This is a genomic window from Clostridioides sp. ZZV14-6150, from assembly GCF_020657875.1.
Lineage (GTDB): Bacteria > Bacillota > Clostridia > Peptostreptococcales > Peptostreptococcaceae > Clostridioides.
The window spans coordinates 173,015-230,685 of sequence record NZ_JAGWDA010000003.1 but is presented as its reverse complement, the minus strand read 5'-3'; the positions used below and the strand labels follow the sequence as shown (position 1 = coordinate 230,685).

Genomic DNA, 57,671 nt, shown 5'->3' with positions numbered 1-57,671 from the left:
ATTATTTTTGACATTAATTTTAGCGAAAGTTTGTCATTACTTGCACTTTTAGGTCGAGCTAATCTAATATCTTTAAGTAAAAACTGCACTTTCCTATTTCCCATATAGTTATTTTCATCTAGTTGGAACAATACATCGACTTTATCTCCTACCTTATACAATGATTTTAAATGACTCATATTGAACCCTATACATTCATAGCACTTTTCATTTTCTACGCTTAATTTCAAATGTTGTTGATTTTTACCTATGATTTTTAAATCTTTTAGAATATAATTTCTAACTATAAATCTAGGATTAGGATTATTTAATCCAAATGGTTCTAATTTATGTAATTCCTCCACAAGATTTAAACTTATTACATTTTCTTGTAGTTCAAATTCAACATTTACATTTTCTATCATATCATCTTCAGTCAAATTATAATCTGCAAACTTATTTATTTCATTAGCCAAAGCTTCCACATTTTCTGAATTTAAAGACAATCCCGCTGCTTGTTCATGCCCACCAAACTTAGTCATTAAGTCTTTGCACTTTACAAGAGCCTCAAATATATTAAATCCTTTTATTGACCTTGCTGAGCCAGTAGCTTCTCCATGTTCTACACCTAAAAGAATCGTTGGTTTGTAGTATTTTTCAGTCAACTTAGATGCTACAATTCCTATTATTCCATGTTGCCAACCTTCTTTAGCTAGAACTAATACTTTATCATCATTATATCTGCTATTAGACTTTAACATTTCCTCAGCTTCATGATACATCTGAGCCTCTATCATCTGTCTTTCGTTATTTTTTTCTTCCAATATATTAGCTATTTCAACAGCTTCATCTTTAGATTGAGTAGTAAATAACTCAACACCCAAATAAGAATATCCTAAACGTCCTGATGCATTTATTCTAGGCCCAATTGCAAAACCTATATGAGAAGAACCTATTTTATCACTTTCTACACCACAAACTTTTATAAGCTCTCTTAATCCAATATTTTTGCCTTCTTTCATTAATTTTAAACCATTTTTTACAATTATTCTATTTTCATCCACAAGTGGAACAATATCACAGATAGTTGCCAATGTTACTATTTCTAAATAATCGTACATGCTAGCCTTAAAATCTTCTTTTGGAGTAAGTGCTTGTATCATTTTAAATGCTACACCACATCCACATAGTGCATCAAATGGATAGTTACAATCTTCTTGCTTTGGATTTATTACTGCAAAAGCTGAGGGAATTTCATTTTGGCATTCATGATGGTCTGTTATTATAACATCTATACCCAAATTATTTGCTAGATTAACCTCAGATACTGATGTAATTCCACAATCAACACTTATAATCAAATCACATCCCCTAGAGCTTATAAGCTTTATAGCATCTTCATTTATACCATAGCCTTCTTCTAGTCTATTTGGAATATAGTAATCCACATGATATCCTATACTATTAAAATATAAGCATAAAATAGAAGTAGAAGATACGCCATCAACATCATAATCCCCATAAATCCAAATTTTTTCTTTTTTATCAATAGCTAACTTTATTCTATCTACAGCCTTTTGCATATCTTTCATTAATAAAGGGTCTCTTAAATAGTCTAAAGATGGATTCATGAATATTTCTGAATCTTTTTCAGTATATATACCTCTATTTTTTAAAATTTGGCAGATTTCCGGGGAAATATTAAGTTTTTTGCTAAATTCACTTTCCTCTATCTTCCCTTTGTATTTCAGTGTCCATTTTTTCAAATTTAATTCCCCCTAATCTTTTTTGTATTTTGACCTAATACTTCTTATAACTAAGCATAGCCCTATTATAAAAGAAATAAAGAACCCTGCTATAGCAGTAAATTTTATCCATATATTATTTTCTATATTTGGTGATGCAATTATAAGTGAAGAACCTACTATAATCGATGCTAACACTAAACTCAGTGATATTTGAGACGTTAACTCTAGTATACAATTTTCTAATCTTATCATTTTAACATCTTCAATTTGCATTTTTATATTATTTCTTTCTACATTTCTTAAGATTGCTTTTAACTGTTTTGGAATAGTTTTTACATCAAGTAATATCTCTTCTACATTTTGTCTTGAGTTTAAAACTACATTCTTTGGATTGAATTTATTTTTATAATGATGCTTCATAAATTCTTTTCCCATAGAGCCAAGAGAAAAATCTGTATTTAAAGTTCTACTTGTACCCTCTAATGTTATAATAGTCTTTGCAAGTGTTACAAACTGTGCAGGCATAATTATCTTATACTGTCTAAAAAATCTAAACAATTCATTTAATATATCTGTCACATTTATCTTTTCTATAGAGATATCATAATAGTAATGTATTAGATACAGTAAATCCTGTCTAAGACCTTTAACATCAGCTTCTCCATTTAATGCATCCATTTCTATTAACAAGTATATTATTTTATCAACATTTTTTTCTACACCAGCTAATGCAATTTCATTTAATTGGTTCAAAGTTTTGTTATCAATAATTCCAATCATTCCAAAGTCTATATATGCTATCTTGTTTTTACCAACTATAAATATATTACCTGGATGTGGGTCTGCATGAAAAAAACCATGTGACAATACCTGTATAAAAAAAGACCTAACACCTATTTCAACAATAGTTTTTGTATTGTAGCCTAATTTTCTTATTTTTTCTACATCACTTAACTTTGTACCTTTAACTTTCTCCATTACTAAGATTCTCTTACTGTTATATTCTGAATATACTTTTGGTATATATACTTCATCACTATTTTTAAATATCCTAGAAAATTTAGTTGCATTTATAGATTCAAAATTGTAGTCAAGTTCTCTCATTAATTGAGTTTGAAATTCTTCTATCATTTGTTCTAAATCTAAATTAAAGTCTTTTTTTAAGTCTTTTAATGTATGCGCAATAGTTCTAAGAATCTCCAAGTCAGATTTTATTATCTTCTCTATATTAGGTCTTTGAATTTTTACAATTACTTCTTCTCCTGTTTTAAGTATTCCTTCATAAACTTGACCAATTGAAGCTGCTGCTATTGGTTCTTCTTTAAATTCTGAGAATACTTCCTCTATGCTTAATCCTACTTCTTCTTTAAATATTTCAATGGCTATATTTGAATCAAACTTCTCTACATCATCTCTAAGCTTTGATATTTCATCAATTATATCTTGGTCTAACAAGTCTTTTCTTGTACTCAATATTTGACCTATTTTTACATATGTAGGTCCTAGTTCTTCTAAGACTCTTTTCATTCTCTCACCAGTTGTCATATTTTTTATTTCTTCTGGTGGGTCAAATAGTGGTATTTTATATGCTATGCCCTCTATATTTAATCTTTCTACAATAAAGCTAAAACCATACTTTATCAAAATATATCCAATTTCTCTATATCTCTTTAAATTCCTATAACTTATTCTCAAATTTTTTCACTCCTAGAATAGGTATACCCAAAAACTTACACCTTAATTTATCTATGCCTACGACATTATTTTACTAATTGATATACTAATATCTTATATCCTCTTTAATATTTAATTTTATCACATATACTAGTAATTTTATTAAATTTCTTTAACTCAGTTAATTTTTATTTTTGACATTTCATACCTATTCTAAACAACTGCTTTCTCAAAATTAAAATAAATTAGTGGTTGCCTCAAAACAAATTTAAGCATGTTTTGAAACAACCACTCTTTAATTATTATTTTTGATTCTGTGCTGCTTCTAAATACCATTGATATGACTCATCAATATATTTTTTATCTTCTTCAGTAAGTTCTCTAACTACTTTTCCAGGAGAACCCATTATTAAAACTCCTGGTGGAAACTTTTTATTAGATGTAATTAATGTACCTGCTCCTATTAAAGTGTATTCTCCTATTTCAGCATTATCTAGTATTATTGAACCCATTCCAATTAAAACATTGTCACTAATCTTGCAACCATGAACTATTGACCTATGTCCTACTGTCACATTATTCCCAATTACAGTATTTTCATCTCCATGTACTATTGAACAATCTTGTATATTAGTATTTTCTCCAATAGTTATTGGCCCTTCATCTCCTCTAACTACTGCATTGTACCATACACTTGAATCTTTACCGATTTTAACATTTCCAATTATATCTGCTGATTTTGCTACAAAGACACTTTCATCAATTAAAGGTTTATCTTCTAAATAATCTCTAATCATATATAAACAACTCCTCTAAGATATAAATTTAATTATTTGCTCCTTCTAACATTAATTTTGCTTGTATCATAATAGAACATTCTGTACGCTTTCTTTGCATTTCACAGCCCAACTCATATGGTTTTGATATATCATTGTTGAAATTTATTGCATTGGCATGACATCCACCTGAACAATAGAACTTATTCCAACATTTTTTACACTCTTCCTTAGTATATACATGAGCTTCTCTAAATGTATTTTTTAACTTTTCTGGAAGTACAATTTCTTTATCCAATATATTTGCCATTTTAAATTCTTCATTTCCAACAAATTGATGACATGGGTATATGTCTCCACTTGGTGTTACAGAAAGATACTCATTTCCAGCACCACATCCAGTTATTCTCTTTATTACACATGGTCCTTGATTTAAATCTATCATAAAATGGAAAAATTTAAATCCATCTCCTTGTAATTGTCTATCTGCATACTCTACAGCAAATTTCTCATATTCATCAAATATCTTTGGTAAATCTTCCTCCCTAAGTGCATATGGATTACTTTCATCTCCAACAACTGGCTCTACAGATGTTAATTTAAATCCTAAATCTGCAAAATGCATAACATCTTTAGAAAAATCTAAGTTATCTCTTGTAAATGTACCTCTTATATAATAATACTTATCTTTTGCTCTTCCTTCTACAAGTTTTTTAAATCTTGGCAATGTAATATCATAACTACCTTTGTCATTTAAAGTTGGTCTCATATTATCATTGACTTCTTTTCTTCCATCTAAACTTAAAACTACATTATGCATATTTTCATTTATATAATCTATAATTTCATCATTTAACAGCACACCATTTGTAGTTATTGTAAATCTTATATTTTTATTATAATCCTTTTCAATACTTTTTCCATACTCAACTAATTGCTTTACAACTTCAAAGTTCATTAGAGGCTCTCCACCAAAGAAATCTATCTCTAAGTTTTTTCTACTTCCTGAATTAGCAATCAAATAATCTATTGCTGCTTTACCAACTTCAAAACTCATAAGTTCTTTTTCTCCACCGAAATCCCCTTGAGCAGCAAAACAATACTTACATTTCAAATTACAATCATGGGCTACATTTAAACATAGTGCTTTTACTACAGGCTCTCTATGTACAAAACTTGGATGATATTGATATGTATCTTCTGTATATAAAAGACCTTCTTTTTCTAAATTTAATATTTCTTCATATGCTTCATTTATTTTTTCTTCTTGATATTTAGATTTTAATATATCTAGCACTTCTTCTTTACTTTTGTCTTTATAAAAATCTAATAAATCGTATGCAACATCATCTAATACATGAACAGCTCCTCCATTCACATCTAAAACGATATTATATCCATTCATAGAAAATTTATGTATTATACTCATAACCTACCTCCTAAACTACTATCTATACTAAAGTTTTTTACTGTTTTAATTAAACTTTACCCTTCATTATATCATACAGTTTGCTTAAAATACATACAATACAAAAATGACTTACTACTAGTAAGTCATTTCAATGGATACACTATATCCCCCTAAATTAGCACACTTATACATTACAAAATAAAGTATATTATGTGCTCATAAAATAAAATATTTGTTCATAATTGCTTGTTTTATATTTATTAAAGTATAACAATTTCTTTTTTATAATAATTATATGTAAGTAATTTACTTGTTTTATATTTATTAAAGCATAATATTTTTTTATAATGATTTCATATGAATAATTGCTTGTTTTTAATTTATCTTTTTTAAATTCTTAATTTCTTTTGGTACCTTAGGTTGATGTATAATCCATGGACAAGTGCTATTTGCTGACAAAATTGCAGTACTCAGTGCTAATGAACTAGCACACTTCATAATTTTCACAATAAACTTTTTCATAATTTAATTCTCCCTCATACACATTTTACTTATACTTTTTTTAGATTTTAATTTACCTAATACTAGCATTATACAAATCCAAAACATTGCAAAAGCACTATATATAAAGTAATCCATAAACACATTTAATGAAAAACTTGAAACTGTCATTAACAAGACTACTGTAGATATAGATATAGCAATTTTTTTATAAGTTAACTTTTCTACCTCACTTATAGGATTACTTTTATGCTCTACTGGACACATAATACAAATTCCAATCCAACTAATACTAGCAATAATCATAATAATATTTTTAAATAAATCTACATTTAGATTTTCTATAATAAATATTGTAGATAAAATTATAAAAACAAAGGTTAATAGACATCTAAAATAGTTATTTGCATGATACCCTCCAGAAAATTGTCTTATTGGACAGTAACATATTAAAAAAAATAATATATATGTAAATTTCCCAAATAAAAAACCTAAGAGTAGTATGGTCGTTATATTAACTATAAAAGCAATTAATATTTCAAATCCATAAGAATACACCCTAGATTCATTGCTATCTATCATATTTTTATAAATTAAAACAGATGTCATTTTATCAGCATATCTCTTAAACATTATTACCTCCAGAAAAAAATTTTACATATATAGAATAGCGTCTTTTTTGAGAAAATTCAATATATTTTTCAAAACTAGTTATTGAAATTGTAAAACTGGTCAAAAAAAGACCTATATAATCATTTTGTTATTTTTTATATAATAAAAAAGTTATAATAAAAGAGTTTTATTAAGCTTTATATGCATAAAAGCACATAACTTATAGCGTATAAGTTGTGTGCTTTTATTTTTATTATAAATCTTTAATTTTATATTTATTTTTATGATATATCTTAGCTTTGCTTTTACTTTCATAATATATATGTTTAACTTTGTTTTTGCTTTACATATTGGAGTGCTTTTCTATTCTGTTTTACTGCCTCTAAACAAACTTTTTCTGTTTGATTTTCTACATATTCCAAAGCTCTGTAATTCTGTTTTACTGCTTCTAAGCATAGCTTTTCTGTTTGATTTTTAACATATTTCAGCATTCTATAGTCTTGTCTTACTGCTCTTAAACAAACATCCTCTGTTTGTTCTTTTACATATTTAAGTGCCTCAAAACTTTGATTTACTGCTTCCAAGCAAACTTTTTCTGTTTGCTCTTTTACATATTGTATAGCACTGTAATTTTCTTTTACTGCCTCTATACACATTAATTCTGTTTGCTCTTCTATATATTTAAGAATATTTCCATTTTGCTTTACTGCCTCTACACATATTTTTTCTGTTAGTACCTTTATATAGCTCAATATCTCTTTTATTTCAAAGTCTTTAAATGAGCCCCTTATAGCTTCTATACATATTTCTTCGGTCTGTTTCTTTACATATTGTAATACTTTTCCATTCTGTCTTACTGCCTCTAAGCAAATGTCCTCTGTCTGCTCTTTTACATATTGTAGTGATCTTCCATCATTTCTTACTGCCTCTAAACAGATTTCTTCTGTCTGCTTATTTACATATTGAAGAGCCATATAACTTCGTCTTACTGCTTCTATACATATTTTTTCTGTCTGTTCATTTACATAATACAAGGCAAAATCATTTTGCTTTACTGCTTCTATACATATTTCTTCTGTCTGTTCTTCTACACAAGGCAATGCACTATAGTTTTCCTTTACTGCTTCTAAACATATACTATCATTTTGTTCCTTAACATAAGCTAAAGACTTTCCATCTTTTTTTACTGCTTCTAAGCATATTGTTGGAGTTTGCTCTTTTATATCCTTTAATATTTCTGCCACATCATTTTTTGATGCCCTTTCTATTAATTCTAAGCATACTTCTTCTGTCTGCTCTTCTACAAATCTAAAAACTTCCATAACATCATGAGTTGATGCACTTCTTATAGCCTCAATTAATATATTTTCTGTCTTGTCATTTATGTAATATAAGGCTCTGTAATTCTGTTTTACTGCTTCTATACATATAGCTTCGGTTTGATTTGTTATGTATTTGAGAGCTTTATAAGTCTGTTTTACTGCCTCCATACATACCCTATCAGTCTTATCTTTTACAAATTCTATTATTGTACCATCTTGCCTTACTGCTAGTAAACACATTTCTTCAGTTTGATTTTCTATGTCTTTTAATTCTCTATAGTCATATTTCACTCTGCTTAAGTCATTTAAATGCACATTATTATCTTCTTCTGAATTATCCTCATTAATTTCTATATCATCCTCAAATTCTTCATCATCTAAATAGTCATCTTTTTCTGGCAAAAACATAGATTTAATTTTATTTTTTATATCCATAAAATTAACCTCCTTTAATACGATTTTATCATTAAAGTAAAGCATTTTTAAGTATTTATTTAATTAATTTTATATTAAGTTCTTTTAAAAGTCCATTCATTGTCGATAGATTCTATTTTATATTAATAATTTAATTATAAACATGCGGGGTAATAAAGTTAATAGTGGACATTTTCCATCCCATTAGTATACACTATTTATATTTAATACTCATTTATAGTTATTTTTTTCAATTTTTTCATCATTTACTATATCATATTCATTTAATTTATGATATTATTTAAATATAATATAAGTTTTATAAAGTATATTAAATATATTATAAGATGGAGGTCGAGTAATTTTGAAAGGAAACATAGTACAATATAATTTTGCAGATATAGAGGAAGAAGTATATTCATTGGATTATGCTATAGCATGGAATACAGACGAGGAAAACGTAAACATTATACCATTTACAAATAAATTCTGTAAAGAATCTATAGAATCTTTTTGTTTAGGTAAAATTGACAACTTTGTTGAAATATTAAATGAAGGCTTTGTTGAAAATCATCATTATGTACATTTAGATAAGATGGTAAGTGTTCCTAAGAAAAAAATTAATTTAGTATATCAACAAGACACATATGGTTCTCTTTTAAGAGATAGCAATAGTAATCTTATTCCTGTAAAAATAACTTCAGAACAATCTAAGTCTATATCAAATAAGGTTGATTTATTTTGTGCTGGTGAAGAAAAATGTTTAATTAATATATTACTAAAGGCTGACCCATCATATGTTTTGGATGTAGATAGCATAAAAGATAAGGACATCTTAAATTTAGGTTATAAATCTATTGATAGATACAAAGAATACAACTTTGATGATGATAAGATTTTAATATTTTTTATCAATAAAAAGCGTTATTCTGTAATTATGAAAAAAACAAATAATTCTAGTGGAGATTTAGCTACTAGAAACAATCTTATTAAGGAGTTATTTGCTAATAAAGCAGGAAATATCAACTAATCTTAGAATTTTAATGTGCTACTTTTTAATTAAATAATAATATACAAAGTGGGAGTAGAAAAATCTACTCCCACTTATTTATAATAAACAAATAAATCCATAAATCTATTGAGTGATTATAATTTTTAGATTGTACTAGCTTACATTTTTAAATTTACATTTTAAAATTTAAGGTGCACTTTCTATTCTAAACTTTAATCTCTACATCAATATCATCAACTGTAACAACTTACAATTAAATCTTTAATAATCAAACCTTAGACCATATATATTAAAACTCAAATTAAATTTAGGATTTATTTGGATATCACATTAAAATTATACATTCATATTCAATATCTTAAGTTCTTAATTTATTTTACCCTTAATTCTATTATTAAATACTTTTAATTATTTTTCAATACAATATCAAATTTTAACATTAATAATTTTAAGTTTAAATTTATTTCGTAAATCCAGATACTTTCCACACTCCACCATCATTTATAACATCAATATTAATGTCAGAAAAACCTAATTTTCCACCAGCCTTTTCTACCCCATCATTAGCAAATATTACATTATAACTTTTTTTATCTTTTTCTTCTTCTTCTCCTAAATCCATTTTTTCTATATATACAATTGTATCGCTATTAATATAATCTGGTAAATTCATTTCAAATCTAGTATCATTAAAAAGTTTACGATTATCCAAATTAATAAATAAAGTACTTATCTGACTTTCTACATCCATAGTTGCTAACAACTCATTTGTATTATTTTCTTCCATAGCCTTAAGATGCATTCTTATTAAATCTTCATTACTCATTTTTGATATATCCTTATATAGAGAATTAGTTTTATCTATACAGTTATCAACTATCCACACATTTAAATCTTCTTTTTTTACTTCTTTAAAAGTATGTCTTTTTAAACTAATAGCCTTTCCTTCATGTCTGCCTGAATCAATGTATGCTCCTACAATCCTTCCATCATGTCTTATTACAATTCCTCTAGCATCTAATAAAGGTTCAAATGAGTCTGGTAATGGTTCAATTAAGCTATATATCTCAGCAGTAATGTCATTTGAATTTAAATTAGAAAAATCTAATCCTATATCTTTAGACAGTTCCATATTATAAGCCCAATATATTTTCTCTGTTGTATTTTCTGATGAATATTTAAAATTGTTGGGAAGTGTTTTTCTTTGAGACGATATAAGAAAACTTGGTGTCCAACTATACTTTTTAAAAAGTTCATTCACATCATTAGGAACTTTTGTATTTTGAGGTTTAAATTCATCAAGAGAGTTTATTAACCTGAAAAAATCATATGGTAAGTTAAATTTCTCATTATTGTATTTAATCTCTCCAAAATTATGTAGATTATCATATGAGTAGTTTATAATTTTTTGCTCATTATTGCTATTATAAAAACTTATCTTTTGATTCTTTACAGCTACCCCACTCATATCTCTATCCTCAAAATCAGTTACCTTACTCATAAAACTTAATATCTCATTTATTAATTTTTCATCTGTAACTACAATTGGTTCATAGTTTTTTTCAGCCTCTCTATTAAACTTATGATAAATTTCTATTCTCTTTGTATCTTTCAAATCTGAATATATTTTGTTGTACTGCTTATTATCTATTAAGCTACGTTCTGTACTTAAAAATAATATTACAAAAGCTAAGACAGGTAAAATTATGATAAATAGTTTTGTTTTTGTAATTTTCAAATTGTATACCTCCATTAAATATATACTCTTTAAACCATTCACCCTTAATATATATTACCATATTTCAAGAGTACATCCACATAACATTAATACATATTCAGGTGCAATTACCTAAAAAATAAGTCTACAAAAAACACAAACTATAATTAAGGTATTATAAATTTTAATTTATAATAATAAAAAAGCCATAGCGTATAAAATAAACTATGGCTTTTCTTTACTTATTGAGTTATTCATATTATTTATAACATATCTACATGGATATTTTATATAATATAAGTTTGTAAATTACATATTATATATTTTATAAATTACATGTTAAAAGTTGTTTCAATATATCTTTTTATTTCTTCAGCAGTACCCATATTAAGTACTTCATCAGCTAATTTTTTCATATCGGCTTCTTTAACTGAAGTTATTAATTTTCTAGCAGGAAGTATTGATATTGGAGACATAGAAAACTCGTCTAATCCCATACCTAAAAGTATTGGTATCATTTTTTGGTCTCCAGCAGATTCTCCACACATACCTGCCCACTTACCTTCTTTATGTGCATTATCTATAACTGTCTTTATAAGTCTTAAAACAGCTGGATTAAATTGATTGTAAAGATAGCTTATCTTTTGGTTCATTCTATCAACTGCACAAGTATATTGGATTAAATCATTAGTTCCTATTGAGAAGAAATCTACATGTTTAGCAAGTACATCAGATATTACAGCAGCAGATGGTACTTCTATCATCATACCGATTTCTACATCTTTAGCATAAGCTATACCTTCAGAATCAAGTTCTGCTAACACTTCTTTTACAACTTCTTTAGCTTGTAATAATTCTTCTAAAGATGAAATCATAGGGAACATTATTCTCAATCTTCCATGAACACTTGCTCTATATAACGCTCTTAATTGAGTCTTAAATATATCTGTTCTATCTAAACAAAGTCTTATTGCTCTGTAACCTAAAAATGGATTCATTTCAGGTTCCATAGTCAAGTAACTTAACTCTTTATCTCCACCTATATCTAATGTTCTTATAACTATAGGTTTACCTTCCATTCCTTCTAATACAGCTTTGTAAGCTTCATATTGTATTTCCTCAGTTGGGAAAGAATCTCTATCCATATATAAAAATTCTGTTCTATAAAGACCAACACCTTCAGCATCATTCTTTATTAGACCTTCTATATCATTAGGAGTTCCTATGTTACCAGCTAATTCCACATGCTTCCCATCAAGAGTTACTGATTGCTTTCCTTTTAATAATTGTAATGCTTTTCTTTCTTCTTCATATTTAGCTTTTAACTCAGTATATTTGTTTATAGTATCTTCATCTGGATTAACGATTACTTCACCAGTATCTCCATTGAAAACTACAAAATCTCCATCTTTAACGTTTGAAGTTATATCACTTAGTCCAACGATTGCAGCGATTTCTAAAGTTCTAGACATTATAGCTGTATGAGAAGTTCTTCCACCTATATCAGTTAAAAATCCTAAAACCATTTTTTTGTTCATAGTTGCTGTATCTGATGGAGTTAAATCATGTGCTATTAATACTACTTCTTCACTTAAAGCAGATAAATCAACAACTTTGATTCCTAATATATGTCTAAGTATTCTATTTGTAACGTCTTTTATGTCTGCTACTCTTTCTTTCATGTATTCATTGTCCATAGACTCAAACATGCTAACAAACATTTCTTTTATTTCATTTAAAGCATATTCTGCATTTACATTTTCAGTTTTGATTTTATCAATTGCAGAACCAATTAATTCTGGGTCTTCTAAAACTAATAAATGTGCTTCAAATATTTCTGCTTCTTCTTCTCCTAATTCTTGAGAAGCCTTTTCCTTAACTTTTATTAATTCTTCTTTAGAAACTACAACTGCATTTTCTAATTTAGCAACTTCCGCTTCAACATTATCTATAGATTTTTTCTCAATTACTAATTCACTATGCTCAACTACTAACGCTTTCCCTAAAGCAATACCAGGAGAAGCTCCTATTCCTTTGTAAGCCATAACCCTACCTCCTAAAAATATCTTCTGTATTTTGATTACAAATTTATAATTAAAAATATCTTACTTATTTCATCATTTAAAATATTTGTATTTTCATACCCAATTAACAATAATCTTAATCTTCTGATTAAATAAACATGAAAGTAACAAAGAAACTAAATATTTACAAACTTTTGTCTGTATATTTTTAATGTTTCTCTGTTACTTTTACTCTAAGCAATGATTAGATTATAAATACCAAATTTTTAGAAACTATTATATCTACTCTCCAAATCCACTTTCAACTAATTCAACCATTGCTGCTAAAGCTACTGCTTCATCTTCTCCATTTACAACTAATTTTAATTCTTCTCCTTGAGCTAAACCTAAACTCATTATTCCCATGATTGATTTTGCATTTACAGTTTTGTCTTTTGCTACAACTTCTACTGTTGATTTAAACTCAGCAGCCTTCTTAACAAACATTCCTGCTGGTCTAGCATGTAATCCACTTGCATTTTTGATACTAACTACTTTTTCCATTTTTTAAATCCTCCTATAAACCTAACATTTTATATTTTTTAAAATTGTTTTCCTATTTTTTACTTTAATGGCACTTAGTGGTACTTTTTTGTCCTATGGTACTTTTTTGTTCCCACTAGTGCTACAAAAATATTATACTACTAATATACACTTTTTTCGAGTATAATTACAAATTTTTTTTTGTTTTTTATTTAACTTTGATTTTTTAAGTCTTTTATAATACAATTTGTCAATAATTTTGTGTTTTTGTTCTTTTTAATACTAATTTTAGGTCTAATTTCAAAATTTGATGCTAAATTCTTATTAGAATCAATATTTGTATTTACAACATCTATAACCTTGTTAAAATCATATAATTTTACCCTATTTATACTATTTTCTTCAAGTTTTTTCTCATATACACAGTAAAATAAATCTTTATATGAAAAATTTTTGGGTAAACCAAGTGTCTCACCAAGCTTTGGTATTACATTTTCCATAACAGTTCTAAGCGAAACATCTCTTTTTATATTCAATAAGTTACAAATACATTGTATTGTTTCATTACTCATTCTTCTAAATCTATCAAAACAATACTCTTCATCGTACTTATATTCTACATCAAAGTAATATTTAATACCATCGCATCTTTCATAAGCTTTCATAGTATCTAAATATCCTAATCGAATATTTTTTTCTACATTATCTCTATCTTTATTAAGAGAGCCACCTAAATATTCTGATGGTATTATGGTTTTTATATTTATATTCTGATGTTTGTTTAGGTTCATTTTTCCAAGAAAATCATCAATTAACCTAATTACAACAACATCTTCATATCCTTTATCTTCTAAAAGCCCTATTGGCATATTATCACAAAACATTCCATCCAAATACAATTTATCATCCATTACATTTGTTTGGAAAATAGGCAAACTAGAACTAGCAATTAAGTAGTCAACCAATCTCCCTTGTGGCATATCTTCTATATACAATGGATGAGGATTAATTTTTTTATCCCACCAAACCGTAACAAGTCCAAAGTCTTTTTTTGATTTTCTTATTATATCTTCATTTAATGTAGTTTCCATTAAGTGTCTTAATGGGCTTATATCTATACCTTCATTTTTTCTGGCTTTATTTATAAGTTCAAAAACTGCATTGATATTTTTCGTAGTGAAATCTACATTTTTAAATCTCTCATAGCTTTCTTTGTCAATATTCATAAAATGAGTATAATCATAGTTTAGCCAGATATCTTCCATTACCTCAATATCATTTTGAATTATATATGCTCCATTTAAAGCCCCAATTGATGTTCCTGTTACTCCTTGAAATTCTATACCAAGTTCTCTTAAAGCTTTATATGCGCCTATTTGATAAGCTCCTTTTGTTCCTCCACCTTCTAAAACTAATCCTTTCATATTATCACCTACTATTTAAAGCGTTCCTGATTTATATTCCTCAGCAAATATTAATTCAAAAAACTACTTTTAGTTATTGGAGAAAAATAAAATTGCACAAATTTATTTTTATTTTATCAAAAAAATATTCAAAAGTATATATTTTTAATATTTTTTATATGGTTAACTTTTTCTTTATAAATTTAGATAAATTATTAACATTCAACGTATTTTTTCATAGCCATATTTATTTATATACCCAAAGAATCTATTACTAATTTATCTATTTTTATCTGCAATTTTTCTACTTTTTCTTTATCTATTTTTTCATTTAATAAAATTGATATTATTTGTTTTGATAAATCCTCTATTTCTTCATAATTATTATCTCTAAAAATTCTTATCTTCATAACCTTATTAGGATAATAATCATATATATTTTTACTCATTTTTTTGGCTGTTATTTTAAAGTATTTATCATATACACTAGAATTTAAAATTCCAACTAAATATTCATATGAAAATTTATCTAAATACTCATCTTTTATGAAAAAAGAATATACATCTGCACTTGAAAAATTATTATCATAATCTATAGCAAATCTATTTTCTTTGGATTTATATGGATACATTATCTTTTTTCTTTCGAAAAAAAGCTTTTCTCTACCCCATTGAAGTTCATACCACTTTCTTATTCCACTTTTACATTCTCTTCTATTTTCTAATTTTGTCTTATATACTCCTATAATTTCATCAAGTATTTTCTTGTTTTTAACCTCATCATCTATATCATTTGAGTATATTAGCTTATATTCACTCTTCTCTACTACATACTTGTTTATATTTTTGCTTTTTATCCAATCTTTTAAAAGCTTCTCATCTACAAAATCTAATTTTGAATCCCCTTCACTTAAAATAAATGCTTTATCACATCCTGTAATTATACCTTGAAAGCTTACAGCTATATCTTCTAGGCTATATTTACCTTTTTCTTGTATTTTATTATAAAAAGATTCATTATCCTTATTTACAATTATCCATTCATCAGAAAGCAAGTTTTGATTTATATTAAAATATTCAAATTTACTACTGTTTAAAAGTTCTTCTAGTGTTTTAAATTTATTTATAGATACATCTTCATTCTTTATTCTAAATATATCTATAGGTGTATCATTCAATTTTTTTTTATTAAAAGTAAGAATGCAACTAGAAACACCTATGTTTTTAAATATATTTGCACCCAAAAAATCTACTATTTCTTTAATATTAACATTTGACTTAATATAATCTCTCAAATCTTTTCCCGATAAACTTTCTAAGAAATACCTTGGAGTTATAACACTTCCTGTTCCTCCACATTTTAAGATATCTATAATCTTTTTATAAAAACAAAAATATAAGTCAGCTTTATCTTTATAAACCTCACTGTATTTTTCTAAAAGAAATTTTTTATATTTTTTTTCAAGTTTTTTATGTCCAATATACGGAGGATTACCGACTATGTAATCAAACTTATATCGCCAGTTTTTCTTTAGACTATCACAACAAAATAGGTTGATTTTAATATCATCATATTTTAAATCAGTTCTTGTCTTTTTGTTTTTTAAGCTATCTTTTAGTATATTTATAGCATTTTCATCAATATCAGCACCATATATACAATGGTTTAATATATGATTGTGTATATTATCAATCTTCCAATAATTTTCATCGTATTTATTTTTTAATTCATAAATATTTTTTTCAAATAAGTCATATAAAATATCATATACTTCTAAAAGAAAGTTTCCACATCCACAAGATATGTCAAGAATTCTCGGATATGGATTTTTAATTATATCGTGATTTCTCAAGGTTTTTTTAACAATATAATCGACAATGATTTTAGGTGTATAGTATATTCCACCTGCTTTTTTAGTATCTACATCTAAACTATTCTCATACTCTTTAGATAATAGAAAGTTATCTTGAGATATATCATCCATAACTGAAAACCTCCAACTATTAGCTAAGCTAAAAATTTATTATTCTAATATCTGTCTTATAGATTTTCTTGATAAAAGTTTATAGATTTCTTTTTCTATCTCTAGTAATTCCTGATTTACCTTGCAACCTTTTAAACAATTACTACAATTAGATACATATCTAGTACATTTATTTATATATATTTTCCCATCTATTATTTCTACAATCGTTCTCAAACTTATTGTATCCAATGATACATTTAACATGTATTTCTTTCCATCTTCTTTATTAAAAGTAAGTAAGTTATTTGCACAAAGTTTTCTAAGTAGTTTATATAATGTTAATATTGGTATATCTTCATTTTTTAATATTGTTTTGACATCTATTGGATTGTTTTCTCCATTATTAAATATAGCTCTTACAATTCTTATTGCATAATCTACGTCTTCTGAAATCATTATTCCACCTCCTCAACTGCCATATATTCTTTCAAAAGACTCTCTTCTAAACTTATATTACTTCTTCCAGTAAGAAGTTCCTTGTAACTACATTCATCTATTGGTTTAGAAAATACATAACCTTGTATAAAATTACATCCCATACCATTTAAAACTTTAACTTGTTCCATATCCTCTACACCTTCACATATAACAGTTAAATTTAAATCATGCGAAAGATTAACAATGGCTTTTATCATAACCTTTGTTTTTGAGTTAGTCACTATATCTAATATAAGTGACCTATCAATTTTTATAACATCTACTGGTATCCCCTTAAGATTGACAAAATTTGAGTTACCTATACCAAAGTCATCCAATGATATATTCATACCTAAAGATTTAATTTCATAAAGTCTCTCACTAATAAACTTTACATCATTTAAAGCTGTTGTTTCTGTTATTTCTATTTCTACAAGTTTTCTAGGAACATTATATGTATCAAACATTGACTTAAAAAAATCTACTAAATCATTCTTATAAAGTTCTACTCTAGATAAATTTATTGAAACTGGTAAAACATTTATCCCTTCTGAAATCCACTTATCAATAGTAATAAAAACTTCTTCAATCACCCATCTACCAATATTATTTATCAAACCACTTTTCTCAGCTATAGGTATAAAATTATTTGGAGCAACCATACCTAAAGTTGGATGAATCCATCTTATTAATGCTTCTGAACCTATAATTTTATTTGTTCTTGAATCAAATTTAGGCTGGTAGTGAATTATGAACTCTTTGTTTTTAATAGCTAAAAATAAATCTTGTTCTATTTTCATAAGTGATTTTATTTCTTTTTCCATAGCATCATCAAATTCCACATATTCTATATGCTTTAATCCTTTTGATTTAATTCTTGCCATATCAGCATTGTCTATAGCTTTTTTTATGTCAATTTCATTACTATTAAATTTATAAATACCAATAGAAGCTTCAATATTTATATTCATTTTAAAACTATCTATCTGACTCAAGGTCACAATTTTATTTTTAATAAGGTTTACCAAATTATGAATCTTTTCATCTCTATCTTCAAGTTTTATTATTAATACAAAGACATCGCTTTTTAACTTTCCATAAATAGCTTCATTTCCAAAATAATTTTTTAAGTTGTTTGAGATATTGTCTAATACTTCATCCCCTAGCTTATAACCATATATATCATTTATAAGTTTAAGTCTACATAAATCAAAGCATGCTAACACACAATTTTCTCTCTTATTAGCAAATATATAGCTTTGAATATGTTCTAAAAAATTATCATTCTTAGTAATGTTTATAAGTTTATCTGAATTACTTGTGACATCTAAATTAATTTCATCTTCATATGTCTTAACCTTAAGGTATGAAATAAACATACTTATGCTAAATAAGATTAATAAAATCAAAATTTGACTCTTAATGTCTATTCCAATATGCCTTGTAAGTAAAACTATTCCTAAAATCCCAATTATAATAAAAACTATTTTATTTAACCAACAAATTTTCATTATATTTTTTTTATTCATATAAATTCCCCTATATTATTTTTTAAATTATTTTATGAGCAAACTTTTTCTATATTAATTATAAGGCACAATTGATAGTAAATCAATCTAACTTAAAATCACATATAAATAACTCTATTTCTACGATTTTATTTCTCTATTTTTTGCAAATACCAACTAATTTTGACAAAAAAACTATGAAATCAGACATATATAAAGTAGTCTGTAGTTTCATAGTTCTTAAATCTAAATAGTATTTTTAGTATGAAATTATACTTTTAATATAATTCACACCTTTGTATTTTTAATTTAATTTTTACATTCAGATAATAATTAAATTATTTATTTCCCTTAGAATCCAAATATGAAAGTATACCTTGAACAATTCCCTCTGTAAGTTGCTCTTGATATTTCTCATTTATTATTTTTTGCTCTTCTGAAGGCGTTGTTAAAAAACCACACTCTATTAATATAGCTGGCATATTTGATTCTCTAAGTACTTCAAAATTATTTTCAATTATTCCTCTATCCCTTACTTTAACATAAGATACTATTGTACTTTGAACTGTTTGTGCAAGTTCTTTTGAGCCATCTGTAGCTTTATTTCTATACCATGTTTCTATACCTGTTGCTGTATTTCCATTTTTTTCTGCATTTAAGTGTATAGAAACAAGTACATCCGCAGAGCTATTTTTTGCTAAGTTTACTCTATCCATTAATGATACATATGTATCATCAGTTCTAGATACAACTACTTGAATGTCCTTTTGCTTAGCTAATTTATTTGCTAATTTCTTTGAAATTTGTAAAGTGAGGTCTTTTTCATATCTGTTACTAGTTTTACTTTGAGTTCCTTTATCATTTCCTCCATGACCTGGATCTATAAATACAGTATATTTTTTGTTTTTATTTTCGTTTTCATCACCAAGGTCAAATTGTTCTGAGTCAACTTTTTGTTGTTGATTTGTTTTATTATTTTTATCCATCCCTTTGACCAAAGCTACTACACCTTGAGTAGCCTTAAATGCAATAAATAAAAATAACACTGTAAAGCAAATCAGTAGTACTAACTTTTTTTTATTTACTTTTCTTTTTTTTCTGTTCAGATGGCTGGTATTTTTAGATTTGTTTCTTGAATTATTGTTATTATTGCTTTTTGACATTTCTTCACCCTTCTTGGTATAGATTTTTACATTTTTTCATATTATTAGTGTTATTTTACCACCAAGAAGTTTTTTTTTCAATAATTTAAAATACTCTACAATCTAAAAACTGAAATTTCTTAATTATCCGCCTAGAGTGACATCTTGTGTATCATACCAACTAAAGGCATCTTTTATATCATCACCTTTGAAATCTGGCCAATAATTATCTATAACATAAAAGTCTGCATAAATTGATTGCACAGGCAGGAAACCGCTTAATCTACGTCTTCCACCCCATCTAATTATCAAGTCCAGTCTTGACACATCAAATGACTGTATGTAATCCTGTATGTTATTCTTATTTACATTTTCTACTCCTGATATATTATTTAAATCCCAATACCATCCATAATTTACCAGTAAGTTTGCTCTTATCTGTCCGTCTTTAGCTTGAATTCGATTTGTATATGGTAATAATTCTTCTGGGAACATTGGAGATTTTGTGTTTCCAACAACTAGTAAGGCTGCACCTTCTTCTATTAGTATATTTGCTGCATCAATACATGCTTTTGTAAACGCTTTAGTCTGAACTGATGGACGTCTTGTATTATCAGTTGTAAACCCATAAAAAGTTACTTCTTCACAACCTAAATCTCTACATAATCTATAAGATTCTAGTCCAGGATCTATTCCACTTTCATATCCTCTATCCTTTGTCATTCCATTTTGACTTGCCCATCTTCTATTTCCATCTGGTATAATTCCTACATGTTTTGGTACTCTCATTTCTAATCACCTCTTAATAGGTATTATTATCAAAATATTACATTATTAATCAAAACTGTAACATTAAATACATTTATTTTTATATAATTATGTAGTAAACTAAATTAAGATAGAGTTAAAAAACTTGGAGGTTTCTCATGAAAAAAATTTTAATGTTGTTTTTTTCAATAATCTTATCCTTTGGAATGGTTAGTTGTTCTTCAAGTAGCGATTATAAAAACGTTTCTACATCAAAAATTGAAAAAGCATTAAAGTCTTCTGATTTACTTATAAAAGAATCAAAAATTTTTGATGCAAAAGAATTTAATTATTTTAATGATGTGGAAGAAGACATTACACAAGGTTTTGTAATCAATTCTTCTGAAAAATTATATCTAGAAGATATCATTGTCATAAAAACTGATGATGTAAATAAAATCTATAAAACTCTAGAAAATTATAAAAAAGACATGATTCAAGCACCTTTTGGAGAAGGACATGGAGAAAAAAGCAATTCTGAAATAGCAAACAATACTATCGTTGAAAAAGCAGGTAAATATGTTTATTTGATTTCTGCTGAAAATGCATCTCAAATAGAGGAAAAGATATTAAGTATTATAAAAAAATAGATATTAGTTATCTAATATCTACCAAATATCAATGTAATTTTCATTTTAATAATATTGTTTAATGAAAATTACATTGATATTTCTTTATTTCAATTCCTTTAAAATAATCTTTTTCATTTAGACCCCCATCATAGATGGCTATCCAATTTTTATGACTTCTTTTATCTTATCTACAACACCATTTTCAGTATTTCTTTTTGCTCTGAATCTAGCAATTTCTTTCAAATACTCATTGGCATTCTCCATGGCATAGCTATGATAAGCACTCTTCATCATTTCTACATCATTCAATTGGTCACCAAATACCATAGTTTCTTCATATTTTATATCTAACATTCTTTGTACTTTTTTTATGGCACTTCCTTTATTTGCACCTTTTGCAGTTAAATCAAGCCACTCTACCCCAGAAATACATACTTGAGCTCTATCAGAAAACTGGTCAAAGTAGATACTATTGTTATGTTCTGCACCTTTGAAATCAAATATAGCTATCTTTAATATATCACCTTCTACTTTAGTCAAGTCATCTACAACTTTAAACTTTGCATAGTAAGTACTAACTTCTTCTATAAACGCTTCATCTTTGCTCTCTATATAGGCGTATTGTTTACCACTCATTACAATTTTTTTCCCTTTTATACTTCTTGTTGTCTCTATGATTTCATTTACTAACTCTTTATCCAAAGGATTTGATAATATTTCTTTTCCTTTATATACTACTAATGTTCCATTTTCTGAGATAAACATCATATCATCTTTTATATCTTCAAATTTTTTTATAAGATTTTGATACTGCCTGCCACTTGCAGCAGAAAACATTATCCCCCTCTCTCTTAATTTTTTAAATACTTTATAAAACTCTGGATTTATTTCGCTCTTTTCATCTAACAAAGTTCCATCTAAGTCTGTTGCTATTAATTTTATCATACATTTCCTCCCCCAAATTATATAATTTATAATTATTTTTTATTAATTTTTATCAGTTTAATTTTTCAATTCCTATTATACACCAAAAATTCTAAATTACAATTTACACCTTTTGTAAGATAATATAACTACATTCAGGAAAATATTTTTTTCAATATATACATCAACTTATAAAAATTTAAATCTTTATATAATTATATTCCAAGAAAATTAATAATAACTACACGCTTCCTTCTATAAAATATTATAAAAATAATTATATTATGACAATCTTATGCTAATTTATTGTGTTTTTTATTGCTTATGTAACAATTTTTTAATATAATTAACTATGTGTAATTAAAAAATTTAGAAAGTAGGGGATATTATTGTCAGGACTCAAAAAGTTCGTTATATTTCTAGCCCTTTTAGTCATAGCATTTCCTGTTAGTGTATACGGATATGTTTTTACTAAATTAAAAACTATCCAAGATGATAGTATAAATACAGAGGCTCTTAGCAGTAATGACTATAAAAATGAAGAAGATATTACAAATATATTATTATTAGGTACAGATGCAAGACCAGGTGAAGAAGTTTCTCGTTCTGATGCCATGATGATATTAACTATTGATAATAAAAATAAAAGTCTTAAATTAACTTCATTAAATAGAGATACGTATGTCAACATACCAGGACATGGAGAACAAAAATTAACACATGCTTATGTATATGGTCAAGCTAATTTATTAATAGAAACTATAGAAGAAAATTTCCAACTCGATATACAGAATTATGCTGTAGTTGACTTTTTTTCTTTTATGGATATAGTTGATGCTCTAGGAGGGGTTACTGTTACAGTTGATAAGAGTGAAATAAGAGAATTAAACAAATTTATACCTGAAACTTACAAATGGAATAAAAACTCTGACAAAGGCTCTCTTGAGTATATAAGAAGTTCAGGCGAGCAAAAACTAAATGGATATCAAACACTTGCATTTTCTCGTATAAGAAAAAATGATAGTACAGATGAGAGAGATAGAAGACAAAGAAGTGTTATACAAAGTTTAATAAATGGTGTTAAGGATTTACCAGTTACCAAATATCCTAATCTAGTTAATACTATACTTCCATATGTTAAAACTAATATGAGTCCTAATGAAATAATTTCTCTAGGAACAAAACTTTTAAGTATTGGAAACTTAGACTTAAAATCAATGGAATTCCCTCTTTCTACTGAAAATGGTAGAAAAATTGGTAGTGCAGGCTATGTAATTCCTTTTGAAGAATATGAATTAGATGCAATGCACGATTTCATATTTGAAGATATTATGGTTGAAGAGTAAAATATTTATTTAAAGTAATAAAAAATCATGTACAGAATTTGACAGTAAGTACATACCTTTCAAGAAGCAAATTATTTTGTAATTGACAGGTGTGTACTTATTTTTATTGTAAAAAATATACAAACCCTATTTTTCTTTAAAATTTTAATTAATTTTTTACATGATATACTACACATACTTTTAATTATATATAAATTGACAAATTTTCTTATAAATTATATCATTGTCTTTTTTTTGTAACTGAAACAAGTATTGAATATATCTCAATACTTTAATATAATTAAGTGTATGCTATTAAAAAATATACAGGAAAAAGAAGAAAGAAGGGGTACTTTTGTCAAAATTAAAGAAATTTGTTATACTACTGGCTTTCTTGGTAGTAATATTCCCTATAAGCGTCTATGGATATTTTTATTATAAATTATCTACTATTCATGACTCGAGCATAAATAGTGATTTATTAAATAATAATGACCATAAAAATGAAAATGGAATAACTAACATACTACTTATGGGAACAGATGCTAGACCAGATGAAGATTCTTCAAGGTCAGATGCTATGATGATATTAACTATTGATAACAAACATAATGATATCAAACTTACATCATTGGCTCGTGATAGCTATGTAGACATCCCTGGTCATGGTAAACAAAAACTTACTCATGCCTATGCTTATGGACAAGCTGATTTGTTAATACAAACAATTGAAGAGAACTTTAATGTTGATATTCAAAATTATGCTTGTGTTAATTTCGAATCATTTATGTATATAATTGATGCTATTGGTGGCGTTGAAGTTACAATTGAAAAAGGAGAAATAAGTGAATTAAATAAATTTATTCCTGAAACTTATGGTTGGAATAAAAGTGATGATAAAGGTAGCATACAATATATTAGGAAATCTGGAGTACAAACTTTAAATGGATATCAAGCATTATCTTTTGCACGTATCAGACATAATGATACTGCCTTTGCAAGAGATGGAAGACAAAGAGAGATTATACAAGCTATAATCAAGAAAACAGAAACTTTACCTGTTACTAAATATCCAAGTTTATTAGATGCTGTTCTTCCATATGTTAAAACTAATATGAAGCCTAATGCAATACTTTCTCTAGGAGCTCAAGTTTTAAAAATGGGCGACTTAAATATTAAACAATTTGAATTCCCTATTGATGATGAAATTCATAGTACAGGTGGTATATATGGAAAAGCTGGTTGGGTTCTTAGATTTGACCCAGATACTTTAGATATATTACACGATTTTATATTTAATGATATAGAATTTAAACAATAATAACAATAAAAAACATTTAACGCAAATATTATTATAGAATATAAGATTAAATATATAAAAAGAACTATATTACATAATTATTTTCAAGTTATTATCCATGCTTGATTATAAAATGTATATAGTTCTTTTTTTACTTTCTACTTTAATTTAATACTTTTTAATTTAACATTTTCCAATTTGATACTTTTATTTTAATTTGCCTTTATAGCATTTATAATATAGTATCTTTATTAAATTCTTACTATTGAACTAGGTTTAATAAACTGTTTAATGCAGTTTGATTTATTCCATCTCCAGCTTCATATACTAGGCTTGTCTTTTTAGGCTCTAGAGCAGTTTTCTGAGCAGATGTTACACTATTTCCAAGCATAACTACTGGTGATTTTAATTTTGCTGCTAAAGGTCCTGATGTTAATGCATCTACTAACTGATTACTCTTACTTACAAACATTGATGAATATTCAGCATTTGGATAGAATTTCTGTATTACTTTTCCATTTGTTTCTTCTCTATTTTCTCCAGCTATTCTATTTTTAGATACATCATTTGTAATAACTTTATCTAATTTATTTATTACTGAATCAGATATACTTAAATTACCACCTATAAAATATGCATCTTTTACATTTAAATCTGATACCCAATTATAGATTTCATCACTTACATTATCTTTTGATACTAATACGATTGGCTGTTTTTCTTCTCCTGCTTTTGAAGCTATAGAAAGAGAATCTGCTTCACCTGTACCACTTGTTATATATAGTTTGTCTACTGGATTAGTCTTTGCTAATTCTTTTGCTATTAAAAGAGATGTGCTATATCTATCTGAGCCACCCACTCTGTTTATTGATACATTTGATAATGTATCTTTTATCTCACTTTCAACTTTATCTCCAATAGAATTATTTCCTCCTATTAAGATAACTTTACTTGGATTAAGTCTTTTTATTTCATTTTTAGTAGATGTTGGTATATCACCCTTATTTACTAATAATATAGGTGCATCATTTGCAGTAGCAAGTGGAGTTGATGTTATACCATCGACTATAGAATATCCATTTACTAATACTACTGTATCTGAATTTGTAGCCCATCCTTTTTTACTTATTGCAACTGCTGTATCATATCTTTCAGCACCTCTTAATTTTTCCACCTTGACATTAGATGGTGGAGTCACTGGCTGTTCATTACTGTCAGAGTACAAGCTCTTTAAATCATTTTGTATAGATGTACTATTTGCTATATCTTTAGCTGAAAAATACATACTACCCTTTATTTCACTATATTTTCTATTTAATGTTACTTGCTTCACTATTTCTTTTGCTATGTTTTGCCCATTATAACTTGATTGCCCTTGTTTATATATACCTTGTCCTATGTATAAGTCTACATTTGTTCCTTTTACTTCATTTGCCCACCATGAAACTAATTTAGAGTAGTCTGCGGCTTTAAGACCAATTGGCCAGTAAAGTTGTGGAACTACATAATCAACTAATCCTTGTTTTATCCATGCTCTTGTATCTGCATATGTACCTACATAACTTTCATTACCTGATGTATCTGAACCTGTTGGGTCACTACTCTTGTTTCTCCATATTCCAGCTGGACTCACACCAAATACAACTTCAGGCTTTATACTCTTTATAGATGCCTTTACATCTCTAAGTAGAGTATTTACATTTTCTCTTCTCCAATTGTCTTTGTTTTGTCCTTGTCCATATTTTTGATATGTAGCAGTATCGTTGAAACTTACTCCTGGATAGAAATAATCATCAAAATGAACACCATCTATATCATAATTTTGAACTACCTCTGCTATACTATCAACTATGTACTTTCTAACTTCTGGTAAACCTGGGTCATAGTAATACTTATTTCCATGTTTAACTACCCAACTTGGATTTTTCTTTGCTGGATGGTTTGCTGGCAATTTATCTATGCTCTCATCTGCCATAGTTATTCTGTATGGATTAAACCATGCATGGAATTCCATTCCTCTTTTATGTGCTTCTTCTATTAAAAATGGTAATGGGTCATATCCAGGGTCTTTACCTTGAGTACCTGTAAGATATTCAGACCATGTGTTTATCTTTGATTTATATAAAGCATCTGATTTTGGTCTTACTTGAACCACTGCTGTGTTTATTCCTGCACTTTTTAATTTGTCTAATAAGTCTGTGTATTCCTTTTTTTGCTTGGCTTCATTATTTTTAGTCTTAGGCCAATCTAAGTTATAAACTGTAGATATCCAAGCAGCTCTCATTTCCTTATCATTTGACGAATCAGCAAATGAACTTACACTACACATTGTAAGTGTCATTACCAACGATAATAGTAATATACTTGTCTTTTTCATTTCATCCCCCTTAATTTCTTAAATTTATTTTTTTCTACAATATACTCCTTACTAAGTATATCTAAAGTTCATATTATCTGTCAAATATTGAATAATATAGTTAATATTTATATTTAATATTTAATTATAATATGAAATAATTTATTATAAAAAAAACAGCAAAGAAATTTATATTCTTTGCTGTTTTTATAACGTTCATCACTATTTTAATATTAATTAATACTTCACTTTCTATGTAAAACATTAAACATAACTATATTTAATGTTAATATTCAATCCTATGTAAATTAAATCTATTATTATTGTAAAACACGTGTAGCAGTTATAAGTCTTCTAGCATAATTAGTTCCTGGAGCCATACTAGTAACTTTTACTACATCTCCTGTTTGTGGTGAATGTATAAATTTAGAATCTCCTATATACAACCCAACATGATTTATTGAACCACCTGAACCAAAGAAAACTAAATCTCCTGCTTTTAATTCTGCTCTAGATACTTTCTTTCCTACTGTTGCTTGTGATCTTGATACTCTTGGTAAATTAACTCCTGCTCCATTTTTGTAAACATACGAAGTGAATCCAGAACAATCAAAAGAGTTTGGTCCAGTTGCTCCCCATCTATATGGTTTACCTTGTTGCTTAAATGCTAAGTTTAAAACATTTTGTACCTTTGCGTCTACATTTCCACCTTCAATAGTTAAATAATCTCCATTTACCCATCCTGTAACATTGTCAACTGTTCTTATTTTTATCCATCCATTTGAATGTAGTTCTAAAACTTCAACTTTGTCACCTGTGTTTATCTTTCCTACTATTGCATCATTTGCACTAGCTCCACTTCTCATGTTTAAGAAATCACATTGATCTACTGTCGCATTCATAGGTGAATTAGATAACTCTGCTGCACTAGCTGTTATTGCTCCTGCCTCTACTGTAACAACTCCTGCTATTAACACCATTGCTATAAATTTTTTCAATATATGTTTTTTATTTTTAATATTCATCATAATCTCAAATACCTAATCCTTTCGAAAATTTAACATTTTGTTCCTTCGTTTCCAATTCCTAATTAACATTCTAACTTACATCAAAATAAATTGCAACCTTTTTTGTAATCTTTTTGTAATCTTTTTGTAATCTTTTGTTTCTTTTTAGTATCTATTTGTTTCTTTTTGCTCCCCCTGGTTACAAATTAGAAATATATTCTACTTCTCTCGAGTTGTTGCAATTTCTTTGATATTAGCATCTTCTGGTTTAATGTAAGTTGGTACTAATTTTCTCATGACACCATCTATTTTTTCAGTTTCTTCATTGTTTGTAATTTCTTTTAAAAGTTTTAAGTATTTTGTTATTTTTTCTCTATCAACATCTATTGGCCTACCAATAAAAATCTTTTTATGCTCTGTATCTAACAGACCTTCTTCTGACATAAGAAGTTCTTCATACAATTTTTCTCCTGGTCTAAGACCAGAAAATTCAATTTTTACATCAACATCTGGTTCAAGCCCACTAAATTTTATTAAATTTTTTGCTAAATCCAATATTTTTACAGGCTCTCCCATATCAAGTACAAATACTTCTCCACCTTTAGCCATAGCTCCAGCCTGTATAACAAGCCCTACAGCCTCTGGTATTGTCATAAAATATCTAATAATATCTGGATGTGTAACAGTTACTGGTCCACCATCTTCAATCTGCTTCTTAAAAAGGGGAATTACACTTCCATTACTTCCAAGTACATTTCCAAATCTAACTGCAACAAACTCAGTCTGACTTTCATCATTCATTGTCTGTATAATCATCTCGGCAGCTCTTTTAGTAGCTCCCATTATATTTGTCGGATTTACAGCTTTGTCTGTAGATATAAGGACAAACTTCTTAGCTCTATATTTTGAAGATAAACCTGCTATATTTAAAGTTCCAAATATATTATTCTTTATAGCCTCACCAGGGCTTGACTCCATAAGAGGAACATGTTTATGAGCTGCTGCATGGAATACCACTTCTGGCTTATATTTATTAAATATTTCATCCATTCTTTTTTCTTCTCTTATTGAAGCTATTATTGCTTTTAAATCCAACTTATTTTTATATTTTCTAAGCAATTCTTGCTGTATTGCATAAGCATTATTTTCATAATTATCAACTATAATAAGCTCTTTAGGATTAAACCCTGCAATCTGTCTGCAAAGCTCTGAACCAATTGAGCCTCCTCCTCCAGTTACAAGGATTACTTTTCCTTCAATATAGTTACTTATCTCTTTTAAATTTGTTCTTATAGGCTCTCTACCCAATAAGTCTTCTATTTCTACCTCTCTAATCTGTTTTATATCAACTTTTCCATCTATAATTTCATAAATTCCTGGTATTGTCTTTATTTTACAATTAGTATTCTTACACATATCAATAATTTCTTTTTTTCTGTGTTTTTCTATGTTGGCAATAGAAAAAATTATTTCATCTACTTTATATTCTTCAACTATATCATTTATCTTTGAAGTTGTTCCTACAATCTTTACATTATGAATTATTCTTCCGATTTTATTTTTATCATCATCGATTATAGCTACTGCTACTTTTTTAAGTTCTGGATTTCGCTTTAATTCTTGTATAACCATCTCTCCAGCATCTCCTGCTCCAATTATAAGAATGTTAGAAACCTTCCCTCTAGAGTATGTCTTATTCATGACTATTCTTATAGCCCTGTAGCCTATTCTCACTCCACTTGTAAACATTATAATAAATATCGTATTTAATACATAAAGCATTATAGGATAATCGAGTCCCAATATTCTATTTATCACATAAGCTGGAATTAGATAAGCTAAAGTTGCAATAAAAATCGAAATAATTTCTTCTTCTCCTGCATATCTCCACAATGTGTTGTAACACTTAAACAATCTAAATGACACTATATGGAGTCCAATATATATACAAACTGAAATTATTACATTATTAACATTGAATACATCTAAATTGCCTGTCAAACTCAAAGACATTCGAAATGCTACTAGCACGCTACAAATATCTAGAATTAATAATGATAGTTGTCTAAATTTATATTTTTTTAAAAGCTTATTAAAAAAGCTTTCTTTCTCTAAATCTATACTTTCTCGCATAACTAGAAGCCCTCCATTAAACAGCAAAAGCTACGCACCTAAGCATAGCCAACAACATCTATCTTTTGCTGTATTTTTCAATTCTTATTTTTTATATTTATCTAATATAGAGTCGTATATTTTTTCTATATCATTAAAATTTAAATTAACTTCATAATTTTCTCTAACAAACTTACGCCCTTTTTTACCCATATTAAGTCTAAGCTCATCATTTTCCATTAGTTTTATTATAGCATTTTTTATTTCTTCTGGTTGCTTTGGCTCTACAATTAGCCCCGTTTCATTTTCCAATACAGATTCTGGATGCCCACCTACATTTGTAACAATAACAGGAACTTCACAAGACTCTGATTCTATTGCAGCTACACCAAAACCCTCTCTCAAAGAAGGAAATACTGTTACATCAAAAGAATTAAAAGTCTTACTGACATCCTCTGGAGATATTCTACCTAAAAATTGAACATTATCTTCCACGCCTAATTCCTTAGTCAGATTCACTAAGTTATCCATTTGACTTCCAGAACCACCTATTTTTAAAATTATTTTCTTTTCTTTATATTCATCTTTCAACATCTTAAATGCTTGTACTAAATATTCAATTCCATATTTTTTTTCCAAACTCTTTATAATTCCTATTACAAAAGCATCTTCTTTTTCTACTTCCATAGGTTTAAATCTATCCATATCTACTCCGAAAAAGGTTACATCTACATGCTTAGTTGTATATTTATTAGCTTCTTTAGCCATGTCTCTACTATTTGAAAATATATAATCTGCTTTTCTAAAGTTATGTTTTATAATTTGTTTTTGTATAAAACCATTGTTTGGGAAATCATAAATATCAGTACCCCAAACAGAAATAATATATGGATGATACCCAAGTAAACTACCTATAAATCCATAGCTACTTGCATATTGTGCATGAAGTATATCTGGCTTTATTTCATTTACTAGTTTCTTTATTTGTTTTATTGAACCTAAGTATCCTGTTTTTTTAGAAATATTTTCATTTTTCAGTTCTTCTACATTAGAACCAAAGTCATAAATTTTAATTCCTTCCATGTGGCCTCCATTTAAAGAGATAACATGAATGTCGTATCCTTTATTTTTAAAAAAACTACACCATTTTAAAGTATGAGGATTTGACCCATCAGCCAAATAACAAACAGTCTTCATAATATTTACCTTCCTATCGAATAATACTCAATACCTAGTTCTTTCATATCTTCAAGCTTGTAACAATTTCTTCCATCTAGAACTAAAGGATTTTTCATCTTTTCCTTATACTTATGTATATCATAATTTAAGACATCTTTCCACTCTGTCATTATAAAACATATCTCTGCATCTTCTATTGTATCATCTATAGATTTAGCATAAAGTATAGAATCCCCAAATATTTTCTTAGTATTTTCAACTCCTATTGGGTCAAATGCAGTAACTTTTGCTCCTCTTTCAAGTAAATATTTTATATTTGGAATAGATGGGGCTTCTCTTATATCATCAGTATCTGGCTTAAATGTTAATCCTAAAACAGCAACTTTCATATCTTGAAAGCTCTCTACTAGTTTAGATGCCTTTCTAACTAATTTAAGTTTTTGACTTTCATTCACTTCTATAGCAGCCTTTACTGTTTTTAATTCATAACCGTTATGCTCAGACAGCCAATGAAGGGCTTTTGTATCTTTAGGGAAACAAGAACCTCCATAACCTATACCTGCTTTTAAGAATTTACTTCCTATTCTATCATCATAACTCATTCCTAAAGCGACATCTTCCACATTAGCACCTGCTATCTCACAAAGATTTGCAATATCATTCATAAAAGATATCTTAAGTGCTAAAAAGTTATTTGATGCATATTTTATCATTTCAGCACTATTTCTATTAGTTACTATTATAGGTTGATTAAAAGGTTTATAAATTTCTTCCAGTATTCCTCTTGCCCACTCACTTTCCACTCCTATAACAATTCTTGAAGCATGTAAAGTATCTCTTACTGCACTACCTTGTGATAAAAACTCTGGATTAGATGCAAGTTCAACTTTTACATCATTTTTTAAGTTTTTATTTATATAATCTTCTATTTCTTCATTTGTTCCAATTGGTACTGTAGATTTTATTACTACTAAAGTATCTTTTGTTACAGTTTCAGCTATTTGCTTTGCAACTGCCTTTATATAATCTAAATTAGCTGAACCATCACTTCTTTCTGGAGTTCCTACAGCTATTAGTATTATATCTACATCTTCATAAGCTTTTTTATAATCTGTAGTATAATCTATTCTTCCTTTTTCATAATTTCTAACCATAAGTTCTTCTAGGCCTTCTTCATATATAGGTGCTATCCCAAGTTGCATTGATTTAACTTTGCGTTCATCTATATCAACACAAATTACATTTTCATTGCCTACCTCTGCTAGACAAACACCTGTTACTAGCCCTACATATCCAGTCCCAGCTATAGCTATTTTCATTTTTTTACCTCCAAGTATATAAAACTTATACTCTTTTTTTAATGGCATTAAAAACATAGAAACAAAATACATATAGGCTTTTTGGTAAACTTAAATTTTCAACATTTCTATAGGTATTCCAAGTTCGTTTTAATGCTTTTATCTTATTGCTTGATATAGAATTTCCAACTAGCCTATAATTCACTAAATCTTCCTGAATTCCATATGCATATTTTTCCTTTTTAAGTAATTGTAACCAAGTTGCAGTATCTTGTCCTCTTCTTACTAAAGGCATACTAAATTCACCTATGACATCCCTATCAATGACTACAGTAGAACACCCTATTATAGTATTTTTAAGTAATCCTTCATAGTCAATCTTTTTAGGTGCTCTTGCAACTTTACTCGTTTTTGTTCCATCTTGTCTCATATATCTATAAGATGTAAAAGAAAACCCGATATTTTCTTTTAACATATATCCTATCTGAATTTCTAACTTTTTACTATCCCATAAATCATCACTATCTACAAATGCAATAAATCGACCTTCCGCATTTTCAATACCAACATTCCTAGATACTGCAGCTCCAGAATTTTTTTCAAGCTTTATATATTTTATTCTAGCATCTTCTTTTTGAAAACTTTTTATAATTTCACTTGAATTGTCCTTAGAACAATCATCCACTAATAAAAGCTGCCAATTTTTATAAGTTTGATTTTGGATTGACTTTATTGTCTCTGATAAAAACTCTTCTGAATTATATACAGGAGTAATTATCGATACTAAAGGCTCATTCATATTTTTACTCTCCTTATATAGCAACTAGCAGTACTATACCAACAAGTTTACTTAGATACTAACTTTCTTTGTCCAATATATTTGTAATATCCTAATGGGAACAACACTAAATACAATAATTTATCAGATATTTTTTTGATTTCGCCAAAATAATGACTGTCAGATAACAATGAGTATCTAGCTAAATTTATGTAATTCTTTATCCACATATATGGATATCTACCTAAAGGATATGTATTTTGATTTATTAAATATAAAAACTCTAATGCTCTACCTTTTAATGCATTTTTATTTAATATATTCTTAGTCAAACCATCATCCAAATAATCTCTTATTATCATAGGTTTGTTTACACATTTAACTTTATAGTATTTAGACATTTCATTCCATACTACACTTTCTGGTAAAAATCTCACTTCTTTTCTTTCTGGAAAAGGAAATTTTATAAGCTCATCAGTTACAAATACAATGCTTTTATCTCCCTTAACACCATATTTAAAATATAGGTCTGCAAAGTGACATATTTTTTTATCCTCAGGCATTTCTGTGCCTATTAAATCTCCGCTTGGGTATACACAAAGTCCAACAACCCCACTAAATCCTTCTTTATTTTCTACAGAATTCCATTCATCATTAGCAATTTCAAGAGAATCTTTAATTAAACCATCATCACTATCTACAATGAAAAATAGTTCTCCATCTGCATTTTTCACACCTAAATTTATTGCAGTATGTTTTCCTCCATTTTCTTTGTATATATATCTTATATTTAATTTATCTTCTGATATAAATTTTTCAACTAATTCTTTAGTACCGTCGCTACTTCCATCATCGACAATCAACCATTCAAAGTCGTTGAAATCATATGTTTGAGCTTTTAAATCATTGTACAAATTTTCGAGTAAATGAGCTCTATTGTATGTTGGAGTAAATACAGTAAATTTATATTTATACATTAATTAAATCTTCCTCTCTATCTAACTTTTTTTAATTCCATTTATTCCATAATTAATAAAGTAGTATATAGCTTTGTATAGAGGTATTTTTTCTATATTTCTATATATATTCCAAGTCCACATAGCAGCCTTTATCTTATTACCACTAAGGGAGTTACTAGATTTTCTATATAATGCTAAAACTTCATTTATTCCATGAGCGATATGTCCTCTTTTCAATATAGATAACCACAAGACATAATCTTCATGTCTTACACCACTCATCTTAATTTCAAAATCCAGTTTAGACTTATCAATTACAACAGTAAGACATCCCAAAATATTTCCCTTTAATAACCTTCTGTAATCCACATTAGGTGGCACTTTTATTACTTTATTTAACTTTTTATCATTTTCGTCCATCAGTTCATATGAAGTAAATGAGATTACATAGTCATTTTCTAACATAAAGTTTACTTGTTTTTCTAACTTACTACTATTCCACTGGTCATCACTATCTAAAAAAGCTATAAATTGTCCTGTCGCATTACTTAATGCTAGATTTCTAGCATTAGAGACACCCTTATTAGTCTCAGTCTTTATGCATTTTATTCTACTATCCTGTTGCATATAAGATTTGACTATATTAGGACTATTATCTGTTGAGCAATCATCAATAATTAACATTTCCCATTCTTGATAAGTTTGGTTTAATACTGATTTTATGGTTGCTTCAATAAATTTTTCAGAATTATACATGGGAGTAATTATAGATACTAAATTCTTCTTCATATTACCTTCCTCATCATTTATAAAATATTTATTTAATTTTACTTAATACACAATCATATATCCTCTTGCAGTTCTTATTGTCATTATATCTGAAAAACTTATTTCTTTCATTTTTTTGGTTATCCATAACCTCAAAATTATTTTCAATAATATCAATAAGTTTATTCACAGCTTCATCATTATTATAAGCCAAAGACCCAAACATTTCGCTTTTTAAATCTATATACGAATCAACTTTTTCCATATATTCATCTAAATCAAATTGATAAAATAAAATAGGTCTGTTCATATATAGAAAGTCTATGGCAACACTTGAATAATCAGTTATGTTTACAGCTGATTTTCTTATTTCATTTGCTAGAGTTACCCCTTTATCTAAAAATACAATTCGTTTACCAGTTATGTTTTCTTTTATGTCATCTATAAACTCATGCATAAGATGATGCATATAAATTTTTACATTTATATCTTTCTCATCTAATATTTTATTTAATTTATCATCATTCAAGAAATTCATTATATTTTTAAAATAATCTGTATCTGTAAATTTTCCTGAACTAAATTTTATCCAGTCTCTCCATGTAGGAGTATATAATATATCTCGTGTTTGTGCAACTTCATTTGTTGGTAAATTGTCATATCTTGCATTTCCAATTATATAAACTGAGTCATCTAACATTCCCCAATCATTTACCATGACATTTCTTTCAAACTCAGAACTTGCTGTAACTATATTATAGCTTTTATATAGGTTATCTATAATATTTTTGAACTTTTTATTCATTGGTTTTCTCTTTTTAAAACTTATAGTTCCATGATTTAAGAACACTTTTATCGTCTTTTTATGAAAATAATTAAGAACAGGTACAGCAAAGTTATAAGGTGCTATATCTGCTGATGGCGCATGTGAAAATACTATAGCTTTTGAATTGTAATAATATAGATAGTTTTCTACACTTCCTCTTATTAATTTTTTGCCTGGAATTTTATCAAATACTTTACTGTCTTTATTTACTACCCAATAAGTTTCTACATCATTATGCTCTTTCAACATATACTCATAAAAGAACTTGGAATTATCATTGTATATATCTCCTGAATGTCCACCTATAAGCCAGATATTTCTACCATTAAACTTATGCTTACTAAATGGATACATAAAAAAAGCCAAAAGCATATTTATTAAAAATTTAACCTTGTCCATAAACACCATCCTCATTATAACTTATACTGTCTAAATCCATTAATTCTTCCTTTTATAGTGGCACTATGATAATCTCTGTTGGAACTCAATATAAGACCGCCTATATTTCTTACAAGTTTTGATGCCATAACCTTTACAAACTTATAATTCTTTCTATAGACTATTTCTTTTTTGCAAATGGCTCCAAAACCTCTTCCATAGTTATAATCTTTTTGATACTTTTCTTTAGATTTAGAATGTTTTTTTGCAGGATGGTAAATTATATCATTCCCAAAATATTTTCCTTTAAATCCTAAACTCAATAAGTTTAAAACATAATCTATCTCTTCACCAGCACCAAAATCTCCACCAACACCTAATTTTTCATCAAATCTTGTATATTCTTTCTCTCCATAATCAACAAAAAAAGTTATGGATGTTATAGTATTTAAAACGTTGGAACTTGTGATATCACAAGTTCCATCATACATTTTCTTAAATGCATCAATTTTATTTGCATCCATAGTTTTACAACTGTATATTTTATAATCTTTATTTTTATTAAAGAAGTTTATAACTTTTTCTAATGTATCATTTTCGTAGACACAGTCATCATCAGGAAAACCTATAATTTGCCCTTTAGCATTGTCTATTCCTACATTTCTATTATAACTTAATCCCATCTTATCGCTTTTTATATACTTTATATCTAACTTATCAACGTATTTATCAACTATCTCCCTAACTTTGCTATTATCGTTTTGATCTACTACTATAAGTTCAAAGTTTTTGTAAGTTTGATTTTCTAGGCTGTCCATAAGTAAATATATATCATCATATCTATTTAATGTTGGCATTATTAATGATATTAACATTACTACCTCCTACTTTTCACTTTCCACAAATCTACCTCTCTTTTATCGTTTAATATTACTTCTTTTATTAGTAATACTATTGCAAAACTAAATGAAGCTTCTAATAATAAATTTTCTGCAAAAGAGTATATTAAAAATAGAAATAAAGCTACTAAATACTCTTTTTTATCTTTTTCTATAAAGCTTTCTATACCTTTATACATCAAATACATAAATAATATGCAAGCAACTACTCCTAGTACACTAATTATATATATATAAGAACTATCTAATGGATTAGTTGCTTTTATAGCAGCGCTATATGAATTTCCAAAAGGTTTCATAAAATTTCCCTCTTGAGATAAGTATACATTCCAAAACTTAGGTCTACTTGCTAATAATCTATTTAGTACACTACTTTTAGAAAACATTATACCAATAAGTACACTAGATAAAGTAAGTATTATCGGCGATGTCTTTATAAGCATTGGTAGTCCTTTTACTTTTTTTAGGTCTATCAATCTTATTATTTCTACAAATATTAATCCTGCTAATATAGTAAAAAAACCAGTTCTACTATATGTAGTTTGATAAACAAAAAATGCAGATCCAAATAAAATTATTCTATCCCATTTATTATAGTTTTTATATCTTAAGAATATATATGCTGCATATATAGTAACCATATGATAAAATACCCCATTTGGATTACCAAGTCCAAAATCCATTCTTGTAACAAGCGTATCTAATTTTCCTATATATCTATAGTGGACTTCCTGATTAAATACTAATGAAGGAAATAAATTAAATAATAATATAGCTCCTATTAAAAAACATGCAGATATTATTAAATAACTTTTAACTATATATTTATCATCTATTTGTTTAGCTGATACAGCTAGCAAAACAATTAATAATATAGCCCCTTCTCTATTTAATATATAAAGTAATACACAGGCTCCAACTAGCACCATTTCTGTTATACTTTTTCTCTTATCAAATAAAAAAAGTAGCATTAGTATTCCTATTGAAGAATAAAATAACGCTGATTTAATCATCCCTATACTCATATCTGGGTCAATAAATGATATCATATACTTTCTAAGTAATATGATAAACAAAACAAATATATAAAGATATTTTTTAATCATAATATTTCTATCATCGTTTAAAGTCTTCATTTCACTTTCTCCCTTTTAGCTTCGTAAAGTATTACTTGCAAATATTTTACAACACTTCCATATCTTATTTACACCTGTTAAGTGCTTGCTTTCTAAGAAATAATTTCTTTTCTTAGCCCAACTTTTTCCCCACCAATGTATTCCATAAGTATTTTCTGTAATACATTCTGGTGTAAAGTCTTCTTTAAATCCAAAAGGATAAAAATATTCTTTATCATAGACACGGATACCTTCTTCATAGTTATTTTGGTCAATCTTTTTATAATTTTTTTCCATAAGATAAGTCATAACCTTTGGTATTGTAAACAATGAAGAAGTCAGGACTTCTTTTTCATAGTACTCTAATAAGTCTTTAAAAAAAGGATGTCCTTTTTCTACACCTACTATGGCTGCATTCATGTATTCTCCATCATCTTCATATCCACATATAAGCCTATTATTTTCTAAAAGAGGAGTTATATCCTTTAATATTTGCATATCTGTATCCATATAAACTCCACCTTGTTCATAGAGTACTCTTATTCTTGTATAATCTGATATGAATGCCCAAAGCTTTCTTTTATAACATTCTTCCAAAAACTTATTTCCTTTTATTTCTTTCTCTATATCAAAGTTTTTTTCATTCCACTCTACTATCTCATATTCTGGAAGTTTCTCTTTCCAGGAATTTATACATATATTTTCTATATTTCCTTTTGGTCCACCAAACCATACATAATGTATTTTTTTAGGAATCAAATGAACACCTCCTACATATATTCTTGTCTATCTTCTTCTTTTAATTGCTCTACTATCTTTTTGACATCTTGAGCTTTATCTTTTCTACAAACCATAACTGCATCATTTGTAGATACTACTATTAAATCACTAATACCTATTGTCGATATTAATTTGTCATCTGAATATATAATTGAGTTTTTAGTATCTATAGTAATATTTTCACCTCTTTTGATGTTACCTTCATCATCAGTTGGATATATTGCACCTAGAGAGTCCCAAGAACCAACGTCATTCCACCCAAAATCACCAGGAACTACTATAACATCATTACTTCTTTCCATAATACCATAATCTATGGAAATTGATTGTATTGTTGGATATATTTCTTTTATTTTTCCTATTTCTTCTTCTGTTCCTAAGTAATTACTGATTTCCTCTAATTTTTCATATACTTTTGGTAAGTATCTCTTAAAATCTTCCAATATCTTAGATACTTTCCATACGAACATTCCACTATTCCATACATATTTTTTAGAGTTTACATATTCTTTAGCAATTTCATAGTTTGGCTTTTCTACGAACTCCACTACCTCATATGCAACATTTTCTATTGTGTTTTCTCTATTGAAATTTATGTATCCATATCCTGTTGATGGAAATGTAGGAGTTATCCCAATAGTTACTAGTTTATCATTATTTTCTGCTATATAGATAGCTTTTTCTAAAATAGATTTAAATTCTTTTTCATCTTTTATATAATGGTCAGCTGGATATACACACATAACACCATCACCATATTTTTTCATTATGTTAAATGCTGCAAAACCTATAGCTGCTGCCGTATTTCTGGCACATGGTTCTGGCAAGATATTGCTATCTAAACATTTATCTTTTACTGTATCCTTTAAAGCTTCCAATTGCTTCTCATTAGTTACTATAAATAAATCCTCTTTTTTTGCTAGAGAATCTATTCTATTTATAGTTTCATTTATTAAAGCATCTTCTCCACTTAAATTTATAAGCTGTTTAGGTACTTCTTGTCTACTAAGTGGCCAGAAACGAGTCCCTCCTCCACCAGCCATTATGACATTGTATGCTTTCATTATTTATCTCCCCTTAGCTCTTTATATAGAATCCACCACATTTAATATATAAGATATTAAATTATTCAACTTAGATTCTACATCTTCTTGGTTGTCTGAATTTGCTCCAAAGTAAAATTTAATTTTAGGTTCTGTACCTGAAGGTCTTATAGCTATCCAAGAACCATCTTCAAGTAAAAATTTAAGTACATCTGATTTAGGTAAATCATCGACCCCATCTTTATAATCTAAAATCTTATCTACTTTTACATCAGCCACATTATCTATTTTAACACTTCTAAAGTAAAGCATCATCTCTTTTATTTTTTTTATTCCATCTATGCCTTTTAAAGTAACTGACTTTAAGTCCTCTTTGTAGTATCCAAATTTATTATATGTATCTATCAAAGCTTCATACAAATTCATACCTTTTGAAAAATAATATGCTGCCATTTCACATATCATAAGTGAAGATACAACACCATCTTTATCTCTAGCATGAGTTCCAATTAAGTAACCATAGCTTTCCTCATATCCCATTATAAAGCTTCTATCATTACTTTCTTCAAACGCTTTTATTTTTTCTCCAATAAATTTGAATCCTGTTAAAGTATTTAAACAATCTACATTATAAGCCTTTGCTATTTTTGCACCTAGTTCTGATGTAACTATAGTTTTTATTATTGTAGGATTGTTTTTAGGAAGTTTATTTTCTTCAACTAAACTCTCTAATATATATCTAACTAAAAGTGAGCCAACTTGATTTCCATTTAATACTACATACTCACCACTAGAATCTTTTACAACAACACCTACTCTGTCACAATCAGGGTCTGTTCCTATTATCAAATCCGTACCATTACTCTTTGCCATTTCAATAGCTATATTAAATACTGACTTTTCTTCAGGATTAGGATACTTGACTGTTGAAAAATTAGAATCTGGCAATTCTTGCTCCTTAACCACCATTACATTTTCAAAGCCACATTCATTTAAGACTCTTCTTACTGGTTTATTTCCAGTTCCATGAATAGGTGTATATATTATTTTTAATTTTTTTCCATATTCACCTATTGTATTTTGTCTTAAAACTTGCTTCTTAACAGCCTTTATAAACTCATCATCTACTTCATTATCTAATATAGTTATTAAATTTTTAGATAAAGCTTCTTCAAAATCTGCACTTTTAATAATACTGTAATCATCAATCTTATTAACTTCTGCAATTATATCATTTGCCATATCTATACAGATTTGACCACCATCTGAGTCATATACCTTATATCCATTGTACTCTTTAGGATTATGGCTTGCTGTTATTACTATTCCCATAGCACACTTTAAATATCTAACAGCAAAAGAAAGTTCTGGTGTAGGTTTTAATTCTTCAAAAATATAAGCCTTTACACCATATGCACTTAAAGTTTTAGCTACTTCTATACAAAACTCTCTTGACATGTATCTACTATCATGTGCTATAATAATTCCTTTTTGCTTTCCTTCTTCACCTTGTGTCTTCATAATATAATTTAAAATTCCAAGTGTTGCACGTCTAACAGTATAAATATTTATTCTATTAGTTCCCGCTCCTATTATACCCCTTAGACCACCTGTCCCAAATTCTAAATTTTTATAGAATCTATCTTGTATTTCTTTTTCATCATCCTTTATATTTAATAGCTCTTCTTTGGTTTGTTCATCAAAATAAGGAGAATTTAACCACATCTCATAATTGTTTTTATAATCCATATTTTCATCCTTTCTGACTCTATTTTAATTTTTTAAGATAAATGTCTATCTTTTAAGTAGTTTTTGTTTTCCTTTTCTCAAAAACTCAAAAGCTAAATCCATCTCTTCTACCTTAAATAAAACTATCAATACCGTATATACAGAAGCCCCACCTAATACTCCAGCTCCAACTGATATAATTTCTTTAATTGTTCCTGCACCTATAAATGCATATAGATTGTTATATATCAATAAAGTGACTACTGCCATCACACCTGATGCTACCAAACTTTTAAGGCCAGTCTTTATGATTTTATCTCCTCCAAAATATCCATTTTTCTTTTTAAGAGATATAAACAATAATATAACTGTAATTATATTAGATGTACTAGTTGATATAGCAATACCTGCATGACCAAGTGGTCTTATCAATATTAAATTAAGAACTATATTTATTATTAAGGCTATACTTCCATTTATCATTGGTGTTTTTGTATCTGAAAGAGAATAGAAGGCTCTATATAAGACATCTCTTACCCCACAAGCCAATAATCCTAGCGAATATAATCTAAGAGCTATAGATGTAAGGTCTGTTGATAAGGCGTCAAACTTACCTCTTTGGAATAATATTCTAACAAGAGGTTCTGCCAATATAATAGCTCCTATAGATATCGGAAGCACCACCAATATAATACAATTTGATGATTTTACAATAGTACTTATAAATCCTTCTTTATTATCTTTACCTGACATTTTTGCCAGCTTAGGATATATAACGGTTATTATAGATGTAACAAATAATGCCATAACAAACTCATTCAGTCTATTTGCATAGTTAAGAGCGGACAACTTCCCATCCCCTAAAGTAGTTGCCAATAACCTGTCAACAAATATATTTAACTGTCCAACAGCTACACCTATTAACATAGGCAGGACTAGATTCACTAGTTCTTTTATGGACTCATCCTTTAAATTTATATATGGTTTATACTTGTAGGACTTTTTAAATGCAAATGGAAGTTGAAACAATAGCTGACTTGCCATAGCAACCAGTGCTCCTGCTGGTAGTATCCATATATTCTTTCCTGCACTTAGTGCTATTGCTGCTATTATTATGATATTATATGGAATTCCTATAAGTCCAGGAATTACAAAACTGTCATTCACCTGTAAAAATGAACTAAATATTTTACTTCCACTCAAGAACAAAACTCCTGAAATCATTATTTTAGTAAATAATATTGCTGCTTGAAACTTAGCAGGGTCACTTCTAAATCCTGCTGCAAATACTGTAACAAATTGCTCTGTAAATAAAAGCCCAAAAATAGCTATTATTATAGCCATTATATAGCATATATTTAAAACATTATTAGTAAATTTTAAGGCACCTTCATCTCCGAGTCTTTTCTTCGTCTCAAAGTACATAGGTATATAAGTTGTAGCAATTGCAGAACCTATGACTGCTATGATTAAACCAGGTATATTTAGTGTTAATACAAATACATCTGCATACATACCTGTTCCATAGAAATTTGCAAGTACAAGTTCTCTAAGGAAACCTAATACTTTTGAAAACATAGTGGCTGCCATAATCCACAATGCTGCTTTAGCTGTTTTTGACATTTTATTTCTCCTTATCTAATTTAAACTCTAAAAGTAGAACTTTTAAAACTGCTTATAAACATTATTCTGATTAAGTAAATTTAACCTATGAAAAGCTTCCTTGTAAATTAAATACTATATTGACTCATATCTAAGTGCCCTAAATGTAATCAATAGTAATAATAGTATTAATATTATACAAGATAAGAATGTTAGATTAAATATACTCTTAAGTAAACTATAATTACCTACTGTATACCCAACTTCAATTACATCACTTATGTTGTTATCTTTCAAGAATTTATCTTGTGCACGACTTAAATTATCACTACAAATCAGTATTGGCATATTTTCTTTAGCCGATACTACTCCCAAAGAAATATATTCATTTACATCAGCTCTACTTCCAAAGTCTAATCTAGCAGTATAGATTTTATTTATATCTTTTACATCATAAAACTTCTTTATTAAATCGATATTTGTCGCTGACTTATTTATTTGCTTTATACCTTCTATATTCTTTAAGCTAGAATCAATATCTGCAATAAACTCTTTTGAATCACCTAAGGCATATATTTTTTCAAGGTTTTTACCTTTTAAGAAATCAATTTGTTCTTCAAAACCTTCATCTTGGGCCCATATTATTGGCATTCCACTTTTAGCTGCATAAGAATACACAGATATGGCATTTTCTAATCCTGTAGTTGAGCTAAGTAAAAATGCTTTATCGAATCCTACTGTTCTATACATTTCTCTAGCTATCTTTAAAGATGTATCATATCTGTCTTTTCCTCTTATTCTTTCTACTTTCATTCCCATTTTTTCTATATTACGTTCAGCATCTTTAGATACTGCCTTTAAACCACCTATTATCGTAACCTTCTCTGGACCTAGTTCTTTTAGATAATTTCTTGTTACTCTACCAAGATTTTTACTCTTAGTTACAACTATTGGAGCATTTTTTGCATATGCTAAAGGTGTTGCACTTATACTATCTACAATTGACTCTTCATTTACAAGAATTACTTCTTTAGAATTCTTAAATGCTCTTTTATTTAATTCTGTTGAAATCTCTGGTATACTACCTTCTATCAACTCTTTTTTAGGATTTGCATCTGCAAATACTCCTATCGTACTAGAAATAGAGATTAGCAAAACTAACGATAATATAGTAGAAAATTTTTTAATCATAAGTTCTCATTCCTTTTCTTTTTTGTATTTTTTGACAATAAAAAAGCTCTTTTTAAAGAGCTTTTTCATTGATTAGTAATCTAATATTTTAAAATTATCTAGCTCCGTCTCCTGTCAATACTACTTTAACAGTTTTAAAGAGTATCTTAAAGTCAAGTAATATACTCCTATTTTTTATATAGTAAATATCTTCTTTAAGTTTTTCTTCAGGAGTGATTTCGTATCCACCATTTACTTGTGCCCAACCTGTAAGTCCAGGTTTTATAGCAAGCCTGTTGATAAATCCAGGTATTTCCTCATTAAATTGAACAGTAAAGTTTGGTCTCTCTGGTCTAGGGCCTATCAAGCCCATGTCCCCCTTTAATATATTAAACAGCTGTGGAATCTCATCAATTCTAGTTTTCCTAATAAACTTTCCAACCTTAGTTATTCTAGGATCATCTTTTTCAGCCCATTGTGCGCCAAATTTTTCTGCGTCTGTTCTCATAGATCTCAATTTATATATATAGAATCTTCTCCCGCATTTTCCTAGTCTTTCTTGCTTATAAGTTATTGGTCCTTTGTCCTCTATTTTAATAAGAATTCCAAATATTGCTATTAAAGGTAAACCTACTACAAGCCCTAATATCGATAAAACTAAATCCATAACTCTTTGGTACAAGTCAAATAAAACTGTCCCTTTTACTATGCTATAGTCAATCTCACTTGCAATTTCTTTATCTGCCCCTGGATAGCTTGTAACTTTAGGTATTTCACATTCATCATTAGTATATCCAGACATAGTTACCTCCATATTGGAATAAAAAATTTTTAAATTCTCAATTTCAACGTATTTCTATCTTATTTTTGACTTATTTCTATATTATACTCAATAATGAGCAGTTTATCAATACAATAAACGTCATTGTAAATAATTTGATTCTTTGCAAAAATATATCATCTCTTGCTATATTTTATATTATAACAGGAGATGATATATTTTGCTTTAATATTTTTTATTTTATTTTACTGTATCTTCTATTCCTATTCCAATTTGAGTTCCCATTGTTTTTACTTTTTCTGTTGTATTTAACTTATCCATGTCACTTTTGTTGTCTATAAATGCACATTCAACAAGTATTGCTGGATAATTATTGTTTCTTAAAACATATAGGTAATCATTTCCATTTGCAAGTGTTCTTGTTTTGATTCCTCTATTTTTCATGTTAAATTTTTCTAGTATTCTTTTTAAGATATTTGATGCAGCAGTCTTAGTTGTTCCACCATTCTTATCTTTTACTTTGTAAAAAATTTCCACACCATTACCTGCTCCATTAGATGCATTGTAATGTATACTTGTAAATAAATCTGGCTTTATAGTATTTGATAGTGTTGTTCTTTCTCCTAAAGCCATCGTTTTATCTGTATCTCTAGTCATAACAACATTTATACCTTTTGAACGTAAGTATTCAGTAGTTGCTAAAGCTGTATTAAGAGTATATTTCTTTTCTTGAGCTCCACCATTTAGTCCACTTGTTGCCCCTGAATCAGAACCCCCATGACCTGGGTCTATTACTACAGTTTTTCCTGCTGCTGAACCCGAATCATCTGGTTCTGTTGGTGCATTGTGTTTTGATAAACTAGATGCTATAGAGCTTATAACACTCTCTTTCATTCCATCACCAATTTGATATACTGTTCCTGCTGTTTTTTCTGATAAGTTTGTACTATGATATGCAGAAACATAAGTTTTTGGAGTTATAAGTATTGGAGATTTCAACTTAGCTGCTAAAGGTCCTGCTGTTATTGAGTCAACTATTATGTCAGATTTTGCAACTAACATTGCACTCAATTCTTTATCTGGATAGAAAGTCTTAATTACTTTTGCATTAGTTTCATGTCTATCAGCTCCAGACACTCTGTTTTTTGAAGTTGCATTTTTTGCTATCTTAGATATTTTATCTATAAGTTTTGATGATAAACTTTGGTCTCCACCTATGTAGTAAGCTTCTTCTAAACCTTGTGAAGATAACCAATTATATGTACTTTCTGGTACAGAATCTTTATTAGCTAATATTATAGGTTGTTGGTCTTCACCTGCTTTTGATGAAATATTAAGAGCATCATACTCACCAGCATATCCATTTGCTATATATATCTTATTAACATCATGATACTTATCTATTTCTTTTGCTATAAGTAAAGATGTTTCATGTCTATCAACTCCACCGATACGAGTTACATTTACATCTACAGCAGATTTAATTTGAGATACTGCCTTCTGTGAAACTGAACCATCATCACCTATGATTATTACATCACTTGGATTTAGACGTTTTAATTCTGCCTTTGTGCTTTCTGGTATATCATCTTTGTTTGCAAGTAATATTGGTGCATCATATGTAGAAGCAAGTGGAGTAGCTGTGATTCCATCTGCTGCTAGTTCTCCATTAACTATTACAACCTTACTAGCTCCATCTTTCCAGCCTTGTTTACTTATCTCAACAGCTGTCTCAAATCTAGTAGCTCCTGCAAGTTTTTTTACTGGTGCAGAAGTTTTTCTCATATATTCATTTACTGCTTTTGTCGAGTTAGCATCACTTATTATAAATTCTTGTGTAACATCATAATCTTTAAGATTTAATCCCATAGATTCTAAGTCTTCTTTGTTTAAAATTTTCTGTTCATCTTTACCATTTACTTTTATGTTTTGAAGTTCCCATACATTTAAATATTCTGGGTCTTTATTGTAGTTTATTACACCTTCATATGCATCTGTCTTTTCATTGTAATTTAAAGTAGCTTCAAGTGGCATATCATAACACATAAAATTTAATGTTATTGAATCAGCGTTTAATTTTTCCTTAAATTTTACACTTGCATTCGATTTACTTCCTAACACTACACTTTTTCTTTGTAAATTTATATTAATATCTGAATTAGATTCTGTATTTGCAGTAGTATTTTCTGCTGCTAAAGCCACGTTTGGTGCCACCATTGCTATAGACAACATTCCTGTTGCTAATAATTTTGTTCTTTTTCTCATTGTATCCCCCCTAGATTTTTAAATCTTTAAATCTTATTTAATTCTTCTTGAACTTGTTTTATATTACATAAATTCAATATTATGTAAATCTTTTTTCATTATAGCACAAAAGATTACAAATTGTAATCTTTTTGTAATCTTTTATGGCATGTTTTTTTAATTTTTGCTAGGGAAAAACCGGATTATTCCTGAGAATTTCTGCATATTTGAACAAATCAAAGAAATATTTTTTTAAACAAAACACTACATTAAATTTTAATAAGTATTTTCTTTTTATACATAAACGACATTATTATAACCCAAAACAATACATACAAGAGAGAAAATACAAGAGAATCCCATGTTGTACCTGCCCAAGGTGTTATAAGTTCATATGTAGTCCATTCCACCAAGGTAGTAGGATAATCTACTTTATCAGTAAGTTTTGGTAAATTCCAAAACACATGACTCAATATCTCAAGACACATATATGTAAAAATAGGGCTACTTCCAAGTGCTATTATTGGAGTAAATATTTTGCTTTTATTTTTGATGTCACATATAAAGTAAAATATTGCCAATAAAATACCATAACTTCCAGCCATTAAAAGTACAAATGAGCTTGACCATAATCTCTTATTAAATGGAAAATATTGATTAAAAGCAAAAGCACATATAAGTAAAATGATACTCATAATTAATATTTTAAAGAATTTTTTATACTCTCCTATATTTTCTTTTAGAAGTACACATCCCATAGTACAGCCCAACATTCCTGAGGAAATAGCTACTATACTTGTTAAAAATCCGTCTGGTTCAAACTCTGGCTTGTACAAATGTCCTTTAAAAAAATGGAAATCCACTAATTGTGCAAGAGAACCTTCTAATTCAAATCCATAAGGTTTTGCAACTATGTAATACCCCACTATAATAAATGCAGATATACACAAGAAAGTAATTATAGTTGCAGTGCTTCCTACATTTAGCTTTTTTAGTAGTAAATACACTAAACTAGTTACAAGATACACTAGCCCCATACGTTGAAGCACTCCAAGTATTCTCACAGTACTTAAGTCATAATTTCCTAGGTAATTTAAGAAAAATCCAAACAACATTAGTAAAATACTTCTCTTAAATATACTTAGTATTATTCGTATTGTAGATTTATTATTCTTTAGTTTGCTGTTTATTGATATTGGAATTGTAACACCTAAAGATATAACAAAGAAAGGAAATGCAAAATCTGCAAGTGTTACACCATGCCATATAGCATGTCTAAGTTGTGGGTACATTCTCATCCAAGTCCCAGGATTATTACAAACTATCATGAGGGCTATTGATAGCCCTCTTATTATATCTATTGATTTAACTCTATTTTTTATAATCTTTATATCTAATTTACCTTCAAATCCACTCTCCATATTACCTCCCCCAAGATTTAACTGTATATTTAGCTTTAGCTATGAGTCTATCTAACTATATTTCTTCATACATAAATCTAAAATATAGTTCTCTTAAATATACATCTTTTTAGTTAAGAAATTTCTTTAGAAATCCAAGTTTATCTAGTATGTCTTGTATTTTATTGACTTTCTGACTTATAGAATCTATAGCTTTTTCAATAGAATCAACCTTAGCCTCTAAATCCTCGACCTGATTTACTTTTTTGTCTATAGTACCATGATTAGTTATATCACTATTAGATGAGTTATCTATAAGCTTTCCTATATATCCATCATTAATCAGCTTTGTATCATTAGCAGATGCTAATATCATCAACGTATCTATATCTGAATTTCTAGTATTTTCTATAACTCTACCATTTTTGTCACGAACTGACAATATAGTTATTGTATCATGATTATTAAATCCACCTTCTCCAATATTTCTAACTATAACATTTACTAAAGTAGCATAGTTATTTACCTCACCATTAGGCATATCAACAGTGATAGTCTTTGAGCAATCCCCTTTTATATTCACAGTTATTGGTTTATTTGTTACCATTCTAAAAGCTTCATTTACAGTATCCTCTTTTGGATTAAAGTTAATAATGTCATTAGGACTTGCAATATTTATCATATTAGTTAATTCCTCAACAGTTTTAGCTTCAAAGATAGTTTTATCTTGTAAAGTCTTAATCTCATTAAAAGCTTCTTCATTTCCATTTCCTCCAACTTGTGTTACAGTACTTAATTTTTTAGTACTAAGTATATCTCTTTGCTTTGTATTTAATTTATCACCAACCAAAACAACAGGCGATTCATTCTTTGCTGCCAATACTCCAACTGCCAATGAATCAATAAGTTGATTTTCATTTTTACTTCCATCTTTGGTTACATATAGATTGTTTAAATCTACATCAGAATAAAACTTTTCTATAACCTTGGCATTAGTTTCATTTCTATCCTTTCCACTCAATCTTTCTGCATTAGGAAGGCTTTTTTCTACAGCTCTTGAAACAGAATTTGTCCCTCCAATTACATACGCTTTTATAACTTTCTCATCTTTTATAAATTTTTCAAATGGCTCTACTCCATTCTTTGGACTAGATAAAACTACAGGCATATTATTTTGAGCAGATGGTGCCCCAACACTTACAGCATCACTTAGCCCTTTTTCACCATTTACAACAGCTATTTCTTTAACATCTTTAATATCTTTTAATTTATTTGCTAAGAGTAATGAAGTTTCATATCTATCATTACCACTAATTCTTTCTACATTTAGTCCATCATTTTTTAATTGATTCTCTATATCCTTATTTAACACAGCAGTCCCACCAATTAAATAAATATCTTTTGCTCCCAAACGCTTTAGCTCTGTTTTAGTTCTATCATCTAATTTATTACTCTCTGTTAAAAGTATCGGAGCTCCCTTAACTTTTGCAAATGGTGTAGCTGAAAGAGCATCAGCTAAAGAGCTATCATTGACTAGTACAGCATTATTACTAGAACTATATGCTTTTTGGCTTATCTTTACAGCAGTTTCATATCTCCCTTCACCTATTAATTTTTCTTCTGTAAGTGCATATGATGAAGTTATAGAAATCCCACTCAAAGTAAGCGCTATTGTCAATATTGTTAAAATAGTTTTTGGTGCTTTCATTTTATTACCCCCTTATTTCGTTTAAAATCTTACTATATTATATTATAGAGCATCTTTACACTATTTTACAGTTTAAAATTATTACATTTTTCTCTATAAAAAATTTCTCAAGAAATAAGCCCTAACCATACTAATGGTTAGGGCTTATTTCTTTTACATATTTTTAAATATTTTTTTTAACATGTATTAAATATTTTTTAAACTAGAAGATATTTAAGTTTATTATTTTCCTAAAAGACTATTTAATTCATTAAAAGCACTTTCATTTCCATTTCCGCCAACTCTAATTGGAGTTTCAATCTTCTTAGATTTAAGTACAGTCTTTTGACTCTCATCTAATTTATTTCCAACTAAAACAACTGGAGAATCTGTTTTAGCACCCAATGCTCCCACTGCTAGTCCATCTATTAAGTCACCTTGACTTTTTGAACCATCTTTAACAACAAAAGCATATTTTAAATCTGAATTAGTATAGAACTTATCTATTATCTTTGCATTAGTTTCATTTCTATTGCTTCCTGCAAGTCTTGTTGGATTTGAAAGCTTACTTTCTAAATTTGATGATAAAGTAGCTGTACCACCAATTATATAAGATTTAGTTATTTTTGATGAATTTAAAAACTCATCAGCACCTTGTAACTCACTCTTTTCATTAGTAAGTATTATTGGCATATTGTTGTCAGCAGCTGCTGCACCAACACTTATTGCATCTGCAAGTCCATTGACACCATTTGCCACTGCAACTTGTGAAACTGATTTTATACTATTTAGCTTTTGAGCTAATGATATACTAGTCTTATATCTATCACTACCACTAATTCTCTCTATTGATATACCCATATTGCTAAGTTGAGTTTGTATATTCTTGCTTAGAGAATTTTCTCCACCTATTAGATAAACTTTTTTAGTTCCCAATCTTTGTAACTCAGCTTTAGTTTTTGAATCTAAGTTGTCTTTTCCTGTTAAAAGAATTGGAGAATCAATTGCTGCTGTAAATGGTGTAGCTGTTAAAGCATCCACTATAGCATTTCCATTTACTAACACTGCATTTTGTGAAGAAGTCCATCCTTTTTGACTAACTTTAACTGCTGTTTCATATCTATCTGCTCCAGTTAAAGATTCTCCTGAAGTAGCTTGTCCAGAAGATGTTTTTGTTATAGCTTTTATAACAAAGTTACAAGGAGAGAACTCACTGTATGTATTTATATCTTCAAATTTGTTGTTTTGAAGTATGTAACTTTCACCTAAATTTGCTTTAGCTTCATATAGATAATATCCATCTATGTTAGTTTCATATGCTAAAGTAGATTTTTCTTTATTAGGATTTGCTGTGTTGTCTATAACTACTACTATAGCTCCTTTACCTTTTGGAAGGTTATAAGAGTTCGTATGTACGTTTATGTATCCAGAGTATGATACTGTTCCATTTGCAAGTTTTGTCATTGAGTTATTTTGAGGAACTCCATTTACTACTGGTGCATAATATACTTCATATTTTGCTCCTACAGAATCTGTTTCAAACATAACTGAGTCAAGTTTTTCAGAGTCTCTACTGAAATCAAATACATTTGCTGCTGTTATTTTATTTGACATTATTTTGCTAAGACCAGCATATTCAAGTTGGTACATTTTTTTGTCACTATCTGGTTTTGATACTGATTTCATTGCATAGTTATCTGTATCTGTAAGTAAAGTTTTATCTTCATAAGAAATCCAGAAGAATCCTTTCATAGAATTGAATTCTCCCCAGCTACTTTTTACTAACCATGCCCCATTTGATTCTGGTTTTACATCAGATGCAAAGTTATCTTTTGAATAATTATCATCCCAACCTACTATTGATACAGCATGATTTAAAGGAGCTCTCTTATTTGTACAGTTATATGCTGTCTCGTCATCATTAAAATAATTTGAATAATGTGCATATCCTGATGTCACTGAACCATATTGCATTATAGCATTTTTTACAGTTTCTTTATCTTTTCCAAGACGAATAACATCTGTCACATTGAATTGTGTAGGTGCAGTATCCATATTTGAAGGTCTTGTTGCTCCTTGTGATTCAGATTTAAGATTATATGGTATATCTTTTTCTAATTTAGGACCTGCCCATGCTGTAAGATATCCTATAGCTGTTACATTTGAACTACCTGACATATCGTCTAAGTTCCATCCATATGTTCCACCAGTTGACCACCATCTAAAGTGTTCTTCTGAAAGGTCATAAGTTCCATAACCTTTTAGCTTTAGAAATGATTCTAAAGTTGACATACCAGAAAATGCCCAACATGTATTAAGGTCTCCTTGATTTTTTGCTGGTGTAGTCAATCCTAAACTTATTGGATTGTATGATGCACTTGATTTATATGCTGATGGAAGAGTGCTTCTTCCCTTATTTTGAAGTATTGTACCTTCCATTTCATGTGGAACTGGTATTACTCCATTGTATTTTGCTGTATCTCCATTTTTGACATCTTCTAGGTATTGAAGATAGCTTTCAGAGTACTCTGCAGTTTCTACTCCATCTAGAGTTTTATTATTTTCTGCTGAGACAGGTATTGTTGACACTATTAAAAAGCAAACTGTCAGCAATGCCAGTAGGCTTGACAATTTTTTTGATTTGTACTTTCTCATATTTACCCCCTTGTATGTATTTAATTTTTATTATATCAGATTTCTAAATTTAGGTCATATTTTATTTTGATAAAATATAGATTATTGGTGTATATTAAGTGTAAAATATTATAATTTTATTTTTTATTATATTTTACAATATATTGATTAGTTAATGAATGTGTTATACTAAAATGTGTTAGTAGTCTTTAAAGAAATTATATTTGATTAGTTTAGGAGGGTTATATTTGATTTTTAAAAAACATAAGGAAACAATATTATATTTATTTTTTGGAGCGTTTACTACCCTTGTAAATATAGTTTCATATTTATTTTTTACTAGAGTTATTTCATTTAATTTTATGGTTGCAAATGCCTTGGCGTGGATACTTGCTGTTTTATTTGCTTATGTTACTAATAAATTTTTTGTGTTTGAGAGTAAAAAAGTTGAGATAAAGTTCTTGTTTAAGGAGTTTTTGTCTTTTGTTAGTTTTAGGTTGATTTCTGGTATTGTTGAAATGGTTATTATGTATGTAATGATTGATTTACTTTTTGTAAATGACATTATAGTCAAAGTATTTACTAATATAGTTGTTATAGTTTTAAATTATTTATTTAGTAAAATGATAATTTTTAGAAAATAAAAAGTAGTCTACAAATATGTCAGACTACTTTATTTCTTTATATATTAGAACTTGGTGTAACTATTTTTTCAGTTGTACCCCATCTTGTTACTAAATCAGTAGAATTTTCTATCTCTACTAACTCAACATATTTTCCATTTACTTCTGAAGATTCCAATTCTAAACTGCTGGAATTAATTTTTTCCCAACTAGATAAAGTAATACTACTTCCAACATTCATTGCTGTTGGTTTACTAGATGTAATTCTATAGTAAATTTCACATCCAGAATTTGCTCTTGTTATTGTTAGCTCAGCCTTATCATCATCTACAAATACATTTGCACTTAAACCTTTTGCCACTTCTGTTGATTTAAAACCATCATCTGTTGAATCTGATCTACCCCATTTAGAAATTTTATTCGTTGAAGTATTTATCTCGACAGCTTCTATATAAAATCCATTTCTTGCTTCAACTTCAAATGATGTACCTGAAGAAGGTGCATCATCCCACTCACTTACTTTTATTTTATCTCCAACATATCTAGATGTAGGTTTTTTAGATACTACTTTATAGTAGATTTTATAATTTGAATTTTTAGGCTCAGTAACTATTTTAACTTTTACATAATCTCTCTTAGGTATAGAGCAAGGCTCAACTTTAACATTTATACCACTAGCTTTTTCATCATCTTTATCTGTATCATCAACTTTCGGCTTTGACCCACTTATTGCTATCTCTTTACTTCCACTTAAAGTATCAATATTTCCGGAATTTTTTATTGTTACACTAGAACAACTATTAGATATTTTACTTATATCTCCATCATTTTCTATATGTACATCTTTAGATTCATTAGATATAGTTACTAACCATATATCCCCATCTCTTTCATTTTCAACTCTACATCCATTATTATCATAAATATCAAGATAATTTATTTCGCCCTTATTAACTAATGTACTAGATCTTATATCTATTATTTTTATTGTACCATTTACATCTCCAAGATTAGTTATACTACCATTTGGCATATTTATACTTATGGTTTGAGTATATGTTCCTTCCAATTCTACACTTATAGATTTATCTGTTTCTATTTTAAAAGATTCAGTGATATTTTTTTCTTTTTCTGGCTTAAACTTTATAATATCATTAGCATCTGATTTTTTGATGGCAACATTTAATTCATCAGTATTTTTTACTGTGTATGTAGTTTCTTCTTGCGAATCAACTATACTTTGTACAGCATTTTCATTCCCTAATCCACCAACTTGAACAACATTTTTGATAATTTTAGTATTTAATACATCAGTTTGAGTAAAATCAAGTTTATTTCCTACTAAAACAACTGGTGAACTGTTCTTAGCTGCCAAAACCCCTACTGCCAAAGAATCTATTAAGTCACTTTGCTTTCTCATCCCATCTTTAGTTATATATACATTTTTTAAATCTGTACTCTTATAAAATTCTTTTATAACTTTTGCATTTGTTTCATTTCTATTATTTCCGGCTATTCTTTTAGAGTTAGGTAGGCTTTGTTCTACAGAATTAGAAACAGAATATATACCTCCTACTATATATGATTTGTTAATATTTTTTTCTTTTATAAATTTTTCTGAATCTTTTATTCCATTCACTGTATCAGAAAGTATAATTGGCATATTTTCTTGAGCAGCTACAGAGCCTACACTTACTGCATCTGCCAAACCTTTTTCTCCATTAACTACAACTATATTAGAAATTTCCTTTTCTTTACTTAATTTCTCAGCTAACTTTAGAGAAGTTTGATATCGATTATTTCCTGATACTCTCTCAAAACTTATATTCTCTGATTTTAGTTGGTTTTCTATATTAACTCCTAAGGTATTAACTCCACCTATTAAATATACATTCTTTACACCAAGTCTTTTTAATTCTGCTTTTGTTCTACTATCTAATTTATTACTTTGAGTTAATAATATTGGTGCATCTTTTGCCTTTGCAAATGGAGTAGCCGATAAAGCATCTGCTATTGAATTGTCATTTACTAGCACAGCACTCTCAGACTTTGTCCATCCAGCTTGACTTATTTTTATTGCTGTTTCCCATCTTCCAGAACCTGTTAATGTATCTTTTGTAGACGCATTAGATGTATTTCCATATAATGTAACAGTTAACAATGTTATAGTTAACAATAACACTATCTTTTTTGATATTTTCATTAATTCTTACCTCCTATTTCTTTCGTAATATTTTATGGAGCATGTACATACTGTATTTTTTTTGTAGCTAACTCATCAAAATGAGATTTTACTGAATGATACCCTATAGCATAATGCCCACTTTCAGGATTCCATTTTTTATATGCATTCATTGCACTTAATAACTTCTCCTCTTGACTAGATAATACCTCCCATACCTCTACATTTGGATTAACTTTTTTAAAATCATTATAATCATATGGTTCTACATAAAATCTTAAGTCTTTTATTTTACCTTCTTTATATAACTCTAATGCAGCTTCTCCTAATGCTCTATGGTCTTCATGTATTCCACTAGCCTTAAATGGAGTAACAGTCTTTACCTTTGCATCTGGATATTTTTTTAAGTACTTAAGAATTATTTCCCTCGCTTTTTCTTTATTTAGCTCACCATCATGAGCTCTATTATCTTCTATATGTATATTACTTTCTTTTACACCCATTGCTTCACAACTATCCTTAAATTCTTCATCTCTATCTTTTGAAAATTCACTTTCTGATAGAGAATACTTATGCACATCTTTAATATGATAAGAACAAGACCCTCCATCATCTAATACTTTTCTTATTATTGATTTGCTACCATCTGTACATAATATAACATGTGTATCACTTTTTTCAACATGTTCAATTATAGCACTACCCATACTTAAAGTTTCATCATCTTGATGTGGTGTAAAAAATAAAGTTGCATCTACCACTACTATATCCTCCTATTTCATAAAATGTTATAATTTACAATAAACAGCATAACTATAGAAAAAGATTCCTCTGTTTATTAAGGAATCTTCTCTACAGTATAAGTTATTACCAACCTAGTATCTTAGCTATCTTTTGTATTACTGTCAATTCAACTCCATTACCTATTTGAGTTACTTCTGCACCAAGATTTAATTTTTTACCAAGGGCATTCTTTTGTGAGTCT

At 28.1% G+C, this 57,671-nt stretch carries 46 protein-coding genes (2 of these 46 running past the window's edge); 5 read left to right on the top strand and 41 right to left on the bottom strand.

Translation table 11 applies throughout. The features are described 5' to 3' along the window. The 7 genes from recJ to KGF41_RS05775 all read right to left on the bottom strand — a co-directional run. Positions 1–1,745, bottom strand: the 5' portion of a protein-coding gene (gene recJ, locus KGF41_RS05805; RefSeq protein ID WP_227827520.1) for a single-stranded-DNA-specific exonuclease RecJ. It extends 706 nt beyond the left edge of the window; 1,745 of the gene's 2,451 nt are visible here — the first part of the coding sequence; its start codon is at positions 1,743–1,745; the stop codon falls past the left edge of the window. A 12-nt stretch (positions 1,746–1,757) separates the two neighbouring features. Next, positions 1,758–3,422: an ABC1 kinase family protein gene (locus KGF41_RS05800; protein ID WP_227827521.1), complete on the bottom strand. Its 1,665-nt coding sequence runs from the start codon at positions 3,420–3,422 to the stop codon at positions 1,758–1,760. 281 nt (positions 3,423–3,703) lie between these two features. Further along, positions 3,704–4,198, bottom strand: a complete 495-nt coding sequence (locus KGF41_RS05795) for a gamma carbonic anhydrase family protein (RefSeq protein ID WP_227824277.1) — start codon at positions 4,196–4,198, stop codon at positions 3,704–3,706. Between the two features lie 28 nt (positions 4,199–4,226). After that, complete coding sequence (gene scfB / locus KGF41_RS05790) at positions 4,227–5,606, bottom strand: thioether cross-link-forming SCIFF peptide maturase (protein ID WP_227840120.1); 1,380 nt, start codon at positions 5,604–5,606, stop codon at positions 4,227–4,229. Between the two features lie 357 nt (positions 5,607–5,963). Further along, the gene (locus KGF41_RS05785) at positions 5,964–6,110 is read right to left on the bottom strand and encodes a cyclic lactone autoinducer peptide (RefSeq protein WP_227434483.1); all 147 of its coding nucleotides are present in this window, start codon (positions 6,108–6,110) and stop codon (positions 5,964–5,966) included. A gap of 3 nt (positions 6,111–6,113) precedes the next feature. Continuing rightward, positions 6,114–6,722 carry an accessory gene regulator ArgB-like protein gene (locus KGF41_RS05780; protein WP_227827523.1) on the bottom strand — a complete coding sequence of 203 codons (609 nt, stop codon included), beginning with the start codon at positions 6,720–6,722 and terminating at the stop codon, positions 6,114–6,116. Positions 6,723–7,027: 305 nt separating this feature from the next. Next, positions 7,028–8,458: a DUF4116 domain-containing protein gene (locus KGF41_RS05775; protein ID WP_227842598.1), complete on the bottom strand. Its 1,431-nt coding sequence runs from the start codon at positions 8,456–8,458 to the stop codon at positions 7,028–7,030. A gap of 343 nt (positions 8,459–8,801) precedes the next feature. Here KGF41_RS05775 and KGF41_RS05770 point away from each other — a divergent pair, with 343 nt between their 5' ends. Beyond that, the gene (locus tag KGF41_RS05770; protein WP_227856453.1) at positions 8,802–9,467 is read left to right on the top strand and encodes a hypothetical protein; all 666 of its coding nucleotides are present in this window, start codon (positions 8,802–8,804) and stop codon (positions 9,465–9,467) included. Between the two features lie 442 nt (positions 9,468–9,909). Here the strand turns inward: KGF41_RS05770 and KGF41_RS05765 are convergent, their stop codons facing one another. The 9 genes from KGF41_RS05765 to KGF41_RS05725 all read right to left on the bottom strand — a co-directional run bounded on the left by KGF41_RS05765 (position 9,910) and on the right by KGF41_RS05725 (position 20,998). Continuing rightward, a complete protein-coding gene (locus KGF41_RS05765; RefSeq protein WP_227854616.1) occupies positions 9,910–11,187 on the bottom strand; it encodes a DUF4830 domain-containing protein in 1,278 nt (425 codons plus the stop codon). Positions 11,188–11,498: 311 nt separating this feature from the next. Then, positions 11,499–13,211 (bottom strand): phosphoenolpyruvate--protein phosphotransferase, encoded by a 1,713-nt coding sequence (gene ptsP, locus KGF41_RS05760; RefSeq protein WP_227850202.1) that lies wholly within the window; start codon positions 13,209–13,211, stop codon positions 11,499–11,501. Positions 13,212–13,472: 261 nt separating this feature from the next. Next, complete coding sequence (locus KGF41_RS05755; RefSeq protein ID WP_227827528.1) at positions 13,473–13,733, bottom strand: HPr family phosphocarrier protein; 261 nt, start codon at positions 13,731–13,733, stop codon at positions 13,473–13,475. Positions 13,734–13,924: 191 nt separating this feature from the next. Further along, the gene (locus KGF41_RS05750; protein ID WP_227827529.1) at positions 13,925–15,136 is read right to left on the bottom strand and encodes a patatin-like phospholipase family protein; all 1,212 of its coding nucleotides are present in this window, start codon (positions 15,134–15,136) and stop codon (positions 13,925–13,927) included. Between the two features lie 230 nt (positions 15,137–15,366). Beyond that, positions 15,367–17,100, bottom strand: coding sequence for an Eco57I restriction-modification methylase domain-containing protein (locus tag KGF41_RS05745; RefSeq protein WP_227827530.1), 1,734 nt, complete (start codon positions 17,098–17,100; stop codon positions 15,367–15,369). A 39-nt stretch (positions 17,101–17,139) separates the two neighbouring features. Further along, positions 17,140–17,538 (bottom strand): RrF2 family transcriptional regulator, encoded by a 399-nt coding sequence (locus KGF41_RS05740; protein ID WP_227434474.1) that lies wholly within the window; start codon positions 17,536–17,538, stop codon positions 17,140–17,142. Further along, positions 17,538–19,088, bottom strand: a complete 1,551-nt coding sequence (locus KGF41_RS05735; RefSeq protein ID WP_227827532.1) for a GGDEF domain-containing phosphodiesterase — start codon at positions 19,086–19,088, stop codon at positions 17,538–17,540. The genes KGF41_RS05740 and KGF41_RS05735 overlap by 1 nt, the downstream gene beginning before the upstream one ends. A 317-nt stretch (positions 19,089–19,405) precedes the next feature. Then, on the bottom strand, positions 19,406–20,230 hold the full coding sequence (locus KGF41_RS05730; RefSeq protein ID WP_227856452.1) for an N-acetylmuramoyl-L-alanine amidase family protein: 825 nt from the start codon (positions 20,228–20,230) through the stop codon (positions 19,406–19,408). Positions 20,231–20,353: 123 nt separating this feature from the next. Further along, positions 20,354–20,998 (bottom strand): undecaprenyl diphosphate synthase family protein, encoded by a 645-nt coding sequence (locus tag KGF41_RS05725; protein ID WP_227842595.1) that lies wholly within the window; start codon positions 20,996–20,998, stop codon positions 20,354–20,356. Between the two features lie 137 nt (positions 20,999–21,135). Here KGF41_RS05725 and KGF41_RS05720 point away from each other — a divergent pair, with 137 nt between their 5' ends. Continuing rightward, positions 21,136–21,606, top strand: a complete 471-nt coding sequence (locus KGF41_RS05720; RefSeq protein WP_227827535.1) for a DUF4358 domain-containing protein — start codon at positions 21,136–21,138, stop codon at positions 21,604–21,606. Between the two features lie 138 nt (positions 21,607–21,744). On the opposite strand, the gene KGF41_RS05715 is transcribed toward KGF41_RS05720, so the two are convergent. After that, positions 21,745–22,533, bottom strand: a complete 789-nt coding sequence (locus tag KGF41_RS05715) for an HAD family hydrolase (protein WP_227856451.1) — start codon at positions 22,531–22,533, stop codon at positions 21,745–21,747. A gap of 368 nt (positions 22,534–22,901) precedes the next feature. Between KGF41_RS05715 and KGF41_RS05710 the strand changes: the two genes are divergently transcribed. Both KGF41_RS05710 and KGF41_RS05705 read left to right on the top strand, forming a co-directional pair. Further along, entirely contained in the window at positions 22,902–23,858 is a 957-nt protein-coding gene (locus tag KGF41_RS05710) for an LCP family protein (protein ID WP_227842594.1), read from the top strand. Positions 23,859–24,192: 334 nt separating this feature from the next. Next, on the top strand, positions 24,193–25,158 hold the full coding sequence (locus KGF41_RS05705) for an LCP family protein (RefSeq protein WP_227827538.1): 966 nt from the start codon (positions 24,193–24,195) through the stop codon (positions 25,156–25,158). A 241-nt stretch (positions 25,159–25,399) separates the two neighbouring features. Here the strand turns inward: KGF41_RS05705 and KGF41_RS05700 are convergent, their stop codons facing one another. The 21 genes from KGF41_RS05700 to KGF41_RS05600 all read right to left on the bottom strand — a co-directional run bounded on the left by KGF41_RS05700 (position 25,400) and on the right by KGF41_RS05600 (position 53,902). Continuing rightward, the gene (locus tag KGF41_RS05700; protein ID WP_227842593.1) at positions 25,400–27,514 is read right to left on the bottom strand and encodes a cell wall-binding glycosyl-hydrolase Cwp19; all 2,115 of its coding nucleotides are present in this window, start codon (positions 27,512–27,514) and stop codon (positions 25,400–25,402) included. A gap of 299 nt (positions 27,515–27,813) precedes the next feature. Next, positions 27,814–28,521, bottom strand: a complete 708-nt coding sequence (locus KGF41_RS05695) for an SH3 domain-containing C40 family peptidase (RefSeq protein ID WP_227842592.1) — start codon at positions 28,519–28,521, stop codon at positions 27,814–27,816. Between the two features lie 198 nt (positions 28,522–28,719). Then, on the bottom strand, positions 28,720–30,633 hold the full coding sequence (locus KGF41_RS05690) for a polysaccharide biosynthesis protein (RefSeq protein ID WP_227827541.1): 1,914 nt from the start codon (positions 30,631–30,633) through the stop codon (positions 28,720–28,722). Positions 30,634–30,717: 84 nt separating this feature from the next. Beyond that, on the bottom strand, positions 30,718–31,809 hold the full coding sequence (locus KGF41_RS05685; RefSeq protein WP_227856450.1) for a glycosyltransferase family 4 protein: 1,092 nt from the start codon (positions 31,807–31,809) through the stop codon (positions 30,718–30,720). 5 nt (positions 31,810–31,814) lie between these two features. After that, a complete protein-coding gene (locus tag KGF41_RS05680; protein ID WP_413840562.1) occupies positions 31,815–33,182 on the bottom strand; it encodes a UDP-glucose dehydrogenase family protein in 1,368 nt (455 codons plus the stop codon). After that, on the bottom strand, positions 33,136–33,888 hold the full coding sequence (locus KGF41_RS05675) for a glycosyltransferase family 2 protein (RefSeq protein WP_227827543.1): 753 nt from the start codon (positions 33,886–33,888) through the stop codon (positions 33,136–33,138). The genes KGF41_RS05680 and KGF41_RS05675 overlap by 47 nt, the downstream gene beginning before the upstream one ends. A gap of 47 nt (positions 33,889–33,935) precedes the next feature. Then, complete coding sequence (locus KGF41_RS05670; protein WP_227827544.1) at positions 33,936–34,844, bottom strand: glycosyltransferase family A protein; 909 nt, start codon at positions 34,842–34,844, stop codon at positions 33,936–33,938. A 21-nt stretch (positions 34,845–34,865) separates the two neighbouring features. After that, positions 34,866–35,615 carry a glycosyltransferase family 2 protein gene (locus KGF41_RS05665; RefSeq protein ID WP_227827545.1) on the bottom strand — a complete coding sequence of 250 codons (750 nt, stop codon included), beginning with the start codon at positions 35,613–35,615 and terminating at the stop codon, positions 34,866–34,868. A 28-nt stretch (positions 35,616–35,643) separates the two neighbouring features. Next, on the bottom strand, positions 35,644–36,819 hold the full coding sequence (locus KGF41_RS05660) for a CDP-glycerol glycerophosphotransferase family protein (protein WP_227827546.1): 1,176 nt from the start codon (positions 36,817–36,819) through the stop codon (positions 35,644–35,646). 14 nt (positions 36,820–36,833) lie between these two features. Then, the gene (locus KGF41_RS05655; protein WP_227856449.1) at positions 36,834–37,673 is read right to left on the bottom strand and encodes a glycosyltransferase family 2 protein; all 840 of its coding nucleotides are present in this window, start codon (positions 37,671–37,673) and stop codon (positions 36,834–36,836) included. 2 nt (positions 37,674–37,675) lie between these two features. Further along, positions 37,676–38,833, bottom strand: coding sequence for a polysaccharide polymerase (locus KGF41_RS05650; protein WP_227854621.1), 1,158 nt, complete (start codon positions 38,831–38,833; stop codon positions 37,676–37,678). A 15-nt stretch (positions 38,834–38,848) separates the two neighbouring features. Beyond that, on the bottom strand, positions 38,849–39,571 hold the full coding sequence (locus KGF41_RS05645) for a glycosyltransferase (protein WP_227827549.1): 723 nt from the start codon (positions 39,569–39,571) through the stop codon (positions 38,849–38,851). Positions 39,572–39,582: 11 nt separating this feature from the next. After that, entirely contained in the window at positions 39,583–40,656 is a 1,074-nt protein-coding gene (locus KGF41_RS05640; RefSeq protein ID WP_227827550.1) for a mannose-1-phosphate guanylyltransferase, read from the bottom strand. 21 nt (positions 40,657–40,677) lie between these two features. Then, a complete protein-coding gene (locus tag KGF41_RS05635; protein WP_227842588.1) occupies positions 40,678–42,384 on the bottom strand; it encodes a phospho-sugar mutase in 1,707 nt (568 codons plus the stop codon). A 45-nt stretch (positions 42,385–42,429) separates the two neighbouring features. Next, positions 42,430–43,986 carry a murein biosynthesis integral membrane protein MurJ gene (murJ, locus tag KGF41_RS05630; protein WP_227850205.1) on the bottom strand — a complete coding sequence of 519 codons (1,557 nt, stop codon included), beginning with the start codon at positions 43,984–43,986 and terminating at the stop codon, positions 42,430–42,432. 114 nt (positions 43,987–44,100) lie between these two features. Next, positions 44,101–45,156, bottom strand: coding sequence for a cell wall-binding protein Cwp7 (locus KGF41_RS05625; RefSeq protein WP_227827553.1), 1,056 nt, complete (start codon positions 45,154–45,156; stop codon positions 44,101–44,103). 94 nt (positions 45,157–45,250) lie between these two features. Continuing rightward, positions 45,251–45,937, bottom strand: coding sequence for a sugar transferase (locus KGF41_RS05620; protein ID WP_227827554.1), 687 nt, complete (start codon positions 45,935–45,937; stop codon positions 45,251–45,253). Between the two features lie 219 nt (positions 45,938–46,156). Further along, on the bottom strand, positions 46,157–48,181 hold the full coding sequence (locus KGF41_RS05615) for an N-acetylmuramoyl-L-alanine amidase (RefSeq protein ID WP_227856448.1): 2,025 nt from the start codon (positions 48,179–48,181) through the stop codon (positions 46,157–46,159). 248 nt (positions 48,182–48,429) lie between these two features. Further along, positions 48,430–49,581 carry a DUF5009 domain-containing protein gene (locus KGF41_RS05610; protein WP_227856447.1) on the bottom strand — a complete coding sequence of 384 codons (1,152 nt, stop codon included), beginning with the start codon at positions 49,579–49,581 and terminating at the stop codon, positions 48,430–48,432. A gap of 109 nt (positions 49,582–49,690) precedes the next feature. Further along, on the bottom strand, positions 49,691–51,268 hold the full coding sequence (locus KGF41_RS05605; RefSeq protein ID WP_227856446.1) for a cell wall-binding repeat-containing protein: 1,578 nt from the start codon (positions 51,266–51,268) through the stop codon (positions 49,691–49,693). A 222-nt stretch (positions 51,269–51,490) separates the two neighbouring features. Further along, a complete protein-coding gene (locus KGF41_RS05600; protein ID WP_227856445.1) occupies positions 51,491–53,902 on the bottom strand; it encodes a cell wall-binding cysteine protease Cwp84 in 2,412 nt (803 codons plus the stop codon). A gap of 227 nt (positions 53,903–54,129) precedes the next feature. On the opposite strand from KGF41_RS05600, the gene KGF41_RS05595 reads away from it, so the two are divergent. Next, positions 54,130–54,525: a GtrA family protein gene (locus tag KGF41_RS05595; RefSeq protein WP_227856444.1), complete on the top strand. Its 396-nt coding sequence runs from the start codon at positions 54,130–54,132 to the stop codon at positions 54,523–54,525. A gap of 37 nt (positions 54,526–54,562) precedes the next feature. Here KGF41_RS05595 and KGF41_RS05590 read toward each other — a convergent pair whose 3' ends face one another. The 3 genes from KGF41_RS05590 to KGF41_RS05580 form a co-directional block, all read right to left on the bottom strand. After that, positions 54,563–56,707, bottom strand: coding sequence for a cell wall-binding repeat-containing protein (locus KGF41_RS05590; RefSeq protein WP_285892562.1), 2,145 nt, complete (start codon positions 56,705–56,707; stop codon positions 54,563–54,565). A 32-nt stretch (positions 56,708–56,739) separates the two neighbouring features. Next, positions 56,740–57,447, bottom strand: a complete 708-nt coding sequence (locus tag KGF41_RS05585; protein WP_227856443.1) for a PIG-L family deacetylase — start codon at positions 57,445–57,447, stop codon at positions 56,740–56,742. 106 nt (positions 57,448–57,553) lie between these two features. Continuing rightward, a protein-coding gene (locus KGF41_RS05580) for a cell wall-binding protein Cwp2 (protein WP_227856442.1) crosses the window boundary here: on the bottom strand, positions 57,554–57,671 show its final stretch. 1,754 nt of this gene lie beyond the right edge of the window; only the last 118 of its 1,872 coding nucleotides appear in the window; the start codon falls outside the window, past its right edge; the stop codon is at positions 57,554–57,556.

Coding starts and splice junctions, on each gene's coding strand:
- KGF41_RS05795 (WP_227824277.1), bottom strand. CDS start 4,198: ATGATTAGAGATTATTTAGAAGATAAACCTTTAATTGATGAAAGTGTC.
- scfB (WP_227840120.1), bottom strand. CDS start 5,606: ATGAGTATAATACATAAATTTTCTATGAATGGATATAATATCGTTTTA.
- KGF41_RS05785 (WP_227434483.1), bottom strand. CDS start 6,110: ATGAAAAAGTTTATTGTGAAAATTATGAAGTGTGCTAGTTCATTAGCA.
- KGF41_RS05780 (WP_227827523.1), bottom strand. CDS start 6,722: ATGTTTAAGAGATATGCTGATAAAATGACATCTGTTTTAATTTATAAA.
- KGF41_RS05775 (WP_227842598.1), bottom strand. CDS start 8,458: ATGGATATAAAAAATAAAATTAAATCTATGTTTTTGCCAGAAAAAGAT.
- ptsP (WP_227850202.1), bottom strand. CDS start 13,211: ATGGCTTACAAAGGAATAGGAGCTTCTCCTGGTATTGCTTTAGGGAAA.
- KGF41_RS05755 (WP_227827528.1), bottom strand. CDS start 13,733: ATGGAAAAAGTAGTTAGTATCAAAAATGCAAGTGGATTACATGCTAGA.
- KGF41_RS05750 (WP_227827529.1), bottom strand. CDS start 15,136: ATGAAAGGATTAGTTTTAGAAGGTGGAGGAACAAAAGGAGCTTATCAA.
- KGF41_RS05745 (WP_227827530.1), bottom strand. CDS start 17,100: ATGGATGATATATCTCAAGATAACTTTCTATTATCTAAAGAGTATGAG.
- KGF41_RS05740 (WP_227434474.1), bottom strand. CDS start 17,538: ATGATTTCAGAAGACGTAGATTATGCAATAAGAATTGTAAGAGCTATA.
- KGF41_RS05735 (WP_227827532.1), bottom strand. CDS start 19,088: ATGAATAAAAAAAATATAATGAAAATTTGTTGGTTAAATAAAATAGTT.
- KGF41_RS05730 (WP_227856452.1), bottom strand. CDS start 20,230: ATGTCAAAAAGCAATAATAACAATAATTCAAGAAACAAATCTAAAAAT.
- KGF41_RS05725 (WP_227842595.1), bottom strand. CDS start 20,998: ATGAGAGTACCAAAACATGTAGGAATTATACCAGATGGAAATAGAAGA.
- KGF41_RS05720 (WP_227827535.1), top strand. CDS start 21,136: ATGAAAAAAATTTTAATGTTGTTTTTTTCAATAATCTTATCCTTTGGA.
- KGF41_RS05715 (WP_227856451.1), bottom strand. CDS start 22,533: ATGATAAAATTAATAGCAACAGACTTAGATGGAACTTTGTTAGATGAA.
- KGF41_RS05700 (WP_227842593.1), bottom strand. CDS start 27,514: ATGAAAAAGACAAGTATATTACTATTATCGTTGGTAATGACACTTACA.
- KGF41_RS05695 (WP_227842592.1), bottom strand. CDS start 28,521: ATGATGAATATTAAAAATAAAAAACATATATTGAAAAAATTTATAGCA.
- KGF41_RS05690 (WP_227827541.1), bottom strand. CDS start 30,633: ATGCGAGAAAGTATAGATTTAGAGAAAGAAAGCTTTTTTAATAAGCTT.
- KGF41_RS05685 (WP_227856450.1), bottom strand. CDS start 31,809: ATGAAGACTGTTTGTTATTTGGCTGATGGGTCAAATCCTCATACTTTA.
- KGF41_RS05680 (WP_413840562.1), bottom strand. CDS start 33,182: ATGTATTTTGTTTCTATGTTTTTAATGCCATTAAAAAAAGAGTATAAG.
- KGF41_RS05675 (WP_227827543.1), bottom strand. CDS start 33,888: ATGAATGAGCCTTTAGTATCGATAATTACTCCTGTATATAATTCAGAA.
- KGF41_RS05670 (WP_227827544.1), bottom strand. CDS start 34,844: ATGTATAAATATAAATTTACTGTATTTACTCCAACATACAATAGAGCT.
- KGF41_RS05665 (WP_227827545.1), bottom strand. CDS start 35,615: ATGAAGAAGAATTTAGTATCTATAATTACTCCCATGTATAATTCTGAA.
- KGF41_RS05660 (WP_227827546.1), bottom strand. CDS start 36,819: ATGGACAAGGTTAAATTTTTAATAAATATGCTTTTGGCTTTTTTTATG.
- KGF41_RS05655 (WP_227856449.1), bottom strand. CDS start 37,673: ATGTTAATATCATTAATAATGCCAACATTAAATAGATATGATGATATA.
- KGF41_RS05650 (WP_227854621.1), bottom strand. CDS start 38,833: ATGAAGACTTTAAACGATGATAGAAATATTATGATTAAAAAATATCTT.
- KGF41_RS05640 (WP_227827550.1), bottom strand. CDS start 40,656: ATGAAAGCATACAATGTCATAATGGCTGGTGGAGGAGGGACTCGTTTC.
- KGF41_RS05635 (WP_227842588.1), bottom strand. CDS start 42,384: ATGGATTATAAAAACAATTATGAGATGTGGTTAAATTCTCCTTATTTT.
- murJ (WP_227850205.1), bottom strand. CDS start 43,986: ATGTCAAAAACAGCTAAAGCAGCATTGTGGATTATGGCAGCCACTATG.
- KGF41_RS05625 (WP_227827553.1), bottom strand. CDS start 45,156: ATGATTAAAAAATTTTCTACTATATTATCGTTAGTTTTGCTAATCTCT.
- KGF41_RS05620 (WP_227827554.1), bottom strand. CDS start 45,937: ATGTCTGGATATACTAATGATGAATGTGAAATACCTAAAGTTACAAGC.
- KGF41_RS05615 (WP_227856448.1), bottom strand. CDS start 48,181: ATGAGAAAAAGAACAAAATTATTAGCAACAGGAATGTTGTCTATAGCA.
- KGF41_RS05610 (WP_227856447.1), bottom strand. CDS start 49,581: ATGGAGAGTGGATTTGAAGGTAAATTAGATATAAAGATTATAAAAAAT.
- KGF41_RS05605 (WP_227856446.1), bottom strand. CDS start 51,268: ATGAAAGCACCAAAAACTATTTTAACAATATTGACAATAGCGCTTACT.
- KGF41_RS05600 (WP_227856445.1), bottom strand. CDS start 53,902: ATGAGAAAGTACAAATCAAAAAAATTGTCAAGCCTACTGGCATTGCTG.
- KGF41_RS05590 (WP_285892562.1), bottom strand. CDS start 56,707: ATGAAAATATCAAAAAAGATAGTGTTATTGTTAACTATAACATTGTTA.